Origin of the sequence: Paenibacillus phocaeensis (assembly GCF_900021165.1) — a bacterium.
GTDB classification, from domain to species: domain Bacteria; phylum Bacillota; class Bacilli; order Paenibacillales; family Paenibacillaceae; genus Fontibacillus; species Fontibacillus phocaensis.
In genome coordinates, this window is the sequence record NZ_FCOQ01000034.1 from 230,687 (window position 1) to 274,083 (window position 43,397).

The 43,397-nt window shown below is 55.2% G+C and carries 32 protein-coding genes (1 of these 32 cut by a window edge); 6 read left to right on the plus strand and 26 right to left on the minus strand.

Annotated features, from left to right (window positions below; genetic code table 11):
• A protein-coding gene (locus BN3795_RS23005; protein ID WP_110945331.1) for a type I restriction endonuclease crosses the window boundary here: on the plus strand, positions 1-599 show its 3' portion. The gene continues 460 nt to the left of window position 1, outside the view; 599 of the gene's 1,059 nt are visible here — the last part of the coding sequence; its start codon lies beyond the left edge, outside the window; its stop codon occupies positions 597-599.
• A gap of 49 nt (positions 600-648) precedes the next feature.
• Here the strand turns inward: BN3795_RS23005 and BN3795_RS23010 are convergent, their stop codons facing one another.
• Complete coding sequence (locus BN3795_RS23010) at positions 649-1,473, minus strand: patatin-like phospholipase family protein (RefSeq protein ID WP_068787001.1); 825 nt, start codon at positions 1,471-1,473, stop codon at positions 649-651.
• 551 nt (positions 1,474-2,024) lie between these two features.
• Between BN3795_RS23010 and BN3795_RS23015 the strand changes: the two genes are divergently transcribed.
• Positions 2,025-2,696: an SOS response-associated peptidase gene (locus tag BN3795_RS23015; protein ID WP_068787002.1), complete on the plus strand. Its 672-nt coding sequence runs from the start codon at positions 2,025-2,027 to the stop codon at positions 2,694-2,696.
• Positions 2,697-2,792: 96 nt separating this feature from the next.
• On the opposite strand, the gene BN3795_RS23020 is transcribed toward BN3795_RS23015, so the two are convergent.
• Both BN3795_RS23020 and BN3795_RS23025 read right to left on the minus strand, forming a co-directional pair.
• Complete coding sequence (locus BN3795_RS23020; protein ID WP_068787003.1) at positions 2,793-3,065, minus strand: DUF6171 family protein; 273 nt, start codon at positions 3,063-3,065, stop codon at positions 2,793-2,795.
• A gap of 6 nt (positions 3,066-3,071) precedes the next feature.
• Positions 3,072-4,568, minus strand: a complete 1,497-nt coding sequence (locus BN3795_RS23025; protein WP_068787004.1) for an alpha-N-arabinofuranosidase — start codon at positions 4,566-4,568, stop codon at positions 3,072-3,074.
• Between the two features lie 187 nt (positions 4,569-4,755).
• On the opposite strand from BN3795_RS23025, the gene BN3795_RS23030 reads away from it, so the two are divergent.
• Positions 4,756-5,661 carry an ArsR/SmtB family transcription factor gene (locus tag BN3795_RS23030; protein ID WP_068787005.1) on the plus strand — a complete coding sequence of 302 codons (906 nt, stop codon included), beginning with the start codon at positions 4,756-4,758 and terminating at the stop codon, positions 5,659-5,661.
• Between the two features lie 38 nt (positions 5,662-5,699).
• On the opposite strand, the gene BN3795_RS23035 is transcribed toward BN3795_RS23030, so the two are convergent.
• The 12 genes from BN3795_RS23035 to BN3795_RS23090 form a co-directional block, all read right to left on the minus strand.
• On the minus strand, positions 5,700-7,955 hold the full coding sequence (locus tag BN3795_RS23035; protein WP_068787006.1) for a glycoside hydrolase family 95 protein: 2,256 nt from the start codon (positions 7,953-7,955) through the stop codon (positions 5,700-5,702).
• A gap of 46 nt (positions 7,956-8,001) precedes the next feature.
• The gene (locus BN3795_RS23040) at positions 8,002-9,021 is read right to left on the minus strand and encodes a zinc-binding alcohol dehydrogenase family protein (protein ID WP_068787007.1); all 1,020 of its coding nucleotides are present in this window, start codon (positions 9,019-9,021) and stop codon (positions 8,002-8,004) included.
• The gene (locus BN3795_RS23045; protein WP_068787008.1) at positions 9,018-9,983 is read right to left on the minus strand and encodes an aldo/keto reductase; all 966 of its coding nucleotides are present in this window, start codon (positions 9,981-9,983) and stop codon (positions 9,018-9,020) included. The genes BN3795_RS23040 and BN3795_RS23045 overlap by 4 nt, the downstream gene beginning before the upstream one ends.
• 22 nt (positions 9,984-10,005) lie before the next feature.
• A complete protein-coding gene (locus tag BN3795_RS23050) occupies positions 10,006-10,839 on the minus strand; it encodes an amidohydrolase family protein (protein ID WP_068787009.1) in 834 nt (277 codons plus the stop codon).
• A gap of 14 nt (positions 10,840-10,853) precedes the next feature.
• Entirely contained in the window at positions 10,854-12,971 is a 2,118-nt protein-coding gene (locus BN3795_RS23055; protein WP_198524811.1) for a glycoside hydrolase family 36 protein, read from the minus strand.
• Positions 12,968-13,708: a response regulator transcription factor gene (locus tag BN3795_RS23060; protein WP_068787010.1), complete on the minus strand. Its 741-nt coding sequence runs from the start codon at positions 13,706-13,708 to the stop codon at positions 12,968-12,970. Before BN3795_RS23060 ends, BN3795_RS23055 begins: the two co-directional genes overlap by 4 nt.
• Positions 13,689-15,440, minus strand: a complete 1,752-nt coding sequence (locus BN3795_RS23065; RefSeq protein WP_068787011.1) for a sensor histidine kinase — start codon at positions 15,438-15,440, stop codon at positions 13,689-13,691. The genes BN3795_RS23060 and BN3795_RS23065 overlap by 20 nt, the downstream gene beginning before the upstream one ends.
• A gap of 131 nt (positions 15,441-15,571) precedes the next feature.
• Positions 15,572-17,140 carry an extracellular solute-binding protein gene (locus tag BN3795_RS23070; protein ID WP_068787012.1) on the minus strand — a complete coding sequence of 523 codons (1,569 nt, stop codon included), beginning with the start codon at positions 17,138-17,140 and terminating at the stop codon, positions 15,572-15,574.
• A gap of 62 nt (positions 17,141-17,202) precedes the next feature.
• The gene (locus BN3795_RS23075; protein ID WP_110945332.1) at positions 17,203-18,084 is read right to left on the minus strand and encodes a carbohydrate ABC transporter permease; all 882 of its coding nucleotides are present in this window, start codon (positions 18,082-18,084) and stop codon (positions 17,203-17,205) included.
• 17 nt (positions 18,085-18,101) lie between these two features.
• Positions 18,102-19,085 carry an ABC transporter permease gene (locus BN3795_RS23080; protein ID WP_068787013.1) on the minus strand — a complete coding sequence of 328 codons (984 nt, stop codon included), beginning with the start codon at positions 19,083-19,085 and terminating at the stop codon, positions 18,102-18,104.
• A 164-nt stretch (positions 19,086-19,249) separates the two neighbouring features.
• Positions 19,250-20,671 (minus strand): family 43 glycosylhydrolase, encoded by a 1,422-nt coding sequence (locus tag BN3795_RS23085; protein WP_068787014.1) that lies wholly within the window; start codon positions 20,669-20,671, stop codon positions 19,250-19,252.
• Positions 20,668-23,124, minus strand: coding sequence for a glycoside hydrolase family 31 protein (locus BN3795_RS23090; protein WP_232730021.1), 2,457 nt, complete (start codon positions 23,122-23,124; stop codon positions 20,668-20,670). Before BN3795_RS23090 ends, BN3795_RS23085 begins: the two co-directional genes overlap by 4 nt.
• Before the next feature lie 112 nt (positions 23,125-23,236).
• Between BN3795_RS23090 and BN3795_RS23095 the strand changes: the two genes are divergently transcribed.
• On the plus strand, positions 23,237-24,130 hold the full coding sequence (locus BN3795_RS23095) for an AraC family transcriptional regulator (RefSeq protein WP_068787015.1): 894 nt from the start codon (positions 23,237-23,239) through the stop codon (positions 24,128-24,130).
• 69 nt (positions 24,131-24,199) lie between these two features.
• On the opposite strand, the gene BN3795_RS23100 is transcribed toward BN3795_RS23095, so the two are convergent.
• The 6 genes from BN3795_RS23100 to BN3795_RS23125 all read right to left on the minus strand — a co-directional run bounded on the left by BN3795_RS23100 (position 24,200) and on the right by BN3795_RS23125 (position 32,358).
• Entirely contained in the window at positions 24,200-25,354 is a 1,155-nt protein-coding gene (locus BN3795_RS23100) for a glycoside hydrolase family 88 protein (protein ID WP_068787016.1), read from the minus strand.
• Positions 25,355-25,375: 21 nt separating this feature from the next.
• Positions 25,376-27,214, minus strand: a complete 1,839-nt coding sequence (locus BN3795_RS23105; RefSeq protein WP_068787017.1) for a heparinase II/III family protein — start codon at positions 27,212-27,214, stop codon at positions 25,376-25,378.
• A 39-nt stretch (positions 27,215-27,253) separates the two neighbouring features.
• Positions 27,254-29,092 carry a DUF2264 domain-containing protein gene (locus BN3795_RS23110; protein ID WP_068787018.1) on the minus strand — a complete coding sequence of 613 codons (1,839 nt, stop codon included), beginning with the start codon at positions 29,090-29,092 and terminating at the stop codon, positions 27,254-27,256.
• A gap of 26 nt (positions 29,093-29,118) precedes the next feature.
• On the minus strand, positions 29,119-29,958 hold the full coding sequence (locus BN3795_RS23115) for a carbohydrate ABC transporter permease (protein WP_068787019.1): 840 nt from the start codon (positions 29,956-29,958) through the stop codon (positions 29,119-29,121).
• A 12-nt stretch (positions 29,959-29,970) separates the two neighbouring features.
• A complete protein-coding gene (locus tag BN3795_RS23120) occupies positions 29,971-30,909 on the minus strand; it encodes a carbohydrate ABC transporter permease (protein WP_068787020.1) in 939 nt (312 codons plus the stop codon).
• Between the two features lie 102 nt (positions 30,910-31,011).
• Complete coding sequence (locus BN3795_RS23125; protein WP_068787046.1) at positions 31,012-32,358, minus strand: ABC transporter substrate-binding protein; 1,347 nt, start codon at positions 32,356-32,358, stop codon at positions 31,012-31,014.
• Between the two features lie 278 nt (positions 32,359-32,636).
• On the opposite strand from BN3795_RS23125, the gene BN3795_RS23130 reads away from it, so the two are divergent.
• Together BN3795_RS23130 and BN3795_RS23135 are read left to right on the plus strand one after the other, a co-directional pair.
• On the plus strand, positions 32,637-34,412 hold the full coding sequence (locus BN3795_RS23130; protein WP_068787021.1) for a cache domain-containing sensor histidine kinase: 1,776 nt from the start codon (positions 32,637-32,639) through the stop codon (positions 34,410-34,412).
• A 55-nt stretch (positions 34,413-34,467) separates the two neighbouring features.
• A complete protein-coding gene (locus BN3795_RS23135) occupies positions 34,468-36,090 on the plus strand; it encodes a response regulator transcription factor (RefSeq protein WP_068787022.1) in 1,623 nt (540 codons plus the stop codon).
• Between the two features lie 79 nt (positions 36,091-36,169).
• On the opposite strand, the gene BN3795_RS23140 is transcribed toward BN3795_RS23135, so the two are convergent.
• The 5 genes from BN3795_RS23140 to groES form a co-directional block, all read right to left on the minus strand.
• The gene (locus BN3795_RS23140) at positions 36,170-37,258 is read right to left on the minus strand and encodes a Gfo/Idh/MocA family protein (protein ID WP_068787023.1); all 1,089 of its coding nucleotides are present in this window, start codon (positions 37,256-37,258) and stop codon (positions 36,170-36,172) included.
• Positions 37,255-38,289 carry an AraC family transcriptional regulator gene (locus BN3795_RS23145; protein ID WP_068787024.1) on the minus strand — a complete coding sequence of 345 codons (1,035 nt, stop codon included), beginning with the start codon at positions 38,287-38,289 and terminating at the stop codon, positions 37,255-37,257. Before BN3795_RS23145 ends, BN3795_RS23140 begins: the two co-directional genes overlap by 4 nt.
• Before the next feature lie 30 nt (positions 38,290-38,319).
• On the minus strand, positions 38,320-39,309 hold the full coding sequence (locus BN3795_RS23150; RefSeq protein WP_068787025.1) for a Gfo/Idh/MocA family protein: 990 nt from the start codon (positions 39,307-39,309) through the stop codon (positions 38,320-38,322).
• 437 nt (positions 39,310-39,746) lie between these two features.
• Positions 39,747-41,366, minus strand: a complete 1,620-nt coding sequence (gene groL, locus BN3795_RS23160) for a chaperonin GroEL (protein WP_068787027.1) — start codon at positions 41,364-41,366, stop codon at positions 39,747-39,749.
• Positions 41,367-41,429: 63 nt separating this feature from the next.
• Positions 41,430-41,711, minus strand: coding sequence for a co-chaperone GroES (gene groES / locus BN3795_RS23165; protein WP_036625239.1), 282 nt, complete (start codon positions 41,709-41,711; stop codon positions 41,430-41,432).
• Between the last annotated feature and the right edge of the window lie 1,686 nt (positions 41,712-43,397).

The following is a 43,397-nucleotide window of genomic DNA, read 5'->3' on the forward strand; positions in this document are numbered from 1 at the left end:
AAACTTTTGATGTGGAGAGCATTAACACTACCGCAGCTGAACTGAAGTATACCAATGAAATCAAACGATTCCTTAAAACTCAATGGGAGAGCCCCACGGATGATTTCGTTACCGCGATCTTGTCTGAAGTGTATCCTGGCAAAAAAACTAAACAAGTAATTGAAAAATTCAATGGCATTGTCAAACGTTCTTTTAAAGAATTTGTAAACGATATGCTTAACGATAAATTACAGACGGCTTTAGCAAACACGAACTCGGATGTCCCAAACAGTAAGGAAGTTACTCCTATCGTAGACGAAACCGAAGGTGCTCCCGAAGTCATTACTACGCCTGAGGAATTAGAGGGATACATAACAATTCGAGTAATACTTAGAGAACTGGTTGATCCAACTAGGGTTCATTATCGTGATAATTTGAGTTACTTCAATATCCTACTGGATAACAATATACGGAAATGGATTTGCCGACTATATTTAAATTCTAATAATAAATCCGTGCAATTTAACGACGAGAACAAAACAACCATTAACTTAGAGAATATATCAGACTTAATTGCGTGGAAAGACAAGATCATCGATACAACGCGAAAATTCTTATGAAATGACAGGGTGAATAATGCAAAAAAATAAAGATTCCTTTGAGGGGTCTTTATTTTTCTCTCTCCGGTCTCACTCCTGCACCAAAACCAGGCTTCACCCGCTTCACCGCCGCCATCAGCTCTTCCATCATCAACTCGGCCGCCTCTTCGCCGGCTTTGATGCAATCGGGCATTTTGGAGAAATCAAATGCGGAGACATGCCCCACATCCGGTCGGATGACGATGTCGGCCAATCGCAGGCTGGTATGCTTGCGCTCGGCGGTCATCAGGCTGTAGGAGCGGTATACCACTTCGATCATGTTGCGCGGCGGTTTTTTCTCATGCTCTCGGGTGACATCGACCGCGATAATCAGCCCTACATTCCCCCGCTTCAGCTCCTGTACGGGCAAATTGTCCAGCACCCCGCCGTCCACCAGCATTTGATCCCCCCGTACCAGCGGAGCGAATACCCCGGGAAAAGCCGTCGTTGCCCGGAGCGCCGTCCCCAAATCCCCCTGATCAAAAATAACTTGCTTGCCCTGCATCAGATCAACGGCAACCGCCTTGAAGCGGATCGGAAAATCCTCGATCTTCAGCTCGTCCTTGCCATGCTGCTTCAACAGCTCGTTGACGGTATGGTGGATTTTATTCCCGCCGATCAGCCCCCGTTGGCGGATGCCCAAATCCATCAGCCGGTATTTCGGCGTATGGTGCAGCAGATCCTCGATGTCGCCCGCCGGAATTCCCGCCGCATACAAGCCTCCGATCGCGCCGCCCATGCTGGTGCCTACAATCGCATCCACCGGAATCCCATGCCGTTCAAACGCCTTCAGCACGCCCAAGTGAGCGAGTCCCCGTACGGCCCCGCCGCCTAACACCAAACCCACTTGCTCCATGGCCAATCTCCCCGTCTGTCGTTCTTTTACTAAAAATACATATTCTTCAGCTTTGACGGAAGTTCCTCCTCGCCCATGCATAACGCCCCGAATCGCTGGAAGATCGACCTGAGGCGTGAATAGAGTTCATATGGATTTATTGGAAGAAAGGAGATTCCAAAAAGTTACAATGTCTGATCTGAGAGAGTTTTGCTCCCTTCTTCTTCAGAGACAAGAGCCGAAATGATTCGCGAAGTGCAAAAGTGCAGTTGGTAAGCGGAGAGTCCGCCTATTTTTCTCCTCGAGATGTAAAAGTGCATCTAATTTCCAGGAACTTCGGGACATTGCCCCCAATGGAGGTAAATGAACTGCACATTTGCACCTGAGTTGGCAAAAATTTATTTTTCGAGCAAAATGAACTGCACATATGCATCTGACTAACGTAAACGGGGGGAATTAGTGGACTGGCATACCAGCAAGCCTATCGATTACAATGGTTGCAACAAAACATGAATTGCTACAATACTATAATACAACGATGTATGTGAATACGATACGAGGGAGGTTTCCCCATGTGCGGTCGTTTTACGATTACGCTTCCGTTGGACGAGCTGATCATCAGATATCTGATCTTAGAGAATCGGCTGGCGAAGTTCGCCCCGAACTATAACGTGGCGCCGATGCAATTCATCCCCGCCGTCATTTCGGGCATGCAAGGCAACCGCCTCGGCGAGCTGCGTTGGGGCTTGGTGCCCTCCTGGGCCAAGGAGGACAAGATCGGCGGCAGCATGATCAATGCCCGCGCCGAATCGCTAACAGAGAAGCCGGCGTTTCGCAAGCTGCTGACCTCTCGGCGCTGCCTCATCCCGGCCGACGGCTTCTATGAATGGCAGCAGCGAGCCAGCGGCAAGCAGCCCTACCGGATCGTCATGAAGGACGGGGGACTCTTCTCCTTCGCCGGGCTGTACGACATTTGGTCGGACCCGCAAGGGAACAAGCTGGCGACCTGCACCATCATTACCACGGAGCCCAACTCGCTGATGGCCGAAATCCATACCCGGATGCCCGCCATCCTTCGTCCGGAGCACGAAGCCGAGTGGCTGGCGCGGAACAATGCCGATTCCCCATCGTTACTCCAGCTTCTGCAACCTTTTGAATCCGCGAAGATGCGGGCTTACCCGGTATCGCCGGCCGTTGGGAATGTACGCAACAATACGAGAGAGCTGCTGGAGGAAGTCAAATAATCTGATCTGTCCATCCCGCAAAAAATAAGGCTTCGCCTTTATGCGCGCAAGGTTCCCCGCCCTGCCCCGCGAAAAAGTCGAAGCCCTATTCCTCATTCACTCCTTGATGCCTGCCCACAACCCGCCGCCCGGCAGCGGACAAGTCCGCCCCTTCAACCAGGCGACCACCGGGATGATGCAGCCGCAGGCCGTGCAGGTCATCCCGTCCAGCAGCTTGGGACAGGCTCCGCAAGCGCGCAGCCGCTCCTGATACTGCTCCTCGCTCACCCTTCGCTCAGGTGCAAACGCCGTCGTTCCTAGCAGGCGCCGGATTTGCTCGTCCGTGACCCGGTAATCGTCCCGACACGCTTTGCAGGAGGTATCCGCCATCCGAGCTTAATCCCTTGCCGCCAGCTCAAGCGTCGTGACCGACATCGCCGGCAAATTCACGGCCAGCTTGCCGCCATCCAGCCGGAAAGAGTCGAACGGCTGCGGCTTCACGGCATCCGGTTGCGCGAACGTATTATGGGCATCGATTCGATCCCCCGTCAAAGTAGAGCCCGTAATCGACAGGCTGCCCCCATTCATCCCCCGAACGTCGATCTCCACCTGCGCTTCGGCATGATGCTGCAGATTGCAGAAGCTGAGATGGATCTTCCCTTGCGCATCGCGCGATGCCGTGGCCGTCACCGCCGGAATTTCGCTGCCGTCCTGCTTGTAGCTGCCTGCATCCAGCGACAGATCCAGCAGCTCGGCGTCCTGGTGCACCTTATACATGTCGAACACGTGATACGTTGGCGTCAGAATCATTTTCTCGCCTTCCGTCAGGATAACCGCTTGGAGCACGTTGACGGTCTGAGCGATGTTCGCCATGCGCACGCGCTGGTTGTGCTTGTGGAAGATGTTCAGCGTCAAGCCGGCGACCAGCGCGTCCCGCATCGTATTTTGCTGATACAGGAATCCCGGATTCGTCCCCGGCTCCACGTTGTACCAGGTCCCCCATTCGTCTACGATGAGCCCTACCCGGCCTTCCGGATCATATTTATCCATGATCGTACGATGGCGGGTGATTAGGTCGTCCATGCGAAGCGCTTTTTGCAGCGTCGTAAACCAGGCGCGCTCATCGAATCCGGTCGCCGATCCTTTGTCCTGCCAATTATCGTTCGGCAGCGTATAATAATGAAGCGTGATGGAATCCATAAATCGGCCCGCTTCCCTCATCAGCACATCCATCCAGTTGTAATCGTCCGAGTTCGGCCCGCAAGCGATCCGGTGAATCCGGTTGTCGTCATAGTTGCGGACATAGGTCTGATACCGGCGGTATTCGTCGGCATAATATTCCGGACGCATATTGCCGCCGCAGCCCCAGTTCTCGTTGCCGACGCCGAAGTAAGTGACCTTCCACGGCGCTTTGCGCCCGTTCTGGGTCCGAAGTTCAGCCATCGGCGATACGCCGCCAAAGGTCAGGTATTCCACCCATTCAGACATTTCCTGAACGGTCCCGCTGCCAAGATTCCCGTTAATGTAAGGCTCGCACTCCAGTTGCCGGCACAGTTCCATAAATTCGTGGGTCCCGAAATGGTTGTTCTCCACCACACCGCCCCAATGGGTATTGACCATCCGTTTGCGCGTTTCCTTCGGCCCGATACCGTCCTTCCAATGATATTCATCGGCAAAGCAGCCGCCCGGCCAACGCAGCACCGGAATCCGGATTTGCTTAAGCGCTTCCACAACATCGTTGCGGATCCCATTCGTATTCGGGATCGGAGAATCCTCGCCCACCCAAATCCCTTCATAAATACAACGACCCAGATGCTCGGAGAAATGTCCATAAATATGGCGGTTAATTGTTCCTTTGCCGGAATCGGCGTTCAGCACACCTCGTAATGACATCCGTTGCTTCACTCCTTAGTTAATAAATATATTAATTAAATAACTATATTACTAATATTATAGGCGGCGAATGACCGATTCGTCAAACGGTGATTATATAATCCAGGAAGCCGGGGGCGCGCTTGTCAAAACTCTGTCTTTTCGTTAATATAATGACTAATTAAACTTCGGGTTAGGTGGGAAAACTGTGAAACTTGATTTAACTGAACAATCGCTGCCCGTATACGAAGCGCTGTCGAGTCCCGTTCGTCTGCGTATCCTGCGGCTGCTAGCCAACCGCCCGATGAACATTAAGGAATTGGCCGCCGCGGTCGGCTTATCCAGCGCGATTATGACCATGCATGTGCGCAAGTTGTCCGAATGCGGTCTCGTCGCCACCCAAATGGCCCCCGGCAAGAGCGGGCTGCAGAAAATTTGCTCGCTTGCGGTCTTCGGCGCGGAGATTCAGTTCCCCACGCAGGCGACCGCCGAGCGCAAAAGCTACCGGGTTGAGATCCCGGTAGGGCACTACTCCGATTTTCACATCGAGCCGACCTGCGGCATCGCAACAACCGGCAACATTATCGGCAGCTTTGACGACCCTCGGTATTTCTGGGATCCGGAGCGAATTCATGCCGCGATTCTGTGGTTCGGCACGGGTTTTATCGAATACAAAACCCCCAACTATCTCCTTTCCAGCCAAGAGCCGGAGGAGCTGGTGCTTACGATGGAACTTGCGTCCGAAGCTCCCGGTACAAAGGACGACTATCCGTCCGATATTACGTTCACCTTAAACGGGAAGCAGCTCGGTACCTGGACAAGCCCCGGAGATTACGGGGATCAGCCTGGCAAGTATACCCCCGATTGGTGGCCAAGGCAGGCGAATCAATACGGACTGTTGAAACGGCTGCGCATTTCGGATGACGGGACGTATATGGACGGTATGAAACTGTCGGACGTCAGCCTTCGCGACATCGACATCCGGCAGAAACAGTGGACGTTCCGATTGTCCGTTGAACCGGACGCCCGCTATCCCGGCGGCTTGACCCTGTTCGGCAAAGGCTTCGGCAATTACGGCGAGCATCCGAGCGCAGAAGTGTTCTACGTAGAGTAACCGGGAATTCCGCGGAATTCCCGGCTCCGCCAATCGGCTCACGGACGAAACGTATAAGTGCGTCCGGCCTCCCCTTCAAACGCAGCGGGCGCAAGACCGGGAGCAACGAAACGGCAAGGCCCTTGAACCGAGCAGGTCACCTTCACTTCCGTAACCCGGCCTGCGAACCAGGCGAAATCCACGGTGAATCCTCCTCGAGCCCGGAGTCCCGTAACCCGCCCCTCATCCCATTCCGCAGGCAAAGCAGGCAATAGACGGATCACTCCATCGTGACTTTGCAGCAGCATCTCGGCAATCCCCGCCGTTCCGCCGAAATTGCCGTCGATTTGAAACGGAGGGTGATTGTCGAACAGGTTGGGTAGCGTGGAGTGTTTAAGCAACTCCTGCACGTTCTCGTAAGCTTTGGAACCGTCCCGCAATCGGGCCCAGAAATTAATGATCCATGCCCGGCTCCAACCGGTGTGTCCCCCGCCGTTCGCCAACCTGCGTTCCAGTGTCTTCCTTGCGGCTGCCGCCAACTCCGGCGTGCGGTCCACGCTAAAACGCTCTCCTGGATAAAGCGCAAACAGGTGAGAGATATGGCGGTGTCCCGGCTCCGGCTCTTCATAATCCTCCATCCACTCCTGGATTTGCCCATGTCTGCCGATCCGCGGCTGGGGCAATCGCTGCAGGGCGGCCGCAAGCTCCTCGCGGAACGCCTCATCCCGCCCAAGGAGCTGCGCACTGCGGATGCAGGCTTCAAACAGCGCTTCAATGATCTGAAAATCCATGGAAGCTCCGGCGCAGAGCACGCCCACCTCCCCGTTCGGCAGCTTGTAGCTGTTCTCCGGTGAGACGGATGGACAAGTAATCAGGCGTCCTTCCTTGTCTTCGATCAAATAATCCAGCAGAAACAACGCCGCTTCCTTCATCGTTTCATACGATCGGGCCAGAAACGGACGGTCCTGACTAAACCGGTAATGCTCCCACAAATGCAGGCACAGCCAAGCGGCGCCCATCGGCCAGAAGGAAGCCGGAAGGTAGGTGTCCTGCGGAGCCGTGTCCGCCCAAATATCCGTATTGTGATGTGCCGTGAATCCCCGGCAGCCATACATCACGCCAGCCGTCACCCGCCCGGGTTCCCGCATCCGCTCGATCAAGTCGAACAGCGGCTCATGGCATTCGGTCAAATTACAATTTTCAGCCAGCCAATAATTCATCTGCGCATTGATGTTAATCGTAAATTTGCTGTCCCAAGGCGGGGTAAAGCTGTCGTTCCAGATGCCTTGAAGATTGGCGGGCAACGCCCCCGGCCGACTGGAGGAAATGAGCAGGTATCGGCCAAATTGGAAATAGGTCGCGATCAACCCGTGATCCTCTTCGCCCTTCCGCAGCCGTTCGAGCCGTTCATCGGTCGGCAGCAGGCCGAGGTCAGGACTCTCCGGCAGCTTCAGGCTGACGCGCCCATACAGCTCCCGGTAATCCGCAACATGCCGGGCAAGCAGCTCTGCATAAGGAACCCGGCTCAGCTGTTCCAGCTGCCGTTTGCCGTCAAGCTCCGGGTCAGGCTGCCGGAACGTCGTCCCGGCGGCGAGCAGCAGCGTGATCGCATCGGCACCTTCCACTAGCAAATACTCGCCCAAGGTCCGACAGGTCCCGCCTTCCGGGAGCGCCTTCAATACAGCGCAGAAGGTGCTGCCTCCCTTTCCCCCGCATTCCCCGCGCATGACCAGGCCGCTGTCTTCCCATTTTTCCGTCTTCTCCAGGTATCTCCAATCCCGACGATCTAATCGGGCTTTTAGCGACACCGTCCCCGCCTTGTCCGCGGAAATGCGGACGGCAATCGCCTGATCCGGATAACTGGCGAACATCTCGCGGGTATAACGGACCTCGCCAATCCGATAGCTGACCCGGGATACGCCGCACTCCAAATCGAGCTCACGGATGTAGTCCCGGACAGGCTGCCCAGAATGACCGAACGACAGCAGCAAATCGCCAAGCGGCAAGTAGTGCCGTTGCGCTTCCGGCAGCCCGGCCATCGTCATCGCCGCCAACTCCTCCGCCTTCTGCAGTTGGCCTTCCAAGATCAGTCTGCGAATTTCGGGCAAATGAGGCAGAGCGTCTTCGTTGTTGCGGTTGCGGGGCCCTCCGTACCATACGGAATCCTCGTTAAGCTGCAGCTTCTCCTCGGCCGCGCCGCCAAAAATCATCGCGCCCAGCCGGCCGTTTCCAATCGGCAATGCCTCGTTCCATTCCGAAGCGGGCTTGCCGTACCACAATCGGTGCTTCTTCTCCGTGCTGACCATGCTCGTCATATTTCTCCTCCTGTCCGCCGAATGGGCGAAAAATACGAGTTTGAAGTTAGTCCAGCTCCACCAGGGCTTTAATCACTCCGGTTTCAGGCAGGAGCCATTCCTCGAATTGGCCGATCATCTCTTCGAACGCGCAGCGATGCGTGATGTAACTGCCAAGGTCGATGCTGCCTCCCGCCAGAGCCGCAAGCACGCGCTCAAAATCCTCCCGCGTAGCGTTTCGACTGCCCTGCACCGTCATTTCGCGAGCGTGAAAATCGGGATCCTTGAAGGTGATCGTACCTTTTACCAACCCGACATAGGTTAAGGTTCCGCCGTGGCCGACCAGCTCAAAAGCGTTCTCCATCGATGAGGCATTGCCTGTGGCGTCGATGACAAATGCCGGAAAGCTGCCCTCCGTAAGCCGGGCTATCCGTTCCTTCGGCTCCTGAAGCGCATTCACCGTATGTTCGGCTTTGGCCCAAACCTTGCAAAATTCAAGGCGTTCCTCGTTCACATCCATCGCAATCACCTTCGCCCCGGCATATCCGGCCATGGCCATCACACCTAACCCGATCGGTCCGGCTCCGATAACCAGAACCTGATCGCCCGACTGCAGCCCCGAACGTCTGACGGCGTGCGCGCCGATCGCCAGCGGTTCCAGCATCGCCGCCTGCTCCAGCGTCAGCCCTTCCGTGCGGATCAGATTCGATACGGGGACGGCCATTCTCTCGCGCATTCCTCCATCCAGATGGACGCCGAGCACCTTCATCTGCTGGCAGCAATTCGTTTTGCCGCTGCGGCAGGCCCGGCAATGGCCGCAATGGAGATACGGGATCACGCTGACCGGATCGCCGACCCGCAGCCCCTCCCGGTTATCGCCGATCCGTTCGATTGTTCCGGCCAGTTCATGACCTAACACGCGCGGATAGATGAAGTAAGGTTGATTCCCCCGATACGCGTGCAGGTCGGTTCCGCAAATGCCGATCCGCCGAATCCTCACGATCGCCTCGCCTTCCCCCATTTGGGGCTCCTCCAGATCCTCCCGAAATACAAACCGTCCGATTTCTTCGCAAATGATCCCCTTCATGAGGATTGCCCCCCGTTCCGCCACGCCGGCGTCCCTTCCCATTCCGGACGTCCGCTTGGCCATGTCGCCCCGTCGATCGGCTTCAAGATCTCCAGCACTTCCTTCAGCAACAACTCATCCACGGGCTCTTCCGTCCACAAAATATTGTTGCGGATATTACCCGGAGTCGCCGTGCTGACCAGCGTCGTCGGGATCCGTTCATTCGCCGTAGCGTACTGAATCGCCAACTTGGCGATATCCTCCCCTTGGCTCCGGCAGTACTCGGCGGCACGTCGGCATGCCGCCCGAATGTCCTCGCCCGCGGGATGCCATTCCGGCACCTCCCGGTTGCTAAGCAGCCCCATGGACAACGGCGAAGCATTGATCAAGCCGGTCCCTTGCCGTTCCAGCAGCGGAAGGAGCCCGAGCAGCGAAGAATCGTTCAGGGAATAATGGCAATACGATAAAATGACGTCTAGCGCGGTGCGCGACAACACCACATCGAATATATTCAGCGGCAAACCGGATACGCCAAAGTAACGGATGATTCCGGATTTTTTCAACTGTTCGAGCGCAGGGATCCCTTCTTCCAGCACTTGTTCCGGCGAGCCGAACTCGATGTCGTGCAGCAGCAGGATGTCGAGATAATCCGTCCCCAGCCGCCGCAGGCTTTCTTCCACGCTTCGCTTCAGCCGGTTTGCCGAAAAATCAAACTCGTCTTGTCCATAACGTCCCGCTTTGGTGGACAACACATACCGGTCCCGGGGAATCGACCGCAGCGCTTCGCCCAGCACCGTTTCCGCCTGGGTCAGGCCATAATAGGGAGAAACGTCGATCAGGTTGATTCCCATCTCGATGGCGGTATGAACCGTACGGACTCCCTCCTCTTTTTGAATGTCCCGAAATACGCCTCCCAGCGAAGACGCTCCAAAACTTAACACCGATACGTCCAGCCCCGTGTTCCCCAACTTTCGGTATTTCAACGCGTTCATCCCCTTTCTAGGTTCATCGCAACTTGTAAAATTTCGCAGCGTTGCTGCCGAATACCGCTTCGGTCTCTTCCGGAGACAGCCGGTCTTGCACGGTGTACCGGAACAAATCCACCACCTCGTCATAGGTTGCCGCCAGAAGACAAACGGGCCAATCGCTGCCGAACATCACCCGTTCCGGGCCGAATAAATCAAGGGTCTCACGGACGTATGCCGTGAAATCTTCCTTTTTCCAACCCTGACGGCCAGCCTCCGTCACCATCCCCGAAAGCTTACAGTAAATCTTCGGATGCCGGGCAATTTCCGACATGTGGCTTCTCCAGGGCTCGATGACCCCGGAAGCGATCGGCGGCTTCGCCAGATGGTCGACGACGCCCCGAAGCTGCGGAACTCGTTCCAGCAACCGGACAAGCTGCGGCAGTTGGTTCGCCAGGACCAGCAAATCGATCGGCACATCCTGTTCCGCAAAATAAGAGAGCGCTTCTACATAGGCGGAGGATAACACAAGATTCGGGTCCTCCATCTCTTGGATCATCACGCGGAACCCAATGAATTTCGGATGCTCGCACAACCGCTCATACTGCTTCCTGTACGAGGAGTCCGCAAGATCCAGCCAGCCAACGACGCCGGCGATGAAATCGGCCTGTTCGCTTAATTCCAGAATGAATTCGGTCTCCTCCAGAGTTGGCGCCGCTTGCACCAAAATCGATTTGCCGATGCCGTGCTTTTGTAAATGCGGCTCCAGATCGGATGGCCCGTAATCGCGGAAAAGCACCGGAAGCTCCGGCGTAATCCAGCCGTAATCGTCTCTGTCGATCTTCCAGAAATGCTGGTGGGCGTCAATACGCATCCCATCGCCTCCATTCAACTTATCGTGTGCCGAACTTCCCCCTTCGCGAGAAGCAGGCATACGGCAGAAAACGGTTGATTCATACGGCAGGAGATGATCCCGTCTTCCACTTGGACCTCCGCATGGCCATCCGAGAAGACCTGCGTGATTTGATAGCGCCCGGATGCAGGAAGCGGCAGCCGGATCTCCTCCGGAGTGTCGCCTCCAAACGTGTGTACAACCGCCATCACCCGGGCTTCGTCCAGGGATGCGCGCACGATCCCTTGCCACCCTACGGGATGGCGGTAGCTGTGCACCGAAGGTCCGAACCGTTGCGTCGTGCCTTCCTTAATGATCGGAGACACCCGCTTATAGAAGGCAATCGCCTCATCTACCTTGTTCCACTGTTCTTCACTTAACTCATGAATGTCGCCGGATAAACACATTCTGCCGAGCATCGTGCCGGCCAGAGAGTACACCAGCCGCTGCAGGGAGTCATCCCTCCTCAGTACGGCCCAAATCTGACTTTGCCTCGGCAAGATCACCCGATGCATATTGGCGGCCAGAATGGGAATTTCCTCGCATTCATGCGCGTCCGAGAAAGACGACATGCTGGTAAGTCCCACCATGGAAGGCTCCAACCGGTGTCCGCCGGAGGCGCAATTTTCGATGACGAGATCGGGCACTTCGCGCTGAATCAACCGAAAAAAGTCCTGGACCGCTTGCATCTGCTGGCGCAATCCTTCGCCAAGCGATTCCGCGCCATCGCATCCGATGCCCAGATTATCGTTGTAGTCCACTTTCAGATAGCCGAATTCATGATTTTTAATGAAACCAATCACTTTCTCCTTCAAATAATCAACGACAAAAGGATCCCGGAAGTCCCAAAACCGCCGTCCGCCGCTTGTAATCGGCAATCCATCCCGCTTGAGCAGATGGTCGACCCAATGGAACGCCGCGGATTCCACGCCGCATACCTCCATCTCAAACCAGATCCCGGGAATCATCCCGCATTGTCGAATATGTTCCAGGGTGGGCTTCAGTCCTTCGGGAAAATCATTCAGGCTGACTTCCCAATCGCCCATACTGTTGAACCAGTTCGTCCCTTCTTGCTTATACCAACCGCTATCAATTACCAGATAACGAATCCCCTTGTGCTTCAGCCGCTCGGCAATTTCGTGAAGATTGGCCGCTGACGGGGAACCCCAGGTTGTACAATACTCATTAAAAAGAATCGGCAAATCCTCTTCCACCGCCGGAACGTGCCGGAGAGCCCGCGCCTGAATCCCGGTTAATCGTTCTGCGGCACGATCCACATGGCCTACCGCGGTGGTGAGATAGGCGCTGGGGGTTTGAAATTCTTCCCCAGGCCCCAGCGTTTTGGTCCAGTGGCCAAATTCCCTGTCCGCCAACCCGCCTGACAGGGATAAGGCGTTATCCCTTCTTCCGATCTCAATCTGCCAAGAAGCGGGGTGAGCGAGCTGAACCCCCCAGGTCACGCCCGCACAGGTGTCTTCGAGAAATGCAGCCGGGAAATATCCCCGTACCGGCATGGAACCGATTTGCCCAAACCGCAGGCAGCGTGTGCCAAACGGCGCCCAAGCCGGTTCAAGATTCAAATCCTCGATGGGGGTGGACACCAGGCGTCCTTCCGCAGACCACGAGCTTAGAATCCGGTGAAGAATCAGCGTGTCGGGCGCATCCTCTTCTGTATACGGGGTAAGCCCCGTCATAGAGAAGGAGGAGAGCATTTCCAAGGTAACGGGAAGTTCGCTTTCATTCCGGATAACCGTATAGGACTCTACGGCATGATATCCCGCATACCCGATCAAATGATGTTCGATCCTGCAGGAATTCGGACTGCGCCAGGCGGTTACAACCGTCAGGCCGTCAGCGCGTTCGACTTCACGAATCGCTTCAAAGGACAGCGCATCCGTCGTCCCGCTGTTGCGCATGGAATGGCCGTGCGCAAATCCGCCGGGATACGCATCCCCGATCAATTTGAGCTGCACTAAAGGATCTACCTTGAATTTCTTAGGAACTGCCTGCGACACCGTCGACTTAGGCAATAAGACCAGCCCCACATGCCCCGTGTGCTCCTCCCTCACGTAGCGCGCGATCATATCGCCGAATGTGTGGTCTATCCAGTTCACGATTCCATCCCCTCTTCGATAGCCAAGTTGTTCTCGCCATTTCGATAAGCGCCCGGCGTAGTGCCCGTATATTTCTTGAACACCTTCGTAAAGTAATGCTTGTTGTCGTAGCCGACCTGCTGCCCTATAGCGCTAACGGGAAGTTCGCGCTTGGCCACCAGCAATTTCCGAGCCTCCTGAATTCGCAGCATGTTCAGATAATTCACGAAGGTACGGCCGGTCTCTTTCTTAAACAAGCTGCTGATATAATTCGGATGAAGGTTCATCCGATCGGCAAGATGATCCAGCGAAAGATCTTTCCTGAAGTGGGTCTCCATGTACGCAAGGATGCGTTTGACATGGCAAGGGTACTCCGAATCGGCCTCGTTCGGCAGCTCTCCCCGGACCCGCTCAAGCAGCGAGGCGATTTCATTCTTGTCGATCGGCTTGAGCAGGTAGTCAACCACCCCGCAACGCAGCGCTTTACGTACATATTCAAATTCGTCGTACCCCGTTAAAATGATGAATCGATCGCAGCATCCGCCCTGCCGGGCTTCCTCAATGAGCTCGAATCCGTTCTTCTCGGGCATATTCAGGTCCGTGATGGTGACATCCGGCATATAGTCCTTCATCAACTCGAGCGCCTCATAAGCGTTCAGCGCTTCACGAACCTCGGTTCCGGCAGGTGCCGCTTCCCGGATGATCTTGACCAATCCGCTCAGAATTAACGGTTCATCGTCAACAGTCAACACTCTCATCGTGAACCCCCATCTTTTTGGTGATGAAGATGCAAAGCCTCGTCCCCTTCTCCGGCTCACTGGCAATCTCAAGCCTTGAATCACCGCCGAAGAAAGACTTGATTCTTTCGTTTACGTTCATGAGCCCTACCCCGCCTTCGGTTTCCGCCTCTTTGGCCACGTGATGACCCAGAAGCCGGGATTGTAAGGTCGCGAGCTTCTCCGCAGGAATCCCCTTCCCGTTGTCTTGAAGAACGATCCGTATCTCCTGATCGTTTTCGATGGCCTGAAGGCGAATGTGCACCGGACGCAGAATGGCCGAAGCCCCGTGGACTACGCAATTTTCGATCAGCGGCTGTAAAATAAACCGGGGGCACTCGAGGATCTCCGCGTTGACAGCGATCTCCATCTCATAGGTGAGCCTGCTCTGAAGCCGCATTTGATGAATGTTGAGATAGAAGGTGACCATCTCGATCTCTTTCGCCAGAACGGTTACATCCTGCTCGGACAATAAACTGTAGCGCATCAGCCTCCCGAACCAGAAGGAAATGTCGGCGACCTCCTTGTCGTTGTTGGATTCGGCAATCATTCGGATCGTTTCGAGCGTATTGTAGAGAAAATGCGGTTTGATTTGAGCTTGCAGCACTTTATAGGCGGCTTCTTTATTTCTTAACTCGGCGCGATGGACATTATTAATCAGCTCATCCATCCGCTCGAGCATCGAATTGTAAGTCTCTGTCAAGAAACCGATTTCATCTTTCGGGTTTAACTTATCAGACTTGATCATGCGCTGCTTCAGATTATCGTCGTTTAAGGTGCGCATATGTCTGGCCAATCTCAGAATGCGCTTGGTGATGGTCGAGGCCAGGACATAATACACAATCGACAAAACGAGAAGCAACAAGACGATGATCGTCACCAGCACGACTTCTCTCTGTTTGATGGAGTGGAAGACGTTGCGAACCTCCCCGGTGATCAGCAGACTCATCCCAAGCTCTTTGATTTCCAGTTGATTCACAATGGTCTTCCGGTTGATGAAGAACGGCTGGCTCTCCGCATGCCAATGCTGCAACGTCTTCTCATCCAGTTCCATGCCCATCCCATTCGCGATCCGCGGCTTGCCCTCCTCGGAGAGCAGGATCGCCCTCCAGTTCCCTTCAACCCCTGCCGCCTGATAGAAATTTGCGATTAAGCGGTCACTGACCCGCATCTCAAGGAGTCCGATTTGCTCCGTATACTGACTGTTGTATAAATATTGATAATAAACTAACTCCGAGGAGCTGGAATCCGCAAAAACCCATGCGCCCTTGCCGGGTTTCAAGTCTCGGACGACCGCCTCCATCTTCGGGTCTAGTCGCGACCGATCCACAAAATGATCCGAAATGGAAAAAACATTGTTCTTCAGTTTATAAATCACAAGCGATTTGATTTCCGGATGGGCAAAAAACAGCTGGGTATACAACGGCCGGATATAGCGAAGAAACACGTATACGCTTTCGGCATCGGACGGATAGGCCCCATCCAGATAATCCGTGACATAGGGGCTGTATTGGAGCATCCGTTGTACGGATTGGATCCGGGCAAAGTCCGTTTTGAGATTCCCGTAAGCTTGCTCCAGTATTTTTTGCCGGCTTTCAACGAACTGCTTCGTCAAGTTGCTGTAGATCTGCGAATAGTAGTGATAGCCGAAGGCGATGACCGGAATGAAGATCAAAACGACATAACCGAAGAGGATCTTTCGCATGATGCTCATGGCACAATTCTCCCTTCAAGCTGTGGAGCTGTATGTTAGTTACCTTACCATGAGCCATCCATTTCAGGAAGAAGCGCGCAGCAGATAAAAGTTCGATAGAGACCCCAAGGGTCCCTACCGAAAGTTCTCTGTTATTTAAACAAATCTTTCTTCTGCTGATAAATCCCGTTCGCCCAATCAACCAGCTCCTGAAGGCCCATCGCTTCGGCATTCTTAATCATCTTCTCGTAATTGGCCACGGCTTCCTCTTCGGAATTGGCGAGATAAATCTTCACTTTTTCATTCTTAACCATTTCGTCTATCTTGGTTTTGATGGTCTTCTCTTTGGAATCCGGCTGCGTTTGAATCAACCCGATCGCCGGCTTGTAGATCGTGACGGCTTTCCGTTCCATTAACGCCTGGGTCTTTTGCGTGCCGGGAACATATCCCTGCAATCCTTCCATCACGCCGTCATTGTACAAATACCACCACTTGATGCCGTTACTGTTGATAAAATCGGCGTCCGACGGGTCGTACTTCAGATTCGGGTATCCTTCTTCATTCCAGGTCCAATGCTCACCCTCAACGCCGAACATGGTCAACTTCTTGCCTTCGTCGCTGGCCAAATATTGCAAGAATTTGATCGACGCCTCCGGATCTTTGTTTTTCTTTGTAATAAAAGTGCCTGCAAACCCAAGTCCCGTGCTGACGATTTTGGTGCGATCCGACAAAGCGCTTGGCAGCATTTTGAACGTGTAAGGTTTACCGCTGCTTTTGGCCTTGATATTATCCGTATCCCCTACGCTGACGGTATGACTGTGGGCGAATGCCTTTCCGTTCAAGGCGTATTGATCATCGATCTGATCGTTCGTATAGGCATAATTTTCGGCCAGAACATATCCGTTAAGATACAGGCTGTTCATAAATTTGAAGAAATCCAGCATCTCCGGCTGTCTGATCGCATAATCCACTTTTCCGTCCCGCTCATACCAGCCGTCCAACAGCGCCTCGACACCAAACTGCTGCAGGAAATACTGCTCGATCCAGTCTTTGTCCATAATCATAGGCACCATGTCGGGGTACTTCTCCTTGACCATGCCCAGGATTTTGGCGAAATCCTCCACCGATGCAAGCGGCGGATTGCCCAACTCCTTCATGATGTCTTCCCGAACGGCAATCCCTGGATTTCCGTCACTGCCGATCGCGTATTTGTTCTGAGCCATTTCTTCCTGCGTTGCAAAAGAATTTCGCACGGTATAGAAATTCCCGTCGTCCATCGTATGGATGGCAATGCGGGTATCATCGATTTTGAAATCCGGCGCATATTGCTCGATCAGCTCGTTCCAGGGATAAGACAGTTTGGAATCCGACATCCGATCGATCTGGGAATAGGTAAAGACAAGATCCGGGAGATCGCCGGAAGAAATCATCAGCGGAAGTTGCTTGTCGTCCGTTGCGACGGTTACTTTTAGCTTGACCCCCGTTTTTTCCGTGATTTTCTCCGCCACCGGCCCCTTCCATTCCTTGACCGGATACCAGGATGCGTCAATGAACAACGAAAGTTCCTTGACTTCTCCGGGATTCGCCGATGATGACGATGTATTGGTCGAAGCGTTCTCGGGTTGGCTGCTGTTCTCCTTGCCGCATGCAGACAACAACGTCATGACCAATACGACGGCCAGCGATACAAGCGCGGTTTTCTTGCCCCTGTTCTTCTTCATATAACACCCCTCCAAGCTTGTAATATATATTAAAGCCTAACGCTTTAATATCAAGTGAATCGTCAACCCTTAACAGAACCCAACATGATGCCTTGAATAAAAAACCTCTGCAGGAACGGGTATACGCACACGATCGGCGCGATGGAGATCACCATGGCTGCGACCTGCAGGGAGTAACTGGTGACGCCTGCCGACGCACTGTTTGCCACGGCGATCGCGTCCATCGGCGCATTGCTTTTATTGATAACCTCCATCATTCGGAAAGCAAGCGTCCGCAAATTCTCCGATTGGACGAAGTACGCGGAGTCCAGCCAGGAGTTCCATTGACCGACCCCCATAAACAGCGCGACGGTGGCGATGAGCGGCTTCGACACGGGCAAAATAATCCGGTAGAAAATCACGAACTCATTCGCTCCATCGATATGGGCCGACTCTTTAAGCTCTCCGGGAATTTCGCGGAAGAACGAGATGGCAATGAGCAGAAAGAAGGTGCTTAACATGGACGGAATGATATATACGCCAAACGAATTGAGCAGCCCGATCGAGCGCAGCACCACGTAATACGGGATCAGACCGCCGGAGAAATACATGGCGAAGATGATAACCGTGAAATACACTTTATGGAGGAGAAGATCTCGATGGGACAAGCCGTACGCCACAAGGCAAGTGAAGAGTACGCCCAGTACGGTGCCCGAGATCGTTCTCGCGATCGTCACCAGAAAAGCCTGATACCAATGCGGATCACTCAAGAATTGGGAATAGTTCTCCAACGTGAAGGTTCGGGGCCAAAGATAAATCCCCCCCAGCAGCGAATCGGTCCCCTTGTTGAATGAAAGGATCAGAACGTAATAGAACGGATAAAGCATGGACAGCATGATGATCAATAAGATGAGGGTGACCACGGTATCCATGATCCGGTCCTTTTGTCTTTGGCTCAGAGTCAATGCCGACCTCTCCTTTCCTAGAATAGACTTGATCCGGACGTTCGTTTAGCGATGAAGTTACTGGAGAAGATCAGAACGACCGAGATGACGGATTGGATCAAATCAATGGCTGCGGCATAGGAGAACCGGCCATCCCTAAGCCCAACCTTAAATGCATAGGTTTGTACGATTTCGGATGTAGCATTGTTAATACTGTTTCCGAACAGATAAGCCTGTTCAAAATTGGAGCCGACCAAACCTCCGCCCAGAATACTTCCGATCGTGAGGATGAGCACGACCACGATCGTTCCTTTCATACCTGGGAAGGTGATATGGCGAATGCGCGCCAGCCTTCCGGCGCCATCAATTTGCGCAGCTTCATAGAGCGCCGGGTTGATGCCCGCGATCGCGGCCAGGAAGATGATCGTCCACCAGCCCATCTCCTTCCAAACGGCGCTTGTGACCGCCAATCCCCAGAAATAGTTCGGATTCGTCAGGATATCCAGCGGCTTGTCAATCATCCCAAGGGACATGAGCACCTTGTTGACCATTCCGATATCCGTAGAGAGCAAGGAAAAAGCGATGCCGACAACCACCACCCACGAGATGAAGTGCGGCAAATAGCTTACCGTTTGGACCACCCGTTTGAATCTAAGATTTTTCGCTTCGTTCAGCAAGATAGCCAAGAGGATCGGAGCCGGAAAGGAAAAGATGACTTTCAAGAAGCTCATGACTAGCGTGTTCCTCACAATGGTTCCAAACTGATAGTCGGTCACGAACTCGTTGAAATGTTGAAGGCCTACCCATTCGCTGGTGAAGATGCCTTTGATGCCCGTGGATATGGAATAGTCCTTGAACGCCATGATAATGCCGAACATCGGCGTATAGGAGAAGATCAGCAAGAAGATCATGCCGAGTCCAACGAAAAGATGCAGCACCTTTTGCTTTTTAAACCGCTTCCAAAACTGAGAACTCTTCTTTGCTATTCCGGCAGGTCCTGCCAATCGTGTATCTACATCCATAAGTGTCCCTCCCTTGTATATAGGTTACCCTTTGGAAGCGGAGCGGCGTAAGCCAACATTCTTAAGAAAGCGTTGTCATTTTTTAATATCCACTTTCGATGATCGGATACAAAGAGACTCCTTTCCGTTTGCGAAAAGGAGTCTCTTAGAGGGTTAGGTCCGTTTTATTCCAGTGTAAAGGAGGCTAAGCTTGCGCTCCCCGCGCCCTTATAAGTAAAATACAACGCCTGGATCCCGTCGGGGATGGAGAGGTCCGCGGAGTACTCGGTCCAGATATTCGTAAAGTGAACCGGGATCTTCCCGAGTGCCGGACCGTCCCAAGCCGTCTTGATTTCGAAGTCACCTTGGCAATATCCCCGCACCTTGATTTTCACCTTCACGATGCCCTGGCAATCGAAATACTTGAACCCGGCCGTGGCGGAATCCGTCATATTGGCGATATATCCGATTTCTTCATCCCCGTCTTTCCCGTCCTGGGTAATCTTCGGAAAGCGGCTGTCCATCCATGCCCCTGCACCGAAACCGCCCGTATACAAAGCCTCGTCTTTGCAAAACAGATTACATGCCAGGTACGCGGGATATTCCCCCCGACCTGCAAGCGGCCCTCCATTCGGACCGCATGAAGTCATCTCCGCCTGTAAGATCGTTCCGTCTTCCCGAAAGGAAATCGGCTCTATGCAGCCCTGCCGGCAAAATGCCGTACCATGGGTGTGACGGTGGTAAAAAACGTACCACTTCCCGTTGATCTGCTCGATGCCGCCGTGGTTATTACCGCCGTAATACATCGGCTTCTCCGCCGGTTTGTAAGCATCGATATGCAGATCGTTATTGCTGACGACCACGCCCTGGTAGACGAAATCTTTCGTCGGAGATTGGCTCGTCGCATAACACAACTCATGCATCGCAATGGAAGAGTACACAAAGTAATAGGTATCCCCTTTTTTGCGGATCGAAGACGCCTCAAAGAATTCATGTCCTTCAAATCCGGTGCCCTTGCTGTAAGGCTCGCTCGGCGCGACAAATACCGGTTCCTCCACAATCGTGAGCATGTCCGGTCCAAGCACCGTTGCCATTGCCCCGTGTCTTGTTCGATCCCCCGCCGCACAGAAGCCGGTATACAGGTAGGTCCGCTCGCCTTCCGTCAACACGCCGGGATCAAACTGGGGTTCATCGCCTTCCCGTTCGCCGAGCCGCTGACCGTCGGCATATCTGACATACCCGTAAAACTCATATTGGCCGGCAGGCGTGTCGCAGACGGCGACCGAAACAACGGAAACCTTATCCAGAACATAATAGAGATAATATCGCCCGTCCGGGCCGGCGGTGACGTCCGGCGCATACAGGCACATCCGGCCGTCCGGATTAAGCGGGTCATCGGTTTTCTTGTAGATCACGCCTTCATACCGCCAGTCGCTCAGGTCCCCCACGGGGGCCGACCAGCCTACATAGTCGTTTAAGCAAAACACGTGTCCATTAAACCGGTCATGCGATCCATAGACATACACTCTGTCGCCGAATACATGCGGCTCCCCGTCCGGGACGTATTCCCAGGACGGAAGGTAGGGGTTGAATCCTTGTTTTCTCATAACTCATCATTCCTCCCATGCAGTTCTATTTCTTCTTCCTTGACGACAACTCGGGCTCCCGGGTAGGAAACGATCCTTGAACCGGACTTCCCGGCAATCTCCACGGCGAATGATCTGTGCCCGGGCATCCCTGCGTAGCTGCCGGTCCGCTCCCCTATCGTCAGCGTGCGGTTCGTTTCGCTCCAGCTTAGCTCTATCAAGGAATAGGCCCCGGTCTCATAATCATAGGCGTCCCCTTCATCTTCATAAAGCGTGAATGCGCCATCTTGGCCGGGATACACTTTCAGACGAAGGATCGCGTCCGGCTGCTCCTCCGCGAATTGCACGTCCGGCCCCAGGGGAACGATAGAGCCGGCGCGGACAAAGAGCGGAAGCGTTTCCAAGTCGGCTTTCGCTTCCAGCGTTTGGCCGCCTTCGTATCGTTCGTCAGTCCAATAATCGTACCAGCAGTTCCCTCCCGGCAGGTAGACGCTCCGGGATTTGCCGACGCCATGAAGCTCGCAAGAATCGGGTCCATAATACATCGCCGTAGTGACGGGTGCAACCAGAAATGCAGGGCCGAACATAAACTGGTCATCGATATCGTGCACGCTCCGATCCTCGCGGTAGTCGAAGGCAAGTGCCCGAAGCATCGTATAGCTGCGATGCGCGACCGCCCCGGCAAGGGAGTAAATGTAGGGCAGCAGCCTGTAGCGAAGCTTCAAATATTTGACCAGTGCATCGTAGAAAGGTTCGCCCGGTTCGCCGAATCGCCAAATTTCCCTGGGCGTATCCGTCCCATGGGAGCGGAACATCGGCAGGAAAGCGCCGAATTGAAACCAGCGGACATACAACTCGCGATACCCCAGATCGGCAACCCCTTCGTTGTAATCACCGTTCCAGAACCAGAGGTTCTCCTGGTTGCGGACGAAAAACGCTCCGATATCCAACGTCCAGTATGGAGACCCCGTCGCGCAAAAGTTAAGGCCATCCGCAATCTGCTTTCGAAGCGTCTCCCAATTGGCGGAAGTATCTCCCGACCAAGTAATCGTCCCGTAACGATGTTGACCGCCATAAGCGGAACGCGTCAAATTCACCACTCGTTTACGATCGGTGACGGAGCGTTGTCCTTCATAAATGCCTTTGGAATGCAGCAACGAGTAAGCATTGAGATATTCGGGATCGAGATAAAGCTTCGCTTCGTCCGTATTCATCCGCATGCGCTGTTCGGGCTCCGGCTTGACCGCGCCTTTCCAATCCGCTTCGAACGGCTCGGTGCAGTCGCACCACCAAGCGTCTATCCCATGGGAGAACAGGCCGGTATAAGCTTGCTTCCAATACAATCGCCGAGCTTCATCCGAGAAGGCATCATAAGTAGCCTGGTTCCCCAGCAGATATCCCTGCTCGCTCATCTCCCGATGATTGTCGCCGCCTTCTTTCATGATCGGCCAAATCGACACCATCAGCTTGGCGTTCAGCGCATGCAATTGGTCCATCATATCCGAAGGAGCCGGAAAGCGCTGCGGATCCAGCGTCTTTTGCCCCCATAATTCGCCCGTCCATGATTGCCAGTCCAATACGATGCCATCGATCGGCAACCCGCGTTGACGATATTCCTGTACGGTATCGATCAGCTCCGCTTGAGAAATGTAACGCTCCTTCGATTGAATATAGCCATACGCCCATTTCGGCAGCATCGGCGCCTCCCCCGTCAACTCGCGAACCCCTGCGACAATCTGATCGAACTCCGGGCCGTAGATCACATAGTAATCCATTTCATCGTCAACATCGGTCCAAATATACGACCCAAACGAATCGTCGTGAAAGCTCATCAGCGAGTAGCTGTCCACTAAGATTCCATACCCCCTTGTCGATAAAAGAACCGGGACAACCGCTTTCATATTTTGCTGATATAAATATTGATGCCGGCCTCGAAGATTCATCATCCCCTCTTCATGCGAACCAAGCCCGTACAACGCCTCATCAGCCTGCCATTCGAACTCAAGCTTGGTATGATAAGCCGACCTGTCGATGATGCGGTTCCTTCCTTCTGCCCGCGCCCGGAACCCGTCCGCCCCGCGATCCGTTTCGACTTCGCCTGAGAAAGCGTCGAAGACCGTTCGGTAGACGTCGATGCGTTCAAGCGTTTTACCGCCTCGGGCCGGTTCCTTCGCCAGCAATCTGCCGTGTGCATCCCAATAACTGAAGGCGCAAGTCGATTTGTCCACTCGGACCGTAAGCTGTTCTGTTGAGATTTCCAGATAACCCGGCGAGTCCTTCGTCGTAAATGGCACCTGTCCTCTCCCCGCGCGTTCCACAACCATCAGGCTCTGTTTCCCGGTAAACTCCGGATCCAGCGTATAGCGAATTCTGGCGATCCCCGGCGTGCAAAAATCGATTCGCATGATTCCATTCGTCGTATTCAACCTAATGCCGTTGCTTTCGGCCTGCCACTGCGTTAACTTCAGAATCACCGCAACCTTTCCTTCTGATTTTCATCTAATATAATGATATTGTTGCATTTCTCTGTTATCTAGCAGATAATCCGGAATTTCTATCACAATATTACGATTTCCAGGAGGCGCCATGTACGAACATCGTTACCGGGAACACAAGCGGCACGGAGTCCCCGAGTTTCCGCTCGACATTTATCGGGTAGAACACCCTGCCGGGGTTCCTTCCATTCTCCCCATCCATTGGCATAATGAGATGGAAATCATCTATTTGGCTCAGGGAACCGCCCTGTTTCGCCTTGAAAACCGGGAGTATGCCCTTGGCCCGGGAGATGCGCTCATCGTTCACCCCGGCGAGCTTCATTCGGGGATCAACAATCATGATGCCGGAGTCTGTTATTACTCCATCGTGTTCAAATTATCCTGGCTCTCTTCGCAGCAAAACGACCGGATCCAGGAGCTCTTCCTCGGACCGCTCCTTCAAGGAACAGACCGGCTCCCCGCCTTGTTGTCCGCTTCCCGGGGGACGCCCTCCGAATTGCTGGAATCTGTACGGCGGCTTCTGATCCGCTTTGAAGAGCGGTCGCCTGCCTACGAATTGAGTCTGAAAGGCCATCTGCTGTTACTGATTGCGGATATTTGCCGGCACGGATTGCTGGAACAAAGCGATTCTCCCGGAAATCGCCGCAGACGGGAAGAGAATGAGCAAATCAAGCGGGTATTGGCTTATATGGAGGAGCACTCCCACGAGAAGCTCGAGCTGGACCAACTGGCAGCCGTAGTATCGCTGAGCCGCTCCCATTTTTGCACCTTTTTCAAAACGCAGACGGGGATGCGGCCGATGGAATATGTAAATTTCATCCGGATTAATAAAGCCGCGGGATTGCTGCGCACAGGGACATACAACGTTCTGGAAGCCGCACTGGAGTCGGGTTACCAGCATGTCAGTTACTTCTCCAAATGGTTCAGGTTTTATATGAAAATGACGCCTTCGGAATACAAAGCAACCTATGCTTCCGGGCTTTAGATGCATGACAAAAAGCCCTGATCCTATCCCTGGATCAGAGCCTTCGCTTCAATTTCCCGCCTCCGCTCGTTATTCCCAATACGACGGCCTGCCGACCTTCAAGCGGGCGAGGCCTTCCACGAAGAAATAGTCGCCGTAAATCAGCGGCACGTCGATGTTGGTCCCCTGCGGGTAGTTGCTGGTCCCGTGCAGGATCAGGCCTTCTTCGGCCGGATCGTCCCAGGCGCCGTAATAATCGTACAGCGACTTCAGGATGCGTTCGCCGCCCTCGCGGTACTTCGCCGCGTTCGCGGTCGTGCCCGCAGCCCCGTCTGTGCCGCCGAGCTTCTCCGCCAGCAGCAGCAGCCCGCTGGCCGCGCAGGCTCCGGCGGACGAGTCCCGCAGATCGCGCAGCGCTTCCGGCGCGCGGAAATCCCAAGCCGGCACCTCGTCTTCCGGCAGCTGGCTCAGGAAGAAGTCCGCCACCCGCTGCGCGGCGGACAGATACTCCCGCTTGCCGGTGTGGTGGTAGCCCAGCGTCAAGCCGTAAATCGCCCAGGCCGCGCCGCGCGACCACGCCGATTCCGGCGCGTAACCTTGGCCGCCTTGCGGCCCAACCACCTCGCCCGTGGCCGGGTCAAAGACCACGATATGATAAACCGAGCCGTCTTCGCGGACAAACTGCTCGAGCACCGTATCGAGATGCGCTTCGGCCACATGGGCGAAACGGGGATCGCCGCTCTCGCGGGACGCCCAGAATAATAGCGGCAGGTTCATGCAGCAATCGATGATCGCCCACCCTTCGTTCCGCTCCCCGTCCTTCCACGGATTCCAGGCCCGAATATAACACCCCTTCAGATTGAAACGCGCCGCCAAATAGTTTGCGGCCTTCAGCGCGCGAATCCGCGAGTCGCCGCTCTCTGTCAGCTTATAGGAAGCAATGCTGGTCAACGTCCACATAAATCCCAGATCGTGATCCAGCCGCACATAGCCGTCCAGCACCGCGTCCAGCCGGGTCTCGCAGGCTTGCGCCAGCGCCTTCAGCTCCTCCTTGCCGCTTCCCTCGTACAGCAGCCACAGCAGCCCCGGCCAGAATCCCGCCGTCCACCAGGCCGGCTCGGCCAGCTCATAAACCCCGCCCTTACTGGCGTGCGGAAATCCGGAGCCGATTCTGGCCGCATTCCGCAGCGTTTTATCCAGCGACTTCACCCAGGCTTCATCTACCCATGCCCTTCCGTTCTCCATATGACTTCGCTCCTCCATCCCCTACTTCTCATGCGTGACGAATTGAAAAAGAAACTCCAGCTCAACCCCGGCCTCCGGCTGCCGCACCCGGAAATCCAGCGCGTACCAGACCGTGTCGTTCCCGTAATGATCCCGGTAGGTCCGTTCCGCAACCTCGAAGTCCAGCCGCTGCGGATCGTAATGCAGCTCCAGCGTCAGCGCATCCAGCGCATCGCCGCCGGACCAACGCAGCAGCCCCAAGCCGGCAACCTCCGGCCGAATCGGGCTTACCAACCGCTCCGTCAGGCTTCCCGGCGCTTCCGCAAACCTGAAGTCGTCCCGGAGCGATAGGCTGGGCAGGTCCGTTTTGTTCCAATCCCACTTTCTCTTGAAGGAAAGCAGATTGTCGTCTCCATAAGCCCCGGACATCTCCAGTTCCAAACCGCACGCTTCCTCCGACGTCTCGCACCGGAACACCGAAGCGGTTCTCTCCCTGCCCGCCTGCTGCAAGCGGCCATCGATGATCGGGACGGAATGCCCTTGCGAACCGTTACAGTCATACGTATACCTGGCCTCGCCAAAATAATCCCGCGTATATTCCCCGCACCCGAGATCGGACAAGAAAAACTCTCCCCCGCCCGCCAGCATGAAATGGCCCAGGTCGTTGTGGTTATGCGATTCGCCGTTATGTCCGCCCTTCGCGGCAAAACCAAACGTTCTCCCCGCGGCGGTGAATCGCGAGATCAGCCAGGCGGCGTCTTCGAACACAAAGTCGCCGTCGCTCCACTCCGCCGCCCGAGACGCAGCCCGGTCCCGCCAGATCAGGTTGCGCAGCGCCGGCGCCCAGCGGCTGCAATGATCCTCGCGGTAGTCCGCATGGAGCGCGGCGGGCGGTGCTTCCACCTCCGCGTACCGCTCCGCAAGGTAATGCGACAGCCCGGGGTGGACGCTTCCGTACGGCTGCGTGTCGGAGAAGTTGGCGACCAGCCGGCCGCCCATAAAGGCTTTTTGCTGGAAGCCGGCGATTCGCCGCACCTTGTCCTCGCGGAACCAATCCCGCTGGCCCCGGCTTCGCGTAAGCAGCAGGTCGGCATAATAAACGAAATAGCCAAACCCGTAATTCCAGTACCCCAGCCCTTCCGGACAAGCGCCGTCCTCGCCGAAGCCTTGCAAATAGAAGGTCATGCTGCGCTCGGTTTTCTCCAGAATTTGGGCCAGCCGGACATGCTCCTGTCCCTCTTGCATCAGCAGCAGCGCAGCCGAACCGATCGAGCCGGCGCAAACGGCCGACCAGTTGTTCGTCAGCTCCTCCCAATGGTACGGACCTTGCTCAAGAAAAGGACGGAACAGCCGCTCCTCAACCAGCTCGGCGACCCGCACGCGCAGCAGCTCCGGCAGACGCCCGGCGAACAGCAGGGACGACTCGGCCAGCGCAAACCCCGTCTCCGCCGCGAACAGGTCGATCGTTTCCGAGACCGGACGCTTTCCGTCCACGTGTGCGGGCAGGCACCAGGTGAACTCGCTGCATATCGCCCAGATCGCCTCCCACAGCGCCGCTTCGTACGCCTCCGATTCCGGTTCGAGCAGCGACAGAAAGGCGAAGGTGTTAAGACGCCGCCGTTTTTCAAAATAAACCCGTTCGTACTCCAGCCGCGACCCCCGCACCGCAAACAAGGAAAACAGCGAATAGGTCAATTCCTCCGCCGGGGAGGTGAGCAGCCTCTCCCCCTCGGCCCGGATCGCCGCTATCTCGGCCTGTGCGGCCGAAGCCTCGCGCAGCGATTTCCAGAACGCGGCCCCGTCGCCGCCCCGGTAATAATCGTCCGCCTTCAAGGGGGACAGGCCTTCGGCCAGCTTCTCCCATTCTTCATGCTCGTTCATCTGTTCTCCTCCTTCCGCCGCAGCGCGATGCGGCATCAACTACCCTAGTTCCATGCGGATTTCGTTCCCTCGGCATGTCTGCAAGACGATTGCCCGCTCCCCGATCACAACGCCCAGCGATTCGGGCGTCACCGGCTCCCAAGCTGCCCCCGGCGACGGGTCGCCGTAAACGGCCGCCGCCAGCAGATGAACTCCCGGCTCCAGGGAAGTCTGAAGCGTCGGCAGGACGGTGCGCGGATGCAGCACGTTGGTATTGGCATTCGGGCGGATCAGTTCGGCCGTCCGATAGCCCAGCAGGTTCAGCACCCCGCTTGCACCATAAGGGCTTGCCGCCCCGGCCGCCGCCCGGCCCGCTTCCGTCCGTTCCGTCAGCTCCGTCTCCATCCCCAGGGCAAACCCGCCCTCCGCAGCATCAAGCGGACGCCCGGTTGCAACCCGGTGAATCCGTACATGCCAGGGGAGTCCCGTAACGATCCAGGTGCTCACCTCCACGTCGGGCCAAGGCTTCCATAACGCATGCAGCACGTTATCCCGGATCGACGTCTCAAGGTTGCGGCGTCTGACCCGGTACAGGTTGTCCTCGCGTTCGCTGAGCGCGAGCATGGAGTCGAACGCGCCTTGGGCCAAGCCCCATTCCCCGCGCGGGACGCTGAACCCGAACCCGGTGGAATAAACGAACTTCTCGTATTTGGCCGAGGTATGGGTATGTTCGTTCGTGCCGCGATGGCCGGTGTTGAAGGCCGCCACATGGCCGGACGCCGGATCGCGGGCCAGCACGAGATGGGCCGAGCGCTGGATCGACAGCGGCGGAAGCTCCGGCAGCGGCAGCTCCTCCGCCGTCCAGAACGGATGCGCCTCCGGCAAGGCCAACGGCAGGAACGCTTTAAGCGCCCAATACGGCGAGCCCGGCGAATTGTAGTTCTCCGCCATGACCAGATTCGGATAAGTGTAACCGACCGTGAGGAGCCCGTCGGAACTCCGAATCGGCCGGTCTAACCACCAGCGTAGGTTGCGCAGCACCAGCCCTTTCAGCACGCCGGCCGGAAGCACGTCGACGCCGGCGTAAGCAAGGGCGCTCCAGAAGGCGGATTGGGCGAAGCGGTACGCCAGGCTGCGCCCGTACGGCAGGGCCGCGCCGTCCGGCGCGAACCAGTGAAGGAAATCGCCGGCGAATGCCGCGGCGCGCTCCTTATAGGTTCGCGAACGTTCCGGGTCCTCTTCTTCCATCATACGCGCATAGAGCAGCCCGTAATAGTGGAAGGCAAACGGTACGTAATAATCGCTGTGTCCCCCGATGCCGTCGCTGTACCATCCGTCTTCCAGGTAGAAAGCGTCCAGCCGGTTCAAATTCCGCTCCAGTTGCTCCGCATCATAGGGCAAGCCGGCTTTGCGAAAACCCACGTTCACCAGCACGTTAAAGAACAGCCAATTGCAGTCATAACAAGGATGACGGTTGATTTGATTCAGCCAGCGGTGCAGCCGGTCGCGCTCTTCCGGGCGAAGCGGTTCCCAGATCCGCTCCGGGATCAGCGCCAGCGCGTAGCCGAAGACCGCCATCTCGACAAGCCGCTGATCATAGTCGCCCACCTCGCCCCAATATTCCTCATGTTCCGGGTTCGTGCCGCAGCGAATGCCGTTTAGGACGACATCCCACAACTCATGGGCGCCTCCGCCTGCTAGGAGGGGCACCAATCCCCATAGCACCCGGGAGAATCCTTCCATCTCCGCCACGGCCGCCGGATAGGACACCCCGGTCCCACCCAGCGCCAGCCGGGCGCCGCCTTTGCTGTAAAATGGCCGGAGCGGACGCACCAACTGCTCTAACGCGTTCACCATGTCGCTCCGCGTTTGGAGCGGGTGGCCGACTGTCGCGTTCATTTCCTCAACTCCTTCTCCCCTTGATCTTACCCCTTGATCCCGCTCGCCGCCACGCCTTGCACGAAATATTTCTGCAGCGCCAGGAAGACGATCAGCACCGGAATGATGGAGACGACACTGGCCGCCATGATTAAGCCATATTCGGCGGAATACTGCGTGATGAACATGCGCAGTCCGATTTGGATCGTTTTCAATTCCGTCTTGGTCAAATAAATCATCGGTCCGAGAAAATCGTTCCACGTATTCACGAACGTGAAGATCGTGAGCGTGGACAAGGCCGGCTTGGAGAGCGGAAGCATAATTTTTCCCCAGATTCCGTATTCGCTTAACCCGTCGATGCGGGCCGCCTCGCACAATTCATCGGGAATGCTCTGGTAGAACTGACGCATCAGAAAGACGCCAAACGCCGAAAAGGCTTGCAGAAAAATAATCGCGAGATGGGTATTGTTCAGCCCCATGGAACGCATCATGATAAACTGCGGGACCATATAGGCCTGCCATGGAATGGCGATCGTCGCGATATAGCCGAGAAACAACAGGTTTCTCCCTTTGAAACGCAGCTTCGAGAAAGCATAGGCGGCAAAGCTGGACGTCAGCAATTGGAGCACGGTGACGATAACGGACAGCTTGGCCGTGTTGTAGATGAAGCGGCCGAGCGGAATCCGCGTCCAGATCTCCACATAATTCTGCCAGCGGGCAGCATCCGGGATCCACTGCATCGGAAACGAAAAGACGTCCTTATTCAGTTTCAGTGAGGACGACAGCATCCACGCGTAAGGAACAAGCATGCACAAAACGACCACCGCGAGCACCAGGTACGCAAAAATTTTAACGACGGTTTTGACTTGTTTGTTGGCTCCTGTCATTTTTGCCTCCTCCTATTGTCCGTACTTCTTCTCGCCCTGGAACTGAACCAAGGTAATGCCCAGAACGAGCAGGAACAGCACGATCGCCATGGCGCTGGCATACCCGTAATCCAGTGAGCGGAACGCGGTGTTGTAAATTTGATACACAAGGACCCGGGTCGAATTGTTCAACTGGTTATCGGCCCCGGCGAACAGGTTGATGAAGATGTCGTACACCTTAAACGAGTTGATGATCAGAATCATCAGCACGAAGAACGTCGTCGGTGCAAGCTGAGGAATCGTCACGTTGCGGAATCTTCTCCAGCGGCCGGCCCCGTCCAGCTCGGCGGCTTCATACAGCTCGGGATTCACTCCCTGCAGCCCCGCCAAATAAATCACCATATAATAACCCATATTTTTCCATACGGTAAACAGGACGACCGTAAACATCGCCCAGTCTTTATCCGCGGCCCAACGGGGCAAATCCTCGATCGGAATCCCGGTGATGGCATGTAACATGTTATTGACCGGCCCCAGGGTCGGGCTGAATACGAAATTCCATACAGCAGCGACCGCGACCAGCGAAGCAACATACGGGAAAAAGAACACGGTCCGCATGAAGTTGCGCCCCAGCAGCTTCTGATTCAGCAGCAGCGCCAAGGCCAGCGCGCATACCATCGTGAACGGCACGACGCCGATCGTATAAATAATGGTGTTCCAAAAAGCTTTGTGGAAGGTGCTGTCCTGAAGCAGCCGGGCAAAATTCCGCAGCCCCACGTACTCCATCGGGTTGGCCCCGTCCCATTTCACGAACGCGAGAACAAACGCATAAATCATCGGCACCAGCGTAAACACGGCAAAGCCGATAAAATTGGGGGCGATGAAGCTGTAGGCCACCAAATGATCCTTCACGCTTTTGGACAAAGCGCTTCTTCTGACCGCTGCGGTTCCTAAGGCGGGTTCATTCTGCATGATTTCTCTCCTCCAAACCAACTTGTGCTAGAGAATTCGGAAAAAAAGGCGGGCTCTCAAGCCCGCCCCCGGCAGCATCGCAATCGAATGCGAGTTCAGCGATTAGTTATTGAGCGCCTCTTGAACCCGTTTCTCCATGTCCGCCAGACCTTCGTCGATCGTGGCATTTTTCGTCATGATGTTATCGTGTGCTTCGTTCAGGATCACTTCAATATCCGCGCTCTTCTCATGCAGCGGCATTTCCAGGTAGGTTCTTTCGGTCGTCAAAGCCGCTTTGCTGTTCTCGTCCGTCGGGAAGCCGTCGATGGAAGCGATGGAGTTGACGACCTCATCCGTTTTGATCGCCGGAATCGTTCCGGTGGATGCGATGACCGCCGCCCCTTCTTCACCCGTCACAAATTTCAGGAAGTCCAAGGCGACTTCTTTGTTAGCCGACTTTTGGTTCACGGCCAGGGAGGTGATCGTTCCCAGCGTCGTACCGGCTTTTACGCCGTCCGGATGCGGATATTTCACAATCCCCCAATTCGTCGCTTGAGATTCGCCGCTCTTCACCTTGTCGATCTGCGTGGCGATAAACCAGCTGCCCATGTTCATCATGGCAACGGAGTTATTGTAGAAGACGCCGGAATAGTGAGTGCTGGAGGTTTTCAGCGTGGCGTAGTCCATCACGATGCCGTCGTCCTGCTGCTTCAGAATCCGTTCGTACACCGGCTTCAGGAACGCGTATTTCCCGTCGACGATGGTGTTCTTTCCGTCCAGGATGCCGAATAGCTGCACGGCGCTGCGCCAAGTGTGATAATGGGCGCCGTACACTTTCTCCGCACCGCTGCCGGACGTCATTTTTCTCGCGATCTCGTCGTATTGATCCAGTGTCATATCGTTGGTCGGATAAGGCACCCCGGCTTTATCGAACAAGTCCTTGTTGTAGTAGACAATCCAGAAGTCGCTGCGGAAAGGCAGCGCGTACACGTCGCCGTTTACTTGGATTTGCTCCACGGTTCCGCCGTAGAGGGAAGTATCGATGCTCTGGGAATCAATGAAGTTCTTCAGCGGCTCCAGATGGTTCTGCTTCACCAGGTTGGCATAGCCCGGAATATCCTTAATGGTCAAGACATCCAGGTCCGCGCCGCCGGAGAGCTGCGTGCTCAGCATCGTCATATAGTCGGTGGAGCCCAAGTCGACGTATTCGATGGTTACGTTCGGATGGTCTTTCTGATAAGCGTCGATCAAAGGCTGATAATAGGCGGTCGCTTCCCAGTCCCATAACGCCCACTTCAGCGTGACGGGCTCGTCGCTTTTCTCGTTGGAAACGGTTGCAGAATTGTTCGTTGTCTGAGAATCGGACGTCGCCGTTTTGCCCGCATTTCCGTTATTGCCGGAACATCCGGCAAGCAGACCTACGAGCAGAACCGCCGCCAAGGTAAACCCGAATATTTTCTTTCGTCTCATGTACAAACCCCTTTTCCTCCTGGATTCTACTCCCGGATCGGCATGGCCGAATCCTTAGATTCATGGTAACGAAACCTCAAATGAAAGGGCATACATTTTTACGTTCTTTTCCTACACTTTTCTATTCGCTTCTTCAAGAAACGGACGGAAAGCTGTAAAATCATACGCAAAAGATGCAAAAATGGTTGTTTATGACCCTTGCCGCTTCCTGTGAAGCCAAGTCATGTTATTGTAAATAATATCGGTCTACAAAAACGGAATTCTTACTTACGGACGAGGTGATCGACACGAGCGCCAGAAAAGCCACCATCAAAAGCCGCATCATCCTGATCATGACCGTGTTTGCCTTGCTGATTGCGGGGATGTTATCCTTCTTCAGCTATGAACTGATCTCGTATTTCCAGCGGAAAACGACGATTCAGGCGACGGAATTCAACCTGCAGCTCGTCTCGCACATCATTGACCAGGATCTTATGAACTTGTCCACCTTGGCTATGGCCAGCAGCACGAATTCCCCGACCAATCGCTTGATTCAGGACTATTTCGCCTCGCCGGACGCCAGCGCCAAGGACGGGCTGAACGTCTTCTCGGCCATGCAGGAGGACTTTGGGATCAATCGGTCTTACGGCTACGTGCGCCGTCTGATCATCACCGATCATCAAACGAAGTTTCTTCAGGTCGATAATTTTGGAAGCGCTTCAGCTCCGTTAAATATCCATAATCTCAGTCAATTCCCCGGTTTGTCCGCCGACGCGAAGGAAGCTTGGGAACGAGTGATCCAGGATCCGTTATCCCGTTCGAGCGGCATCCCGTTCGTGCTGCCGATCTACGGAGACCGCGGCGCCCGGATCGGGACGGTCTACCTTCTGGCCAACACCTCCGTGATTACCGACAAGCTGAAGGGCTACAGCCTTCCGGAGGGCTCCGAACTGCTGGTCACGCTGGGCAGCCGAAAGTATCGGATCGAAGGGGACAAGGTCCAGCCGCTCTCCGGTCCCTACGCCATGTCGCCGTATGACAAAAAAGAAGCCACCGGGGCGCTGACCCGGCTGGCGTGGATGGAGCTGGACGGCGAGCGCCGGATCTCCGTGTCTTATCCCGTGCGGGAAGGCGTGGTGCTGTCGCAGACGCTGGACGAGAAGCAATTCGCTCCGCAGTTGAACGCCTGGCTGCTGCTGATGATCGGCGTATCCGTGCTGGTGATCGCATTAAGCGGCTTTATTACGCTCTATTTAACCCGGACCATCAGCTTGCCCGTGGAGAAATTGCGGAAGCGGATCGACAAGATTGCCCAAGGCAATTTCCTGATCGATCGGAATATCGAGTGGAACAGCGAACTGGGGGACGTGGGACGAGGCATCAACCGGTTGTCCCACGATATCCTGACGCTGATGGATTCCCGCGTGGCGGACGAGAAGCAGAAGCAGGAGCTGGAATACCGGATGCTGCAAAGCCAGATTAGTCCCCATTTCCTCTATAACACGCTGAATTCGATCAAATGGATGGCCACGCTCCAGAACGCCACGGGCATCGCGGAAATGACAACCTCTTTGTCGCGGCTGCTGCGCAGTATCGCCAAGGATCATCGCAAACTGCTCCCGCTGCGCGAGGAGCTCAGCTTGATGGACGATTATTTCCTCATTCAGAAATATCGTTACGGCAGCACGATTGCGATGATCCAGCACATTGAAGACGAGGAGCTGCTCTCCGGCCTGATTCCCCGCTTCACGCTGCAGCCGCTGGTGGAGAATGCGATTTTCCACGGGATCGAACCGAAAGGGCGGGGAGAAATTACCGTGTCCGTGGCCAAAAGCGGCGGTTACGACATGCGGATCACGATTGAGGATAACGGGGTCGGGATGAGCGAGGAACAGATCGCCGCCATCTTGTCCCGGCAGGAGCCGGGATCCAAAGGCCTGTTCGAAAATGTCGGTCTGCGCAGTGTACATGACCGTTTGCGCCTGACCTTCGGGGAGCGTTACGGCCTTTCCATCGAAAGCGAGCTCGGCCAATATACGAGAATGAACCTGTTATTGCCCTGCCGGAAAAGGTGAACGAACTCCGTCCTTCAGCCTTTCGCTAACGTAAACCACGCAAGGAAGTGATGCTATGATGAAATTGCTGATCGCCGATGATGAGGCGCTGGTCTGCATCGGCCTACAATCGATGCTGAAATGGGAGGATTATCAAATCGAGATCGTCGGCATCGCCCATAACGGAGCCCAGGCCGAGGAGATGATCGAGGTTTTGCGTCCCGACCTCGTGATTACCGACATCAAAATGCCGGTCAAAACCGGCTTGCAGGTCGCCGAATCCGTTCGCGGCAAGTATGGGCGGATACCGCTGTTCATCTTCCTGACGAGCTACGAGGAATTTGAATACGCGCGCAGCGCGATCCATCTGCAGGCGGCGGATTACCTGGTCAAGCTCGAACTGACGCCGCAGAAGCTCGCCGAATCCGTGAGGAAAGCCGTCACCCTGCTGGAGGATTACAAAACCGTGGAGAGCTATCCCAACATGCTCTATCGCAGCAATCTGCATGCGCTGCGGGATAAGTTCTTTATCCGCCTGTTTAACCAGCTGTTCGAGAACAAGCACCAATACCTCCTGCAAAGGGACGATCTCGAGCTGGATCTCTCGGCTCCCGCCTATCTGGTCTGCACCTGCCGGATTCAAGGGCCGGACAGCGTCCCCCCACGCGGCGATAAGCTGGTTGCTTTATGCACCAGCACGGTGCAGATGGCCAAGGAGACGCTGGCGTCGGTGCGGCCTTGCTTCGTCACCAGCCTGGATCTGCGGAATTTCGCCATCGTGCTGCCCCTTGCCGATAAAGACCCGCAGCGCTGGATGCCGGAGATCGAAGGGCTGCTTCATAATATGGCCGCCGTGCTCCACTCCTATTTCAACGTGAACATTATCGGCGCTGCCGGTTACGCCGTGGAAGACCCTTATTTGCTGCACGCAAGCTACCTGGCCGCCCGCCGGGCGCTGCCGATGGCGCTTGACCAGCAATCCTTCGTCTTTTTTGCCCAAAGCAACGCAGCCGAGCTCGCTTCCCCGGCGGAAGACGTTTCCGTATCCCGTTCGGACATCCGCCGCGCCTTCGAGGAGCTGGATACCGGCGCATTGTACGCCATGATCACGAATGTGATCGACCGGTTCGACGGCAGGCCCGAGCTCCTAGTCCCGGCCACCGATGCGGCCTGCAATATTTTGTACATGGCCACCTCCTTGCTGGCGGACGGCGAGAACGTAGTCGAGCAAATTTTCGAGAACGAGCCGGAGGGCTACCGCGCGATCTATAAGAAGCAAACGACCCAGGGCGTCATCGACTGGCTGGTTCAATTCCGGGATGGGTGCTGTGAGATCCTGTCGTCGCGCAAGCAGAGCTACAAGGAACAAATCGTCCGGAACGTGCAGGATTACGTCAAACGGAATCTGAGCCGCAAGCTTTCCCTGAACCAAGTCGCCGACGTGTTCAACTTTAGTCCGAATTACCTCAGCCATCTTTTCTCCAAAACCGCCAAAATCAATTTCGTGGAATACGTCACGGAGACCAAAATCGCCGCCGCCAAGGAAATGATGGTTCGCGGTGAAGGCCGGATCTACGAGATTTCGCAGAAGCTCGGATATGAAAGCGCCTTTTATTTCAGCAAAGTGTTCAAAAAAGTGGAAGGCATCTCGCCGCGGGAGTTCATGCAGCGCACAGGCAGCTCGATTCCTTCGGGGTGATCTTCTTCTCTTACTAGCAAACGGCCCCTGCCGGAAGGAGCAGGGACCGTTTCGATCAAGCATGCCTATGGATGGATGTTTAATCATTTCGCGGCAATTCCACCGACACCTCGCGGCCTGATTCCGCGGAACGCAATACGCCGTCGATGATCGCCTGCTGAATCAGAATCTGCTCGCCGGGAATCGGAGCGGGACGTCCGTCGCGAACTGCTTCAGCAAAATCCCGGACCTTCTCGTCGAACAGGTTCAGCTTGTGCTCAATGAGCGGAATCGGCGTCTGGGTGTTGCGGCCGTATTCATCATGGTACAGCGTGATCGAACCGATCGCGCCGTCCCATACGCCGGACCACGGACCGCTGCCTGCCGGCGTGATTTTAAGTCCCCCGTCGGTACCGAGGAACATCGTTGCGCCTAACGTATCCATGTGCATCGCCCAGGAGATTTTGAACTGCAGCACCAGATCGTTCTCAAAGCGGACCATCGCCACGCCGAAGTCCTCCACCTCGAATCGGGACGCTTCGGGATGGTAGAGCGGGTTGCGGCCGAAATGGTTCGACGTGAACGCAGATACGGTGAGCGGGCGGGGATAACCTAACGTATTCAGCGCCATGTCCAGCGAATAGCAGCCGATGTCCGCCATTGCCCCGGCTCCGGCCAGCTTCTTGCTGATAAATGTGCCGCCCGGCATACCGCGCCGACGGCCGCCGCCCGTCTCGGCGTAATAAACCTTGCCCAACCGCTCGGATTGTACGATTTCCTGCAGCAGCTTCATATTCGGGTCATAGCGAGGCTGGAACCCAATCGTCAACATGTTGCCGGTGTCGCGGGCGACTTGCGTCATCTCGAGCGCCTCCGCCAAAGTGACGGACATCGGCTTCTCCAGCAGCACTTGCTTGCCGGCCTTAAGCGAATCAACCGTCGTTACATGATGCGAGACGTTTGGCGTACAAATGCTGACGGCATCCAGCTCTTGCTCGAGCAGCTTCCGGTGGCCGTCATAGGCTGCCGCTCCGTCTAATTGCAGCGCCTCCACGAAATCCGCGGCTTTGCCGGGAATGACGTCGGCAACGGCCACGATCTCTACGAATGGAAGCTTGCGGTAAGCCGATACGTGGGCTTTGGCGATTCCACCGCTTCCAATAATGCCGATGCGTACATGTTTGCTCATCTACTCGCTTCCTTCTTTCGTTTGGAATGGGGCGCCGAATGCTCTCCCGCATGCATTTTGCGGTATGTGCTTGGCGTCACTTCGTATTTGCTCTTGAATACCGGATACAGATAATTGGGATTCGCGTAACCGTGGGCAATGGCGATCTCCTCGATCGCTTTGTCCGTAAGGAGCAGGTCCGAACAGATCGCCGTCAGCCGCGTATGCTCCAAATAATCGCGGAATGTCGTCCGCCCTTCACTGCGGAAGATACGCTGAAGCTGGCGGGGACTGGTCCCGATCGCCTCGGCAACCTGCTCCAGCGAGATCGGCATGCTCTCGTTATCCCGAATATATTGCGTGGCCAACTTGTAACGATGGAAGCTCATATCCCGTTCCGGAATCCCCGTTCTGTCGTTAGCCCGGTCCAGCACGCGAACGGTACGCAGCAAAATCTGCACGATTTCCTGCTTCAGCAGCGTGTAGAAGCCGATGGGCTGCTCCTCCAAAATACGGTACGCCTCCAGAAACCCGCTCATCGCATGGAACCGGTCAACGACCGGTGCGATCGGCAAACGATCCAACGAGGTAAGGCATTCCCTCGCCTCCGCCGCCTCCAACTCGTCTCCCCAGCCGCCGAGTTCGGCATCCGCCGCCAGCGGCTCAATCTCCAGATGAAGGCAAAGCTCATACATCGGATCCTCCGGGTCCGATTCCTGATAATGCACCAGATCCGGCCCGGTCAAATAGAACATGCCCTCGTGGAGATCGTACGCCTGGTCGACGAGAATCACTTTGCCCTTGCCTTTCGGAATATAATGAAACTCATAACCCGAGTGCTTGTGAAAATGAATGATATGTCCAGGAGGAAACGAGGCCAGATGGCAGCGCAGCACGCGAATTCCGAAACCTCCCCAGCGGAATTGCAGCTCTAGCCGGTCGAGCGCATCCTGCCGTTCCGCCATTCTGGCGTACGGAAAAGGGCTTGCGCTTCCGGCCGCTCTACGGTCCGCCGGCTTCTTCCCCGTCGGTTCGCGATGATCCGCCCGCATCTTGATCCCTCCCTTTCCTGGAGTCATCCGCTATTCCGCCAGCTCGTCGATCCGGATCGGCCGGCCTTCCGCCGCCGAGCGATTCGAAGCTTCCATAAGTCTGGTCAGATCAACCGCCGCCGCGATATTCTCCGTCGCCTCGGTACCTTGCTTGATATGCTCTACCCATTGGCTGAACGCATAAGGCACTCTGTCCTCCAGCTCCAGCTTCTCCCATTGTCCGCTCCCGCCGTTGTAACGAACAACGGGAACCTCATCCGGGAACCCGTACAGCAGCGTGCCTTCGGTTCCGTGAAGCTCAATGGAGAACGGCGAGTGGCTGTTCACGAAACCTGCTTCGACGATGCCCAGCGCACCTTCCGCATAACGCAGCACGGCGACCGCATTATCTTCAACTTCCTTGCCCGTCACATAGCCGAAATTCGCGCTGACACTCTCCGGCATCCCCAGGAAACGCCGGACTAGATACATCGGATGGCAGCCCAGGTCAATGAGGGCACCTCCGCCGCACTGCTCCTTGGAGAAGAAATGCGCGGGCAGCCAGTTCGCGGTCGCTCCGTTATGCGACAGACGAACCCGCGCCATGGTTAGCCTGCCGAGCTTGCCGGCCTGGAGTACGCGATCGATCGTTTGCGTATAACCGTCGTACAGGCGCGGCAGGGAAACCATCAGCTTCACCCCCGCTTTCCGGACCGCAGCGAGAATATCCGCGACTTCCTTCGCCGTTGGGGCAATGACCTTCTCCGTAAAAATGTGCTTACCGGCCTGCGCCGCCTTCACCATAACGTCGCGATGCAAATTCGTTGGCGCGTCTACGATGACAGCGTCGATGTCGTCCTGCGCCAGCATCTCGTCGAGCGAGGCGTAATACGGCACTCCGTATTGCGCCGCTTTGGCCTGCCCGCGCTCGGGAAGTTCATCCCAGATCGCGGCGAGTTCCGTCTCGGGATGCTCCAGTGCCTGCTTCGTGTAATCTTCCGCATGGACATGCCAATAACTGATTTTGCCGATCCGAATCATTCGTAAGTAGCCTCCTTGGCCATTTGACTTAAATTATACGACAACATAGACAGATTACACCACTTTTATAGCCATTATAATGAGTTTTCGTGCCATTTAAACTACAAATTGACGACATGCGAAGATAAGAAAACGATTCTATGTTTTACTTATTTTAACATCAACTTGAAGGGGGAATTGTACTTGCGAATGCGAATGCGAATGCGGTGGTTAGGTTACCTGATCGTGGCATTAGGTTTTATAACTTGGTTGGTGGGGATTAAGTTGCAAGCTGCAAGTCCAGGCCAGTTTGAGAAAGGGGTTATTTTTGCCGGCCGAGACCTAGCTGTAATCTGCGCTATAAAAAAGCAAAGAGGCCTCCCCAAAGTTCGATGAACTTAGGAGAGACCCCTGCTGTTGTCGCGAAATCTTTATAAAGATCGGCTTGACAGCCTATCTTACATCATACCGCCCATTCCGCCCATGTCTGGAGCGGCTGGTTTTTCCGGTTCCGGTTTGTCGGCGATGACCGCTTCGGTCGTCAGGAACAGACCTGCAACGGATGCCGCATGTTGCAATGCGGAACGGGTTACTTTCGCCGGGTCAACGATACCCGCTTCGATCATGTTCACCCATTCGCCGGTAGCGGCGTTGTAGCCGATGCCGACTTTTTCTTTCTTCAGACGATCCACGATAACGGAACCTTCTTCGCCCGCGTTCGCTGCAATCGTGCGAACCGGCTCTTCCAGAGCGCGAAGCACGATGTTGACGCCGGTTTTTTCGTCGCCGGTTGCTTCAACGCCAGCTACTGCACTATATACGTTCACGAGGGCAACGCCGCCGCCGGATACAATTCCTTCTTCAACAGCTGCACGCGTTGCGTTCAGCGCGTCTTCGATGCGCAGTTTGCGCTCTTTCAGTTCGGTTTCCGTTGCCGCACCGACTTTGATCACCGCTACGCCGCCAGCCAGTTTAGCCAGACGCTCTTGCAGTTTTTCTTTGTCGAACTCGGAAGTAGTTTCTTCCAGTTGCGCACGGATTTGGTTCACACGAGCGTTGATATCGGCTTTGTCGCCGCTGCCGTCTACGATCGTCGTGTTTTCTTTCGTAACGATAACTTGACGCGCGTTACCGAGTTGATCTACCGTCGTGCTCTTCAGATCAAGACCGAGTTTCTCGGTGATCACTTGGCCGCCAGTCAAAGCGGCGATGTCTTGCAGCATCGCTTCGCGACGGTCGCCGAAGCCAGGAGCTTTAACGGCTACCGCGTTGAACGTGCCGCGCAGCTTGTTGACGATCAGCATCGCTTGCGCTTCGCCTTCGATATCTTCAGCGATGATGAGCAGCGGTCTGGATTGTTGTACGATTTTCTCCAGAAGCGGCAGGATTTCTTGTGTGCTGCTGATCTTCTTGTCGGTGATCAGGATATAGGGGTTATCGAGTACGGCTTCCATTTTGTCCGTATCGGTAATCATGTAAGGAGATACATAACCGCGGTCGAATTGCATCCCTTCAACCACTTCAAGCTCGGTAGCGAAACCGCGGGATTCTTCGACGGTGATAACGCCGTCTTTGCCCACTTTTTCCATGGCTTCGGCGATCAATTCGCCTACTTCTTCGTCCGCAGCGGAGATCGCGGCAACTTGAGCGATCGATTGTTTGCCTTCGATTGCTTTGGAGATGCTCTTCAGTTCAGCGACAGCCGCGCGAACCGCTTTGTCGATCCCTTTGCGCAGGCCGATGGGGCTAGCGCCGGCTGTAACGTTCTTCAAGCCTTCGCGGATCAGCGCTTGCGCCAGAACCGTTGCGGTTGTCGTACCGTCACCTGCTACGTCGTTCGTTTTGGTAGCTACTTCTTTAACGAGCTGGGCGCCCATGTTTTCAAAAGCGTTCTCCAGTTCGATTTCCTTCGCGATCGTTACGCCGTCATTCGTGATGAGCGGGCTGCCAAATTTCTTCTCCAGCACAACGTTGCGGCCTTTCGGACCGAGCGTTACTTTTACTGCGTTTGCCAAAGCGTCAACCCCACGAAGCATAGCGTGGCGGGCGTCTTCACTGAATTTGATCTCTTTTGCCATTGTTCAATTACCTCCCATAATAGTTGTGTGTTCGTTCTTTGCTCTCAATTGCCCTTCGGCGGTTTAGCCGATGATGGCGTGGATGTCGCTTTCTTTCATAATCAAATATTCTTTGCCTTCATATTTCACTTCAGTGCCAGCATATTTGGAGAAAAGAACGCGGTCGCCTTCTTTCACTTCCAACGGAACGCGGACGCCATCTTTCAAAGTTCCGCTGCCAACGGCGATGACTTTACCTTCCTGCGGTTTTTCTTTGGCCGTGTCTGGAAGCACGATGCCAAATGCCGTTGTCTCCTCTTGCTCGATCGGTTGCACGAGTACGCGTTCACCTAAAGGTTTGATCATGAAAAAACAGCCTCCTTTAAATATGTGGTGTTATGGGTAGATGTTTGTCATATGTATTAGCACTCGATCTACTCAAGTGCTAACAACCACTTTTATATTACTCAAGTTGCGAGTAGATTTCAAGTTCCTTTGTACAAATTTTTTTGTTTGTTTTATAGGTCCTAGCTGTGCCCTTCCCATTGTATCCTTGCGTTTGGATAAATATTCCGGCTGGGACGGACAGGCTGACGAGCGGTTGTATGGGGAATAAGGGTTTGGTGGGTGCGTGTTGGAGTGCATGTAGCATGGGTGGTGCGAGTAGTGTGTACGGTGCGGGTGGTGCGGAGTTGGCGCGTGTGCGGGTGCAGCGTGTGTCGTGCAAGTAGCACGGGTGGGCGAGTAATATGTGCTGTGGGGGTGGGGCTGCACGGGTGTGCGGATGGTGCATGCGACGGGTGTGTGCGTGGAGCGTGTGCGGTGGGGATGGTGCGTGATGCGGAGTTGGCGCGGGTGCGGGTGCAGCGTGTGTCGTGCAAGTAGCGCGGGGGGGCGAGTAATATGTGCTGTGGGGGTGGGGCTGCACGGGTGTGCGGATGGTGCATGCGGCGGGCATGTGCGTGGAGCGTATGTGGAGAGGGTGGTGCGTGATGCGGAGTTGGCGCGGGTGCGGGTGCAGCGTGTGTCGTGCAAGTAGCGCGGGTGGGCGAGTAATATGTGTTGCGGGGGTGGGGCTCTGTACGGATGTGCGGATGGTGCATGCGGCGGGCATGTGCGTGGAGCGTATGTGGAGAGGGTGGTGCGTGATGCGGAGTTGGCGCGGGTGCGGGTGCAGCGTGTGCGTGCAAGTAACGCAGGTGGGCGAGTAATGTGTGTTGTGGGGGTGGAGCTCTGTACGGATGTGCGGATGGTGCATGCGGCGGGCATGTGCGTGGAGCGTGTGCGGTGGGGATGGTGCCTGGTGCGGAGTTGGTGCGTGTGTGTAAATGTCCGAGGTTGGCTAGTCTGGTCCGCGTGTGCTCGAACTAAACCTTCTCATCTTGTTAACCGGTTCGCTCACCTCTGCTGAAATGAACCTCACCTATTCGGCAAATGTTGCATTTTATGCACCATTTTTGCGGCTTTTGGCCTGTTCAGAGCGGAAATGTTGCATTCTCTGCAGCATTTTTCGGGAATTCAGGCCAAACAGGCTACTTTTGTTGCACAAATTGCAGCATTTCGTGCTCATTCTGGGGCGACGCCCGGAAATGTTGCCGGAAATGCAACATTTCCGGCAAACGGCAGGGGCGGATGAACCACCACTAGACTGAGCGCAGTGTGAACGGGTAAATGTTGCATTTTATGCACCATTTTGCGGCTTTTGGCCTGTTCAGAGCGGAAATGTTGCATTCTCTGCAGGATTTTTCGAGAATTCAGGCCAAACAGGCTACTTTTGTTGCACAAATTGCAGCATTTCGCGCTCATTCTGGGGCAACGGCCCGGAAATGTTGCCGGAAATGCAACATTTCCGGCAAACGGCAGGGGCGGATGAACCACCACTAGACTGAGCGCAGTGTGAACGGGTAAATGTTGCATTTTATGCACCATTTTTGCGGCTTTTGGCCTGTTCAGAGCGGAAATGTTGCATTCTCTGCAGGATTTTTCGGGAATTCAGGCCAAACAGGCTACTTTTGTTGCACAAATTGCAGCATTTCGCGCTCATTCTGGGGC

Coding starts and splice junctions, on each gene's coding strand:
- BN3795_RS23115 (WP_068787019.1), bottom strand. CDS start 29,958: ATGACAGGAGCCAACAAACAAGTCAAAACCGTCGTTAAAATTTTTGCG.
- BN3795_RS23105 (WP_068787017.1), bottom strand. CDS start 27,214: ATGAACGAGCATGAAGAATGGGAGAAGCTGGCCGAAGGCCTGTCCCCC.
- BN3795_RS23080 (WP_068787013.1), bottom strand. CDS start 19,085: ATGGATGTAGATACACGATTGGCAGGACCTGCCGGAATAGCAAAGAAG.
- BN3795_RS23125 (WP_068787046.1), bottom strand. CDS start 32,358: ATGAGACGAAAGAAAATATTCGGGTTTACCTTGGCGGCGGTTCTGCTC.
- BN3795_RS23015 (WP_068787002.1), top strand. CDS start 2,025: ATGTGCGGTCGTTTTACGATTACGCTTCCGTTGGACGAGCTGATCATC.
- BN3795_RS23110 (WP_068787018.1), bottom strand. CDS start 29,092: ATGAACGCGACAGTCGGCCACCCGCTCCAAACGCGGAGCGACATGGTG.
- groES (WP_036625239.1), bottom strand. CDS start 41,711: ATGATCAAACCTTTAGGTGAACGCGTACTCGTGCAACCGATCGAGCAA.
- BN3795_RS23135 (WP_068787022.1), top strand. CDS start 34,468: ATGATGAAATTGCTGATCGCCGATGATGAGGCGCTGGTCTGCATCGGC.
- BN3795_RS23025 (WP_068787004.1), bottom strand. CDS start 4,568: ATGTCATTACGAGGTGTGCTGAACGCCGATTCCGGCAAAGGAACAATT.
- BN3795_RS23120 (WP_068787020.1), bottom strand. CDS start 30,909: ATGCAGAATGAACCCGCCTTAGGAACCGCAGCGGTCAGAAGAAGCGCT.
- BN3795_RS23020 (WP_068787003.1), bottom strand. CDS start 3,065: ATGGCGGATACCTCCTGCAAAGCGTGTCGGGACGATTACCGGGTCACG.
- BN3795_RS23035 (WP_068787006.1), bottom strand. CDS start 7,955: ATGACGAGCATGGTCAGCACGGAGAAGAAGCACCGATTGTGGTACGGC.
- BN3795_RS23070 (WP_068787012.1), bottom strand. CDS start 17,140: ATGAAGAAGAACAGGGGCAAGAAAACCGCGCTTGTATCGCTGGCCGTC.
- BN3795_RS23060 (WP_068787010.1), bottom strand. CDS start 13,708: ATGAGAGTGTTGACTGTTGACGATGAACCGTTAATTCTGAGCGGATTG.
- groL (WP_068787027.1), bottom strand. CDS start 41,366: ATGGCAAAAGAGATCAAATTCAGTGAAGACGCCCGCCACGCTATGCTT.
- BN3795_RS23065 (WP_068787011.1), bottom strand. CDS start 15,440: ATGAGCATCATGCGAAAGATCCTCTTCGGTTATGTCGTTTTGATCTTC.
- BN3795_RS23140 (WP_068787023.1), bottom strand. CDS start 37,258: ATGAGCAAACATGTACGCATCGGCATTATTGGAAGCGGTGGAATCGCC.
- BN3795_RS23050 (WP_068787009.1), bottom strand. CDS start 10,839: ATGCGTATTGACGCCCACCAGCATTTCTGGAAGATCGACAGAGACGAT.
- BN3795_RS23145 (WP_068787024.1), bottom strand. CDS start 38,289: ATGCGGGCGGATCATCGCGAACCGACGGGGAAGAAGCCGGCGGACCGT.
- BN3795_RS23085 (WP_068787014.1), bottom strand. CDS start 20,671: ATGAGAAAACAAGGATTCAACCCCTACCTTCCGTCCTGGGAATACGTC.
- BN3795_RS23095 (WP_068787015.1), top strand. CDS start 23,237: ATGTACGAACATCGTTACCGGGAACACAAGCGGCACGGAGTCCCCGAG.
- BN3795_RS23100 (WP_068787016.1), bottom strand. CDS start 25,354: ATGGAGAACGGAAGGGCATGGGTAGATGAAGCCTGGGTGAAGTCGCTG.
- BN3795_RS23150 (WP_068787025.1), bottom strand. CDS start 39,309: ATGATTCGGATCGGCAAAATCAGTTATTGGCATGTCCATGCGGAAGAT.
- BN3795_RS23010 (WP_068787001.1), bottom strand. CDS start 1,473: ATGGAGCAAGTGGGTTTGGTGTTAGGCGGCGGGGCCGTACGGGGACTC.
- BN3795_RS23040 (WP_068787007.1), bottom strand. CDS start 9,021: ATGAAGGGGATCATTTGCGAAGAAATCGGACGGTTTGTATTTCGGGAG.